The organism is Streptomyces sp. NPDC005551 (assembly GCF_042871785.1).
Taxonomy (GTDB): domain Bacteria; phylum Actinomycetota; class Actinomycetes; order Streptomycetales; family Streptomycetaceae; genus Streptomyces.
The window spans coordinates 339,541-396,004 of record NZ_JBIAJE010000008.1 but is presented as its reverse complement, the minus strand read 5'-3'; the positions used below and the strand labels follow the sequence as shown (position 1 = coordinate 396,004).

The 56,464-nt window shown below is 71.5% G+C and carries 52 protein-coding genes (1 of these 52 cut by a window edge); 41 read left to right on the top strand and 11 right to left on the bottom strand.

What is annotated here, in order from left to right; genetic code table 11:
* Positions 1 to 52 precede the first annotated feature (52 nt).
* Positions 53 to 490 (bottom strand): hypothetical protein, encoded by a 438-nt coding sequence (locus ACFYP4_RS24870; RefSeq protein ID WP_003974483.1) that lies wholly within the window; start codon positions 488 to 490, stop codon positions 53 to 55.
* Positions 491 to 884: 394 nt separating this feature from the next.
* On the opposite strand from ACFYP4_RS24870, the gene hemL reads away from it, so the two are divergent.
* The 7 genes from hemL to ccsB all read left to right on the top strand — a co-directional run bounded on the left by hemL (position 885) and on the right by ccsB (position 8,733).
* On the top strand, positions 885 to 2,201 hold the full coding sequence (gene hemL, locus ACFYP4_RS24865) for a glutamate-1-semialdehyde 2,1-aminomutase (protein ID WP_388788104.1): 1,317 nt from the start codon (positions 885 to 887) through the stop codon (positions 2,199 to 2,201).
* Positions 2,198 to 2,899, top strand: a complete 702-nt coding sequence (locus tag ACFYP4_RS24860; RefSeq protein WP_358851003.1) for a histidine phosphatase family protein — start codon at positions 2,198 to 2,200, stop codon at positions 2,897 to 2,899. Before hemL ends, ACFYP4_RS24860 begins: the two co-directional genes overlap by 4 nt.
* Positions 2,900 to 3,109: 210 nt before the next feature.
* Positions 3,110 to 4,387 (top strand): hypothetical protein, encoded by a 1,278-nt coding sequence (locus tag ACFYP4_RS24855; protein WP_388788101.1) that lies wholly within the window; start codon positions 3,110 to 3,112, stop codon positions 4,385 to 4,387.
* Positions 4,388 to 4,453: 66 nt separating this feature from the next.
* On the top strand, positions 4,454 to 5,086 hold the full coding sequence (locus ACFYP4_RS24850; protein WP_358851001.1) for a TlpA disulfide reductase family protein: 633 nt from the start codon (positions 4,454 to 4,456) through the stop codon (positions 5,084 to 5,086).
* A 6-nt stretch (positions 5,087 to 5,092) separates the two neighbouring features.
* On the top strand, positions 5,093 to 5,869 hold the full coding sequence (locus ACFYP4_RS24845) for a cytochrome c biogenesis protein CcdA (protein WP_358851000.1): 777 nt from the start codon (positions 5,093 to 5,095) through the stop codon (positions 5,867 to 5,869).
* 3 nt (positions 5,870 to 5,872) lie between these two features.
* Entirely contained in the window at positions 5,873 to 7,660 is a 1,788-nt protein-coding gene (locus ACFYP4_RS24840; RefSeq protein ID WP_388788097.1) for a cytochrome c biogenesis protein ResB, read from the top strand.
* Complete coding sequence (gene ccsB / locus ACFYP4_RS24835) at positions 7,657 to 8,733, top strand: c-type cytochrome biogenesis protein CcsB (RefSeq protein WP_358850998.1); 1,077 nt, start codon at positions 7,657 to 7,659, stop codon at positions 8,731 to 8,733. The genes ACFYP4_RS24840 and ccsB overlap by 4 nt, the downstream gene beginning before the upstream one ends.
* Here the strand turns inward: ccsB and ACFYP4_RS24830 are convergent.
* The 4 genes from ACFYP4_RS24830 to ACFYP4_RS24815 all read right to left on the bottom strand — a co-directional run bounded on the left by ACFYP4_RS24830 (position 8,718) and on the right by ACFYP4_RS24815 (position 12,183).
* Positions 8,718 to 9,833: a hypothetical protein gene (locus tag ACFYP4_RS24830; RefSeq protein ID WP_388788092.1), complete on the bottom strand. Its 1,116-nt coding sequence runs from the start codon at positions 9,831 to 9,833 to the stop codon at positions 8,718 to 8,720. The two genes, ccsB and ACFYP4_RS24830, sit on opposite strands and share 16 nt — an antisense overlap.
* 214 nt (positions 9,834 to 10,047) lie before the next feature.
* Positions 10,048 to 10,506: a nucleoside deaminase gene (locus tag ACFYP4_RS24825; RefSeq protein WP_358850996.1), complete on the bottom strand. Its 459-nt coding sequence runs from the start codon at positions 10,504 to 10,506 to the stop codon at positions 10,048 to 10,050.
* A gap of 31 nt (positions 10,507 to 10,537) precedes the next feature.
* On the bottom strand, positions 10,538 to 11,668 hold the full coding sequence (locus ACFYP4_RS24820; RefSeq protein ID WP_388788090.1) for an abortive phage infection protein: 1,131 nt from the start codon (positions 11,666 to 11,668) through the stop codon (positions 10,538 to 10,540).
* A 122-nt stretch (positions 11,669 to 11,790) separates the two neighbouring features.
* Complete coding sequence (locus ACFYP4_RS24815; protein ID WP_388788087.1) at positions 11,791 to 12,183, bottom strand: PLD nuclease N-terminal domain-containing protein; 393 nt, start codon at positions 12,181 to 12,183, stop codon at positions 11,791 to 11,793.
* 177 nt (positions 12,184 to 12,360) lie between these two features.
* On the opposite strand from ACFYP4_RS24815, the gene ACFYP4_RS24810 reads away from it, so the two are divergent.
* The 9 genes from ACFYP4_RS24810 (at position 12,361) to ACFYP4_RS24770 (ending at position 19,570) form a co-directional block, all read left to right on the top strand.
* Positions 12,361 to 13,815: a menaquinone biosynthesis decarboxylase gene (locus ACFYP4_RS24810; RefSeq protein WP_358850993.1), complete on the top strand. Its 1,455-nt coding sequence runs from the start codon at positions 12,361 to 12,363 to the stop codon at positions 13,813 to 13,815.
* Complete coding sequence (gene mqnP, locus ACFYP4_RS24805; protein WP_388788083.1) at positions 13,812 to 14,714, top strand: menaquinone biosynthesis prenyltransferase MqnP; 903 nt, start codon at positions 13,812 to 13,814, stop codon at positions 14,712 to 14,714. The genes ACFYP4_RS24810 and mqnP overlap by 4 nt, the downstream gene beginning before the upstream one ends.
* A gap of 127 nt (positions 14,715 to 14,841) precedes the next feature.
* The gene (locus ACFYP4_RS24800) at positions 14,842 to 15,411 is read left to right on the top strand and encodes a Uma2 family endonuclease (protein ID WP_388788080.1); all 570 of its coding nucleotides are present in this window, start codon (positions 14,842 to 14,844) and stop codon (positions 15,409 to 15,411) included.
* A gap of 31 nt (positions 15,412 to 15,442) precedes the next feature.
* Complete coding sequence (locus ACFYP4_RS24795; protein WP_358850990.1) at positions 15,443 to 16,129, top strand: UbiX family flavin prenyltransferase; 687 nt, start codon at positions 15,443 to 15,445, stop codon at positions 16,127 to 16,129.
* A 53-nt stretch (positions 16,130 to 16,182) separates the two neighbouring features.
* The gene (locus ACFYP4_RS24790; RefSeq protein ID WP_358850989.1) at positions 16,183 to 16,638 is read left to right on the top strand and encodes an Lrp/AsnC family transcriptional regulator; all 456 of its coding nucleotides are present in this window, start codon (positions 16,183 to 16,185) and stop codon (positions 16,636 to 16,638) included.
* A gap of 86 nt (positions 16,639 to 16,724) precedes the next feature.
* Entirely contained in the window at positions 16,725 to 17,888 is a 1,164-nt protein-coding gene (gene mqnE / locus ACFYP4_RS24785) for an aminofutalosine synthase MqnE (RefSeq protein WP_358850988.1), read from the top strand.
* Between the two features lie 7 nt (positions 17,889 to 17,895).
* Positions 17,896 to 18,432, top strand: coding sequence for a GNAT family N-acetyltransferase (locus tag ACFYP4_RS24780; RefSeq protein WP_358850987.1), 537 nt, complete (start codon positions 17,896 to 17,898; stop codon positions 18,430 to 18,432).
* Positions 18,433 to 18,552: 120 nt separating this feature from the next.
* Positions 18,553 to 18,855, top strand: coding sequence for a DUF4229 domain-containing protein (locus ACFYP4_RS24775; RefSeq protein ID WP_388788076.1), 303 nt, complete (start codon positions 18,553 to 18,555; stop codon positions 18,853 to 18,855).
* Between the two features lie 52 nt (positions 18,856 to 18,907).
* Positions 18,908 to 19,570, top strand: coding sequence for a TetR/AcrR family transcriptional regulator (locus tag ACFYP4_RS24770; protein WP_358850985.1), 663 nt, complete (start codon positions 18,908 to 18,910; stop codon positions 19,568 to 19,570).
* On the opposite strand, the gene ACFYP4_RS24765 is transcribed toward ACFYP4_RS24770, so the two are convergent.
* Together ACFYP4_RS24765 and ACFYP4_RS24760 are read right to left on the bottom strand one after the other, a co-directional pair.
* A complete protein-coding gene (locus ACFYP4_RS24765) occupies positions 19,515 to 20,405 on the bottom strand; it encodes a MaoC/PaaZ C-terminal domain-containing protein (RefSeq protein WP_358850984.1) in 891 nt (296 codons plus the stop codon). The genes ACFYP4_RS24770 and ACFYP4_RS24765 overlap by 56 nt on opposite strands.
* 35 nt (positions 20,406 to 20,440) lie before the next feature.
* Positions 20,441 to 21,757, bottom strand: coding sequence for a 3-oxoacyl-ACP reductase (locus ACFYP4_RS24760; protein WP_358850983.1), 1,317 nt, complete (start codon positions 21,755 to 21,757; stop codon positions 20,441 to 20,443).
* Positions 21,758 to 21,842: 85 nt separating this feature from the next.
* Between ACFYP4_RS24760 and ACFYP4_RS24755 the strand changes: the two genes are divergently transcribed.
* Together ACFYP4_RS24755 and ACFYP4_RS24750 are read left to right on the top strand one after the other, a co-directional pair.
* Positions 21,843 to 23,150, top strand: coding sequence for an acetyl-CoA C-acetyltransferase (locus ACFYP4_RS24755; RefSeq protein ID WP_358850982.1), 1,308 nt, complete (start codon positions 21,843 to 21,845; stop codon positions 23,148 to 23,150).
* Positions 23,151 to 23,386: 236 nt separating this feature from the next.
* Entirely contained in the window at positions 23,387 to 25,282 is a 1,896-nt protein-coding gene (locus ACFYP4_RS24750) for an AMP-dependent synthetase/ligase (protein WP_388788071.1), read from the top strand.
* Between the two features lie 105 nt (positions 25,283 to 25,387).
* On the opposite strand, the gene ACFYP4_RS24745 is transcribed toward ACFYP4_RS24750, so the two are convergent.
* Positions 25,388 to 25,591: a cold-shock protein gene (locus ACFYP4_RS24745; RefSeq protein ID WP_006138897.1), complete on the bottom strand. Its 204-nt coding sequence runs from the start codon at positions 25,589 to 25,591 to the stop codon at positions 25,388 to 25,390.
* 355 nt (positions 25,592 to 25,946) lie between these two features.
* Between ACFYP4_RS24745 and ACFYP4_RS24740 the strand changes: the two genes are divergently transcribed.
* The 5 genes from ACFYP4_RS24740 (at position 25,947) to ACFYP4_RS24720 (ending at position 31,347) form a co-directional block, all read left to right on the top strand.
* Complete coding sequence (locus ACFYP4_RS24740; protein WP_358850980.1) at positions 25,947 to 26,795, top strand: menaquinone biosynthesis protein; 849 nt, start codon at positions 25,947 to 25,949, stop codon at positions 26,793 to 26,795.
* Between the two features lie 66 nt (positions 26,796 to 26,861).
* The gene (locus ACFYP4_RS24735; RefSeq protein WP_358850979.1) at positions 26,862 to 28,670 is read left to right on the top strand and encodes a protein kinase; all 1,809 of its coding nucleotides are present in this window, start codon (positions 26,862 to 26,864) and stop codon (positions 28,668 to 28,670) included.
* Positions 28,671 to 28,728: 58 nt separating this feature from the next.
* A complete protein-coding gene (locus ACFYP4_RS24730) occupies positions 28,729 to 29,469 on the top strand; it encodes an A24 family peptidase (protein WP_358850978.1) in 741 nt (246 codons plus the stop codon).
* 71 nt (positions 29,470 to 29,540) lie between these two features.
* A complete protein-coding gene (gene mqnC / locus ACFYP4_RS24725; RefSeq protein WP_358850977.1) occupies positions 29,541 to 30,740 on the top strand; it encodes a cyclic dehypoxanthinyl futalosine synthase in 1,200 nt (399 codons plus the stop codon).
* A 7-nt stretch (positions 30,741 to 30,747) separates the two neighbouring features.
* Positions 30,748 to 31,347, top strand: a complete 600-nt coding sequence (locus ACFYP4_RS24720) for a hypothetical protein (RefSeq protein ID WP_358850976.1) — start codon at positions 30,748 to 30,750, stop codon at positions 31,345 to 31,347.
* 20 nt (positions 31,348 to 31,367) lie between these two features.
* On the opposite strand, the gene ACFYP4_RS24715 is transcribed toward ACFYP4_RS24720, so the two are convergent.
* Entirely contained in the window at positions 31,368 to 32,399 is a 1,032-nt protein-coding gene (locus tag ACFYP4_RS24715) for a chitinase (RefSeq protein WP_358850975.1), read from the bottom strand.
* A 307-nt stretch (positions 32,400 to 32,706) separates the two neighbouring features.
* On the opposite strand from ACFYP4_RS24715, the gene ACFYP4_RS24710 reads away from it, so the two are divergent.
* From ACFYP4_RS24710 to ACFYP4_RS24690, 5 genes are all read left to right on the top strand, one after another.
* A complete protein-coding gene (locus ACFYP4_RS24710; protein ID WP_358850974.1) occupies positions 32,707 to 33,096 on the top strand; it encodes a hypothetical protein in 390 nt (129 codons plus the stop codon).
* A gap of 18 nt (positions 33,097 to 33,114) precedes the next feature.
* A complete protein-coding gene (locus tag ACFYP4_RS24705; RefSeq protein WP_358850973.1) occupies positions 33,115 to 35,430 on the top strand; it encodes a bifunctional polysaccharide deacetylase/glycosyltransferase family 2 protein in 2,316 nt (771 codons plus the stop codon).
* Positions 35,427 to 36,794 carry an acyltransferase family protein gene (locus tag ACFYP4_RS24700; protein ID WP_388788064.1) on the top strand — a complete coding sequence of 456 codons (1,368 nt, stop codon included), beginning with the start codon at positions 35,427 to 35,429 and terminating at the stop codon, positions 36,792 to 36,794. The genes ACFYP4_RS24705 and ACFYP4_RS24700 overlap by 4 nt, the downstream gene beginning before the upstream one ends.
* A 95-nt stretch (positions 36,795 to 36,889) precedes the next feature.
* Positions 36,890 to 37,585, top strand: coding sequence for a demethylmenaquinone methyltransferase (locus tag ACFYP4_RS24695; RefSeq protein WP_358850971.1), 696 nt, complete (start codon positions 36,890 to 36,892; stop codon positions 37,583 to 37,585).
* A 145-nt stretch (positions 37,586 to 37,730) separates the two neighbouring features.
* Positions 37,731 to 40,271, top strand: a complete 2,541-nt coding sequence (locus ACFYP4_RS24690; RefSeq protein ID WP_388788061.1) for a zinc ribbon domain-containing protein — start codon at positions 37,731 to 37,733, stop codon at positions 40,269 to 40,271.
* A 65-nt stretch (positions 40,272 to 40,336) separates the two neighbouring features.
* Here ACFYP4_RS24690 and ACFYP4_RS24685 read toward each other — a convergent pair whose 3' ends face one another.
* Positions 40,337 to 40,843, bottom strand: coding sequence for a GNAT family N-acetyltransferase (locus ACFYP4_RS24685; RefSeq protein WP_388788058.1), 507 nt, complete (start codon positions 40,841 to 40,843; stop codon positions 40,337 to 40,339).
* Between the two features lie 99 nt (positions 40,844 to 40,942).
* Here ACFYP4_RS24685 and ACFYP4_RS24680 point away from each other — a divergent pair, with 99 nt between their 5' ends.
* Positions 40,943 to 42,226, top strand: a complete 1,284-nt coding sequence (locus tag ACFYP4_RS24680) for a geranylgeranyl reductase family protein (RefSeq protein ID WP_358850968.1) — start codon at positions 40,943 to 40,945, stop codon at positions 42,224 to 42,226.
* A gap of 234 nt (positions 42,227 to 42,460) precedes the next feature.
* Here ACFYP4_RS24680 and ACFYP4_RS24675 read toward each other — a convergent pair whose 3' ends face one another.
* The gene (locus ACFYP4_RS24675; RefSeq protein ID WP_358850967.1) at positions 42,461 to 43,291 is read right to left on the bottom strand and encodes a C40 family peptidase; all 831 of its coding nucleotides are present in this window, start codon (positions 43,289 to 43,291) and stop codon (positions 42,461 to 42,463) included.
* A 715-nt stretch (positions 43,292 to 44,006) separates the two neighbouring features.
* On the opposite strand from ACFYP4_RS24675, the gene ACFYP4_RS24670 reads away from it, so the two are divergent.
* The 12 genes in view from ACFYP4_RS24670 to nuoL are tightly spaced (at most 14 nt apart) and all read left to right on the top strand, a layout consistent with a single transcriptional unit that may run on beyond the window.
* Positions 44,007 to 44,366, top strand: coding sequence for an NADH-quinone oxidoreductase subunit A (locus ACFYP4_RS24670; protein WP_007383963.1), 360 nt, complete (start codon positions 44,007 to 44,009; stop codon positions 44,364 to 44,366).
* 13 nt (positions 44,367 to 44,379) lie between these two features.
* On the top strand, positions 44,380 to 44,934 hold the full coding sequence (locus tag ACFYP4_RS24665) for an NADH-quinone oxidoreductase subunit B family protein (RefSeq protein WP_010041554.1): 555 nt from the start codon (positions 44,380 to 44,382) through the stop codon (positions 44,932 to 44,934).
* Positions 44,931 to 45,677 (top strand): NADH-quinone oxidoreductase subunit C, encoded by a 747-nt coding sequence (locus ACFYP4_RS24660; RefSeq protein WP_388788053.1) that lies wholly within the window; start codon positions 44,931 to 44,933, stop codon positions 45,675 to 45,677. The genes ACFYP4_RS24665 and ACFYP4_RS24660 overlap by 4 nt, the downstream gene beginning before the upstream one ends.
* Complete coding sequence (locus ACFYP4_RS24655) at positions 45,674 to 47,014, top strand: NADH-quinone oxidoreductase subunit D (RefSeq protein ID WP_388788050.1); 1,341 nt, start codon at positions 45,674 to 45,676, stop codon at positions 47,012 to 47,014. The genes ACFYP4_RS24660 and ACFYP4_RS24655 overlap by 4 nt, the downstream gene beginning before the upstream one ends.
* Positions 47,011 to 47,886 carry an NADH-quinone oxidoreductase subunit NuoE gene (gene nuoE / locus ACFYP4_RS24650; protein WP_358850964.1) on the top strand — a complete coding sequence of 292 codons (876 nt, stop codon included), beginning with the start codon at positions 47,011 to 47,013 and terminating at the stop codon, positions 47,884 to 47,886. Before ACFYP4_RS24655 ends, nuoE begins: the two co-directional genes overlap by 4 nt.
* Positions 47,886 to 49,262 carry an NADH-quinone oxidoreductase subunit NuoF gene (gene nuoF / locus ACFYP4_RS24645; protein ID WP_358850963.1) on the top strand — a complete coding sequence of 459 codons (1,377 nt, stop codon included), beginning with the start codon at positions 47,886 to 47,888 and terminating at the stop codon, positions 49,260 to 49,262. Before nuoE ends, nuoF begins: the two co-directional genes overlap by 1 nt.
* Complete coding sequence (locus ACFYP4_RS24640) at positions 49,259 to 51,763, top strand: NADH-quinone oxidoreductase subunit G (protein ID WP_358850962.1); 2,505 nt, start codon at positions 49,259 to 49,261, stop codon at positions 51,761 to 51,763. Before nuoF ends, ACFYP4_RS24640 begins: the two co-directional genes overlap by 4 nt.
* Positions 51,760 to 53,133: an NADH-quinone oxidoreductase subunit NuoH gene (gene nuoH / locus ACFYP4_RS24635; protein WP_388788046.1), complete on the top strand. Its 1,374-nt coding sequence runs from the start codon at positions 51,760 to 51,762 to the stop codon at positions 53,131 to 53,133. The genes ACFYP4_RS24640 and nuoH overlap by 4 nt, the downstream gene beginning before the upstream one ends.
* Entirely contained in the window at positions 53,126 to 53,776 is a 651-nt protein-coding gene (gene nuoI, locus ACFYP4_RS24630) for an NADH-quinone oxidoreductase subunit NuoI (RefSeq protein ID WP_388788043.1), read from the top strand. Before nuoH ends, nuoI begins: the two co-directional genes overlap by 8 nt.
* Positions 53,776 to 54,588 (top strand): NADH-quinone oxidoreductase subunit J, encoded by an 813-nt coding sequence (locus ACFYP4_RS24625; RefSeq protein WP_358851028.1) that lies wholly within the window; start codon positions 53,776 to 53,778, stop codon positions 54,586 to 54,588. Before nuoI ends, ACFYP4_RS24625 begins: the two co-directional genes overlap by 1 nt.
* Positions 54,585 to 54,884 carry an NADH-quinone oxidoreductase subunit NuoK gene (nuoK, locus tag ACFYP4_RS24620; RefSeq protein WP_006133113.1) on the top strand — a complete coding sequence of 100 codons (300 nt, stop codon included), beginning with the start codon at positions 54,585 to 54,587 and terminating at the stop codon, positions 54,882 to 54,884. The genes ACFYP4_RS24625 and nuoK overlap by 4 nt, the downstream gene beginning before the upstream one ends.
* 14 nt (positions 54,885 to 54,898) lie before the next feature.
* Positions 54,899 to 56,464: the 5' portion of an NADH-quinone oxidoreductase subunit L gene (nuoL, locus tag ACFYP4_RS24615; protein WP_358850959.1), read on the top strand. 417 nt of this gene lie beyond the right edge of the window; 1,566 of the gene's 1,983 nt are visible here — the first part of the coding sequence; the start codon lies at positions 54,899 to 54,901; its stop codon lies off the right edge, out of view.

The window sequence follows — 56,464 nt, the reverse complement described above, 5'->3', positions numbered from 1 at the left end:
TCGCCGCTGGTGCCGCGTCCCAGACCTCGCCCGCTACCAGCGAAACCCCAGCTCAGGGCCACACCAGGCAATAAGGCTGATGCCCCGCCTCATGCAGCCGATGTGAGAAGTCCTGCCACTCGTGCAGCAGTTGGTAGACGTTGAACGCGTCGCGGGGGCCTCCGCGGTCCGGGACCGTCGACCAGATGAAGGCGGCCGCACCCACCGCTTCCTCGCCTATGCCGCGCAGCGGGTCGACGACCGTCATGGGGAGCTTGACGACGGCGTAGTCGGGGTGGAGGACGACGAGTTCCAGCGGAGGCACCTTGTGCAGGGGGACGCCCTCGATGCCGGTGAGGACCATCGCGGCCATCGTCTCCGGCTTGATCTTGGTGAACATGCCGTTCATCCCGAGCTCGTCACCGCCGAGTTCCTCGGGGCGCATCGAGATCGGGACCCGCGCTGCCGTCGCGCCGTCGGGCGCGCCGAAGTATTTGTACGTCACCCCCACCCGGCCACCATTCCCGCTCCCTGCCCTGAGCCGGTCTGCTCCACGGTCCGTGTAGTCCATACCGTCCATACGGGCCGACTGCTCGATCCGCTCAGGCTCGCCCTGTGAACCCTGTGAACCCTGTGAACCCTGACCCTGCGCCTGTGCCTGTCGTGACTCGGCGGCTTCCTCCGCCTCGCGCCGGTGCCTCCCCCGCCGGGCACGCCGAGGACCGAGGTCATCGGTCCCCTCGCCCAGTCCGCCACCGCGATGCATATCTCCACCCGACTGCTTTTCTAGGCCGCGCGACCCCCGCCGCGCAACCCGATCATCGTGTCAGTGACCTCCCCCACGGCCGCTCGGCGAAACGTGGGCTGAAACACCTGTCCGCAGGATCTTCGCGGCCTCTGACACCATGGCTTGTGTGACCTATCAGTACGAAGCCCCAGTTTCGCAGACTCTTTTCGACCGTGCGGCTGCCGTGACACCGGGCGGTGTGAACTCGCCCGTGCGCGCGTTCCGCGCCGTGGGCGGTACGCCCCGTTTCATGGTGTCCGGGAGCGGTCCCTATCTAACCGACGCCGACGGGAGGGAGTACGTCGACCTCGTTTGTTCCTGGGGGCCGATGATTCTCGGGCACGCCCGTCCCGAGGTGGTCGCCGCGGTCCAGGAGGCCGTCTCGCGCGGCACCTCCTTCGGTACGCCGGGGGAGGGGGAGGTCGAGCTGGCCGAGGAGATCGTCGCGCGCGTCGAGCCGGTCGAGCAGGTGCGCCTCGTCTCCAGCGGGACCGAGGCGACGATGTCCGCCATCCGTCTGGCGCGCGGGTTCACCCGGCGCGCCAAGGTGATCAAGTTCGCCGGGTGCTACCACGGGCACGTCGACTCACTGCTGGCCGCCGCGGGCAGCGGGCTGGCGACCTTCGCCCTCCCCGACACGCCGGGCGTCACCGGCGCGCAGGCCGGGGACACCATCGTCCTGCCGTACAACGACCTCGACGCCGTGCACGCCGCCTTCCGGGCGCACCCCGGTGAGATCGCCTGCGTCATCACGGAGGCCTCGCCCGGGAACATGGGTGTCGTGCCGCCGGGTCCCGGGTTCAACCAGGGGCTGAAGGACGCCTGCGCGCAGAACGGCGCGCTGTACATCTCCGACGAGGTCATGACCGGGTTCCGGACCAGCAGGGCCGGCTGGTACGGGGTGGACGGTGTCCGGCCCGACCTGATGACCTTCGGCAAGGTGATGGGCGGCGGGTTCCCGGCCGCCGCGTTCGGCGGGCGTGCGGACGTCATGGGCCACCTCGCTCCGGCGGGGCCGGTCTACCAGGCGGGCACGCTGTCGGGAAACCCGGTGGCGACCGCCGCCGGACTCGCGCAGCTGCGGCTGCTGGACGACGCCGCGTACGAGACGGTCGACGCGGTGTCCCTGCAGATCCGCACGCTGGTGACCGAGGCGCTCACCAAGGAGGGCGTGGCGCACCGGCTGCAGAACGCGTCCAACATGTTCTCGGTCTTCTTCACCGGGCGGGAGGTGCGGAACTACGAGGACGCGAAGACGCAGGAGTCCTTCCGGTACACCGCCTTCTTCCACTCGTTGCTCGCGCAGGGCGTCTATCTGCCGCCTTCGTCGTTCGAGTCGTGGTTCGTGTCCACGGCGCACGACGAGCGGGCGGTTCAGCGGATCGCCGACGCCCTTCCGGCGGCGGCACGGGCAGCGGCGGAGGCCACGGCATGACCGGCACGGGAGCCGAGCGGAAGAACAGTGACCTCACCGTCGTGCATGTGATGCGGCACGGTGAGGTCGAGAACCCGGACGGGGTCCTGTACGGGCGGCTGGCCGGGTACCACCTGTCGGACCTCGGGCGGCGGATGGCCGACCGGGTCGCCGAGCACCTGTCCGCGCGGGACGTCACGCACGTCGTGGCCTCGCCGCTGGAGCGGGCGCAGGAGACCGCGACGCCCATCGCCAAGGCGCACGGGCTGGACCTGGCGACCGACGGGCGGCTGATCGAGGCGGAGAACGTCTTCCAGGGCAAGACCTTCGGGGTCGGGGACGGTGCGCTGCGCCGGCCGGAGAACTGGAAGCACCTGGTCAACCCCTTCAAGCCGTCCTGGGGCGAGCCGTACGTGGAGCAGGTCGTGCGGATGATGGGGGCGCTGGACGCCGCCAAGGACGCGGCGCGCGGGCATGAAGCGGTGTGCGTGTCCCACCAGTTGCCGATCTGGATCCTGCGGTCCTTCGTGGAGCGGCGGCGGCTGTGGCACGACCCGCGCAAGCGGCAGTGCACGCTGGCCTCGCTGACGACCTTCACCTATCGCGGCGACAAGATCGTCTCGGTGGGTTACAGCGAGCCCGCGCGGGATCTGGTGCCCGCTCATCTCCTCGCCGGGGCCAAGCCGGTGCAGGGGCAGGGCAAGGCGTTCGGGGCCTAGCAGTGGACGCCCGAGGGGGCTGGAGCCGTCCGGCCCGGTGGGGGCATTGCGTACACACCGTCACGAAGCGTGCACATCACACCATTCGAGGTCATCTTCGTAAAATAATATAAATATGTGCGTGTAGGGCGGAACCCCCGTCTTCGTCGCCCCCTCTCATGAGATGCCGGCTGAGAGCCGGCTGAGAGGGTGCGACGAAATGGGGACGATATGCGGGACGTCAGCCGACGCGGAATGATCGGGATGGGGGCGGGTGCCGCGGCCGCGCTGGGTCTCGGCGCCTGCGGTACCGCTCACGAAGAGGGCGGCAGCACCCCCGGCGGTTCCCACAGCGGGGATCCCGGTGCCCCCAAGATTCCCGCCCGCCCCCTGGGTGACGGGTCGACCGCCTTCACCGGCAAGCAGCCGAGGCAGCCCGGCCGGCCCGTGCCGCTGGAGCCCGGCGAGACGCCGCCGCAGTTCGTGATCTTCTCCTGGGACGGTGCCGGTGAGGTCGGGACCGGTCTCTTCGAGCGCTTCCTCGACCTCGCCGAGGCCCACCAGGCCCACATGACGTTCTTCCTGTCGGGGCTCTACCTGCTGCCCGAGTCGAAGAAGCGCCTCTACCTGCCGCCGAACAACGCGCCGGGCGCCTCCGACATCGGCTACCTGACCGACGAGCACATCAAAATGACGCTCAAGGGCGTCCGCCGCGCCTGGCTCGACGGCCACGAGATCGGCACGCACTTCAACGGCCACTTCTGCTCCGGCTACGGCACCGTCGCCAACTGGACGCCCAAGCAGTGGCGCAGCGAGATCCACCAGGCGAAGTCCTTCGTGAAGGAGTGGCGGACCAACACGGGCTGGACCGACCTGCCGTCACTGCCCTTCGACTACGACAAGGAGCTCATCGGCGGCCGCACCCCCTGCCTGCTCGGCCAGAGCAACCTGCTGCCCACCGCCCGGGAGCTGGGCTGGCGCTACGACGCCTCCTCGCCCGGCGGCCGTCAGCGCTGGCCGCGCAAGACCCAGGGCGTGTGGGACCTGCCGCTGCAGGCGATCCCGTTCCCGGGCCACAGCTTCGAGGTGCTGTCGATGGACTACAACATGCTCGCCAACCAGTCGGTCAACTCGACGAAGGCGCCGTCGTACAACTATCCCGGCTGGCGCACCCAGTCCGCCGGGGCGTACATCGCGGGATTCCGGCGCGCGTACGAGACGAACCGGGCTCCCCTCTTCATCGGCAACCACTTCGAGGAGTGGAACGGCGGCATCTACATGGACGCGGTCGAGAAGGCGTTCAAGCACATCGCGCGGGAGAAGGAGAAGGGCGGCGACGTGCGACTCGTCTCCTTCCGGCAGTTCGTCGACTGGCTGGACGTGCAGCGGCCCGAGGTGCTGGCCGGCCTGCAGTCGCTGGAGGTGGGACAGAAGCCGGCCGACGGCTGGAAGGGGCTCGCCGAAAGGGCCGGCAAGGGGTCTTCCGCGGGGGCCGGAAAGGCCGCCTGAAATGCGGTCTTCCGCCCGCAAGGGGGGTGGGCAAGATCCCCGGAACGGACATGCGAAACTTTTCACATGAGTGCCGCCTGCCGCGTCCGTCAGCGCTTCCCCCGCGCGAACCGCGCCCGTAGCCGAGCCGCCCTGCTCACCGCCGGGGCGGCGGTCGCGGCCCTCGTCCTGACCGCGTGCGGCTCCGGGGGCACCCACGGCGGATCGGGCAACACCAACTTCGTGGCGGGGAAGAACGGCGTCGACACCGTGGCCAAGGGCGAGCGGGCCACCGTCCCCGACCTCTCCGGCAAGACCGTCGACGGCAAGCGGATCGACGTCGACGACTACCGGGGCAAGGTCGTCGTCCTGAACGTCTGGGGCTCCTGGTGCGCACCCTGCCGCGCCGAGGCCGAGAACTTCGAGAAGGTCTACCAGGACACGAAGAAGCAGGGCGTGCAGTTCGTCGGCATCAACACCCGCGACCCCGGCACCGCCGCCGCCAAGGCGTTCGAGAAGGAACACGGGATCACGTACCCCAGCCTGTACGACCCGACGGGCAGGCTGATGCTCCGCTTCAAGAAGGGCACGCTGAACCCGCAGCTGATCCCGTCCACGCTCGTCGTCGACCGGGACGGAAAGGTCGCGGCCCGCACGCTCCAGGCACTCAGCGAGGACAGGCTGCGCAAGATGCTCGCCCCGGTCCTCGCGGAGAAGTGATCCGACGTGTCCCTCCTCGCCACCACTCTCGCCGAGACCACCGGCCGCAACGAGACCGTCTACAGCGGCGCGCTGCTGGCCGCCCTGCCGATCGCCGTGCTCGGCGGTCTCGTCTCCTTCTTCTCGCCGTGCGTGCTGCCGCTGGTGCCCGGCTACCTGTCGTACGTCACCGGGGTCAGCGGCACGGACCTGGCGGAGGCCAGACGGGGACGGATGGCCGCGGGCGCGGGCCTGTTCGTCCTCGGCTTCACGGTGGTGTTCGTCTCCGGCGGCGCGCTCTTCGGGTTCTTCGGCTCCACCCTGTACGAGCACCAGGGCACGCTGTCCAAGGTGCTCGGCGTGCTCATGGTCCTCATGGGCGTCTTCTTCCTGGGGCTGATGCCCTGGATGACCCAGCGTGAATTCCGCTTCCATCAGCGGCCGGTGGCCGGTCTGGTGGGCGCCCCGCTGCTCGGCGCGCTGTTCGGGATCGGCTGGACGCCCTGCATCGGCCCGACGCTCGCCGCCGTGCAGGCTCTGGCGATCAACCAGGCGAGCGCCGGCCGGGGCGCGATACTGACCGTGGCGTACTGCCTGGGTCTCGGTATCCCCTTCGTCCTCGCCGCGGTCGCCTTCCGCAAGGCGCTCGGTGCCTTCGGCTGGGTCAAGCGCCACTACGCGTGGGTGATGCGGATCGGCGGCGGCATGATGATCGTGACCGGGCTGCTCCTGCTGACCGGCGCGTGGGACAGCATCGTGCAGGAGATGCAGACCTGGTCCGACGGCTTCACGGTAGGGATCTGAGCCATGAGCACGACCGACACCGGCAAGGCCGCCGACGGCGGCGCGGACGCCGAGGGCGACCTCGGCGCGGCCGGGGCCCAGCTGTCCACCGCCCCCACGGAGACGGTGGTGCCCGGCTCCTTCGGCGGGACCCGGGCTCCCGGCGCCGCCGGACGGCTCGCCTGGACCGGCCGCGAGGTGGTCGGCTGGACCCGCTGGTTCTGGCGTCAGCTGACCTCGATGCGGGTCGCCCTGATCCTGCTCTTCCTGCTGTCGCTCGGGGCGATCCCCGGCTCGCTGATCCCGCAGTCCGCGTCCGACGAGACGAAGGTCGCCGACTTCCGGCAGGCGCACACCACGCTCGGGCCCCTCTACGAGAAGCTCGGCCTCTTCAACGTCTACAGCTCGGTGTGGTTCTCGGCGATCTACATCCTGCTGTTCGTGTCGCTGATCGGCTGCATCGTGCCGCGCACCTGGCAGTTCGTGGGGCAGCTGCGCAGCCGCCCGCCGGGCGCGCCCAGGCGGCTGACCCGGCTGCCCGCCTACACCACGTGGCGCACCGAGGCAGGGCCCGAGCAGGTCCGCGAGGCCGCGCTCACGGTGCTGCGGCAGCGGCGCTTCCGGGCGCACGTCGCCGGGGACGCCGTCGCCGCCGAGAAGGGCTATCTGAGGGAGACCGGCAACCTGCTCTTCCACATCGCGCTGATCGTGATGCTGGTCGCCTTCGCCTGCGGCCAGCTCTTCAAGTCCGAGGGCAACAAGCTGGTCGTCGAGGGCGACGGCTTCGCGAACACGCTCCTGCAGTACGACGACTTCAAGTCCGGCAGCCTCTTCGACAACGACGACCTGACGCCGTTCAGCTTCGACCTGAAGAAGTTCACCGGCACGTACGAGCGGACCGGGCCCAACAAGGGCACCCCCCGCACCTACCAGGCGGACCTCACCTACCGTGAGGGTGCCTACGGCAAGGAGAAGCGGACCACCGTCAAGGTCAACGAGCCGCTGGAGATCGGCGACTCGAAGGTCTACCTGGTCAGCCACGGCTACGCGCCGGTGGTCACCGTCCGGGACGGCCGGGGCGAGGTCGTCTTCCACCAGGCCGTGCCGCTGCTGCCGCTCGACTCCAACGTGACCTCGCAGGGCGCAGTCAAGGTCATGGACGGCTACCGGAACGCGCGGGGCGTCAGCGAGCAGCTCGGCTTCTCCGCCTTCTTCGTCCCGACGTTCGCCGGTGCGGGCAAGGGCACGATGTTCTCCCAGTTCCCGGCGCTGGACTACCCGGTGCTCGCGCTGTCCGGCTACCACGGCAGCCTGGGCGTCGACTCGGGCGTCCCGCAGAACGTGTACCAGCTCGACACCTCGAAGCTGAAGCAGTTCAAGGACTCCGGGGGCCAGATCCTCAAGAAGCGGCTGCGGCCCGGCGAGACCATGAAGCTCCCGGACGGCGCCGGCTCCATCACCTTCGACAAGGAGATCAAGGAGTGGGCCGGCTTCCAGGTCACCCAGCAGCCCGGCAGTGACTGGGCGCTGGCCGGTGCCGTCACCGCGATCCTCGGCCTCGCCGGCTCCCTGTTCATCCAGCGCCGCCGCGTCTGGGTGCGCGCCACCACCGGAGCGGACGGGGTGACCGTCGTCGAGATGGCCGGCCTCGGCCGCAGCGAGTCCGCGAAGCTCCCCGAGGAACTCGGCGACCTGGCGGCGCTCGTGCACGACCGGGCGCCGAGCGCCCCCGGCCCCGCCACCCCCGGGCCCGATCAGGACACCTCCGAACCCCACGCCGTATCTGCCGCCGAAGGGGCTGAGAAGCAGTGACTCTCGCCGCCGCAACGAACGAGAACCTCGCCAGTGTCAGCAACACGCTGATCTACTCCGCGATGGCCGTCTACACCCTGGCCTTCTTCGCCCACATCGCCGAATGGCTCTTCGGCAGCCGCAGCAAGGTCGGCCGCACGGCCGCCGCGCTGACGCGGCAGAGCGGCGCGCAGGCGCCCGCGGTCACCGTGCGGTCGGCCGGCGGCACCGCCGTCCTGGACCGGCCCCGGGTCGTCGTCCGCTCGGCGGCCGGCGCCCGGGACGTCCCGGACGGCCCCGGCGCGCACGGCGGCGACGAGCAGGGCGACCTGTACGGCCGGATCGCCGTGTCCCTCACCGTGCTCGCCTTCGCCGTGGAGGCAGCGGGTGTCCTCGCCCGCGCGCTCTCCGTGGAGCGGGCGCCGTGGGGCAACATGTACGAGTTCAACATCACCTTCTCCACCGTCGCCGTCGGGGTGTACCTGGCGCTGCTGGCGCTGAAGAAGAACGTCCGCTGGCTGGGCCTCCCGCTGGTCACGACGGTCCTCCTCGACCTCGGGCTCGCCGTCACCGTCCTGTACACCGCGAGTGACCAGCTGGTCCCCGCGCTCCACTCGTACTGGCTGTACATCCACGTCTCCACCGCGATCTTCTGCGGCGCGGTCTTCTACGTGGGCGCGGTCGGCACCCTGCTGTACCTCTTCAAGGACTCGTACGAGAACAAGCTGGCGAACGGCGGGCAGCCCGGCCGCTTCGCGACCTCCGTGCTGGAGCGGCTGCCCTCGGCGGCCTCGCTCGACAAGTTCTCCTACCGGGTCAACGCCGCGGTGTTCCCGCTGTGGACGTTCACGATCATCGCGGGCGCGATCTGGGCGGGCGACGCGTGGGGCCGCTACTGGGGCTGGGACCCCAAGGAGACCTGGTCGTTCATCACCTGGGTCGCGTACGCCTGTTACCTGCACGCCCGGGCGACGGCCGGCTGGAAGGGCCGCAAGGCCGCCTACATCGCGCTGATCGCGTTCGCCTGCTGGCTGTTCAACTACTACGGGGTCAACATCTTCGTCACCGGCAAGCACTCCTACGCCGGGGTCTGATCCCCGGGCGTCCGGTCACCGGCGCCGTCCCCGTCGCCGGGTGACTGCGGCGGCAGGGAGACAAGCAGGGCGCGGGAGGACGGGGAGGTGTCCGGCGTCCAGCCGCTGTGCCGGGCGACCTCCGGGAGCGTCCGGCGGACGGCGCCTCGCAGCGCGGGGTGCGCGGGGCCGCGCAGGGCGGCGAAGAAGGCGGTGCGGTCGGCGATGCCGTCGGCGCGGTCGTGCAGCACCGCCTCCATGAGCCCGCGGCCCGGCGGCTCCTGCACGTTGTCGATCAGGACGAGGGGCCGGCCGATCCGTCTCGTGCCCCGGAGCGGTCGGGCGTACGCGTCGCCGAGGTCGGCCAGCAGGGCCCGTACGAGGTGGCGCTCGGCGTGGGTGCGGGAGTCGCCGCCCGCCCGGAAGCGGTCGGAGAGCAGGGTCAGCCCGAGCCTCGGGCTGCCGCCCGCGTCCGGATGGCCGCGGTACCAGGTCGCGCCCTTGCGCAGTCGCAGACGGGTGGGGGAGACCCCCTCCGAGAAGGCCTCCAGGGTCGCCTCGATCACCGGTTCCACGACCGGGCCGGTGCCGGGCATGGAGGCGGTCAGCCGGGCGACGACCCTGCCGACCCAGGGGCCGGCGAGCCGGGAGGCGGAGTCGTTCAGCAGCAGGATCCGCTCGGCCTCCCGCCGGACACGCATCACGTCGCGGTCGCTCCAGCCGCCCGCCGCGACGGCGAGGAGACCGGTCGCCAGGCGCGGGAAGATGATCCGTCCCGCGCCCGTCACCGGCTCCGCGAGCTGCTCGGCGGCGGTGATGAGGGCGTCCGCGACCGGCGACCAGGACGCGGGCGGCCGCTGCGGCGGCGGGCCGCAGGACCGCCGTTGCGCCCCGTCGATCAGCGCGACCGGCGTGTGGCCCCGGTAGCAGTCCCGCAGCTCGTCCAGGACCGCGCTCCTGCCCGGCCCCGGGCCGCCCGCCAGCACCACGAACGGGAGTTCGCGCGGGTGTTCCAGCGGTGACGAGCGGTGCTGGTGGGGCCGCAGTCCGACCAGGCGTGCGGCGAGCCCGGGCGGCTCCGTGCCGAACAGCGCGGCCCCTCCGTGCAGCCCTGTGTGCACCGCGCCTCCCCCGTCGCGGCACCGGCCCCACCGGTCCCGCCGCCGTCCCTGTCATGGCTGAGGTGAGGTGTATCAGCAGCGGGGCGGAAAGGGGGGAGTTGCTTCGGAATCGGGCGCGCGATGTCCGTCGGACGGCACAACGCTTTTGCCGGCCGGCCGGAAACGACCGGGTACGGCCGCTCTTCGAGGGCGAGCGGGGGAGCCGGTCCGGCGCTCAGGCACCGATGTCCTCGTGCCACAGGGCCGGGTCGCTCCGGACGAAGCCGCGCATCAGGGCGACGCACTCGGGGTCGTCGAGGAGGACGATCCGCACGCCGTGCTCCGCGAGCCAGTCGTGGCCGCCGTGGAAGTTCTCCGCCTCTCCGACGACGACGCGGGAGATCCCGAACTGGCGGACCAGCCCGCTGCAGTACCAGCACGGCGACAGGGTCGTCACCATCGTCGTGCCGCGGTACGACCGCTGCCGCCCGGCGGCGCGGAAGGCCGCCGTCTCCGCGTGCAGCGACGGGTCGCCGTCCTGCACACGCCGGTTGCGGCCGCGGCCGAGGAGGGTGCCGTCCGCGCCGTACAGTGCCGCCCCGACGGGGATGCCGCCCTCGGCGAGACCGGCGCGGGCCTCCGCGACCGCGGTGGCGAGCCATGCCCGGGCCTGTGCCTGATCGATGCGCTCCATGCGTCCACTCTCCCCCGCGAGCGGAGGGGTGTCAGCGGTGCCGCGCCCTCCCGTACTCGCGGGCCAGGGCGTGGAAGGACTCCTTCGGCTCCCAGTGCCACCCGGAGGCCGGGTCGCCGGGGCGGTCCTCGACCGTCTTCACGATGCTGTAGCTCGCCATGTCGAGGTCCAGGCGCGGCTCGCGCCGGTGCGGGGCGTCGGGGGTGACGAAGGTGTACGCGTGCGCCGCGTACAGGTTCATCGACTCGAACACCCGCAGCACGTCCGTCAGATACGCCGCCTGGGTGCGCTCGCTGCGCACCAGGCCGGCCTCGGTCTGTGGGGGTTCCTTCGTCCGGTCGACGACGTCCCACCCCATGCCGCCCCGCTCCGGAGCGCCCTCGAAGGTGCAGCAGCCGAACTCCATGACGGCGAGCGGCTTGCCGAACCGGGTGTACTTGGCGAGCTCCCGTACGTGGTCGCGGCGGCGCCGGAAGAAGCTGTAGTAGTCGATGCCGACGATGTCGAAGAGGTCCCAGTCGACGTCCTCGTCCTGGGCGGCGGCGTAGGTCAGCCGCCCGTGGAAGACGGACCGGCCGACGGCCGCGGCCCGCGCGGTGAAGCGGCGCAGCCGGCGGGCCGTACGCACGGGGTCGAAGTTGCCGCTGAGCAGGTTCTCGACGCGCTCCAGGACGGTCGCGCCGGGCACGATGCCGGGCACGAACAGGACGAACTCGCAGCCGACGCTCAGGTGCACGCCGGCGCCCTGGCGGCGCAGCCGCTCGGCGAACCGGCCGGTCTCCGCCAGCCGGTCGAGGATCTCCCGCTGCGGCACGTCGGCAGTCGTGGGCTCCAGCCAGACGTGCAGCCCGCGTTCGGCCGCCTCGGCGGCGGTGGCGGTGAGCCGTTCGACGCCGTCTCCGGTGACCTTGACGGAATCGGCGTGCAGGTCGTGCCGGACGGCCCGGATGTCCCGGCGCATCCGTGCCGCGCTCCAGGCGGTGCCGGGCGTCTCGCCCTCCCCGACCTCGTACACCACTCCCCGGTACCCCAGCCCCGGCGGGCGCCCGTCCGCCGCCGGCCGCGTGGCCGCCGCGCCGGCCGCCGGGCCCGCGGGCAGTGCCACCGCGGCGCAGGCCCCCGCCGCCATTCCCAGAAACCGTGCCCGACCGATGTCCCGCATCGCGCCTCCCCGTGTCGTCGTCGCCCCAGTCTGGGAAACGGCCCCCCTTCCGGGCGTCCGCCGATGGTCTACGGACGCCCGACGAAGGGCTGAACACGGAACTGCTTACGGCGCGCGGGGCGTCACTGCCTGGCGTCGCCGTCCCGCTCGCGCCGGCGCAGCTCCTCCTCGCGGCGTCGCAGGTCGGCCTCCCAGTCCTTGAGGAGTGCCTCGTCCTGCTTGCCGCCGGTTTTCAGGGAGTCCAGGAACTCGGGGTCGTCGTCGGGCGCGAGCTGCCGGGTGCGGTGGTCGCGGTGCCGGCGGGAGGGGGTGGAGCCGTTCGCGGGGGCGTGACGCACCTTGCCGGCCACCAGCCAGGCGACCGGGCCGACCAGTACCTCGCCGAAGAGCAGGATGATGATGACCCAGACGACCTTCGGCAGCCCGCGGACCTCTTCCTCCGGCGTGTTCAGGCAGTCGACGAACGCGTAGATCCACAGCGCCAGAACCAGCAGGAACGGCAGATACCTCAGCATGACCGGACGATCCCCCACTGAACGGCGGCGGGGCGACGCGGGGCCCCGGTGACGGCCACAGGGTAGCGGCTGCGCGGGCCCGCCCGAGCGTGCTGTCCCGGGCCCGGGCGGGCGGGGCCGCCCGCGCCGGGTGGGGCGCGCGCGGGGAGCGGAGGGGCCTCGGCGATACTGGGACGCATGGCTTACGACGATCTTCGCTCCCTGCTCCGGGCGCTGGAGCGCGAGGGCGACCTCAAGCGCATCAAGGCCGAGGTCGACCCGTATCTGGAGGTCGGGGAGATCGTCGACCGGGTCCAGAAGGCCCAGGGCCCGGCACTCCTCTTCGAGAACGTGCGCGGCTCCGCGATGCCGCTCGCGATGAACGTCTTCGGCACCGACCGCCGCCTCCTCAAGGCCCTCGGCCTGAAGTCGTACGCCGACATCAGCGACAAGATCGGCGGACTGCTCAGGCCCGAGCTCCCGCACGGCTTCGTCGGGGTGCGCGAGGCGTTCGGCAAGCTCGGCGCGATGACCCACGTACCGCCGAAGAAGGTGAAGGACGCCCCCGTCCAGGAGGTCGTCCTGCGCGGCGACGACGTCGACCTCGACGCGCTGCCCGCCCTCTTCACCTGGCCGCAGGACGGCGGCTCGTTCTTCAACCTCGGGCTCACCCACACCAAGGACCCCGAGAGCGGCATCCGCAACCTCGGGCTCTACCGCCTCCAGCGCCACGACAAACGCACCATCGGCATGCACTGGCAGATCCACAAGGACAGCCGCAACCACTACCAGGTGGCGGCCCGGCGCGGCGAGCGCCTGCCGGTCGCGATCGCCTTCGGCTGCCCGCCCGCCGTGACGTACGCCTCCACCGCCCCGCTGCCCGGTGACATCGACGAGTACCTGTTCGCCGGGTTCGTGCAGGGCAAGCGGATCGAGATGGTCGACTGCAAGACGGTGCCGCTCCAGGTGCCGGCGCAGGCCGAGGTCGTGCTCGAAGGATGGCTGGAGCCCGGCGAGATGCTCCCCGAGGGGCCGTTCGGTGACCACACCGGGTTCTACACCCCGCAGGAGCCCTTCCCGGCGCTGACGATCGACTGCGTCACCATGCGCAGGAGGCCGCTGCTCCAGTCGATCGTGGTCGGCCGGCCGCCGACCGAGGACGGGCCGCTCGGCCGGGCCACGGAGCGCTTCTTCCTGCCGCTCCTCAAGATCATCGTCCCGGACATCGTGGACTACCACCTCCCCGAGGCGGGCGGCTTCCACAACTGCGCGATCGTCTCGATCGACAAGAAGTACCCGAAGCACGCCCAGAAGGTGATGCACGCCGTCTGGGGCGCCCACATGATGTCCCTCACCAAACTGATCGTGATCGTCGACTCCGACTGCGACGTCCACGATCTGCACGAAGTCGCCTGGCGCGCCCTCGGCAACACGGACTACGCCCGTGACCTCACCGTCGTCGAGGGACCGGTCGACCACCTCGACCACGCCTCGTACCAGCAGTTCTGGGGCGGCAAGGCGGGCATCGACGCGACGCGGAAGTGGCCCGAGGAGGGCTACACCCGGGACGGCGGCTGGCCAGAGATGGTGCTGTCCGACCCGGAGACGGCGGCGAAGGTCGACCGCCGCTGGAAGGAGTACGGACTCTCGTGAGCAGCGCATCAGCGGCGCTCCCGCAGCCGGGGCGCACCAAGGCGTTCCTGCGCCTCGTCATGATCGAGCACTCCGTCTTCGCCCTGCCCTTCGCCTACATCGCGGCGCTGACGGCGATGTACGGCCTGGACGAGAACATCCACTGGGTGCGGCTGCTGCTCGTCACCGTCGCGATGGTCGGGCTGCGGACGTTCGCCATGGCCGCGAACCGGATCATCGACCGCGAGATCGACGCCCGCAACCCCCGCACCGCTCACCGCGAACTGGTCACCGGCGCCATGTCGGTGAAGCACGCCTGGACCGGCGCGCTGGTCGCCCTCGTCCTCTTCCTGGGCGCGGCGGCGCTGCTCAACCCGCTGTGCCTGGCGCTCGCCCCCGTCGCGGTCGTCCCGATGGTGGTCTATCCGTACGGCAAGCGGTTCACGAACTTCCCGCAGGCCATCCTCGGTGTCGCCCAGGCGATGGGCCCGATCGGCGGCTGGCTGGCCGTCACCGGTGAGTGGTCCTGGGACGCGGTGATCCTCGGCCTCGCGGTCGGCGTCTGGATCGGCGGCTTCGACCTGATCTACGCCTGCCAGGACGTCGAGACGGACCGCGAGGTCGGCGTGAAGTCGGTTCCGGCCCGCTTCGGCATCCCGGCCGCGATCTGGGGCGCCCGGGCCTGCCACACCGTCACCACCGCCCTCTTCGTCTGGTACGGGGTGGCCACCGGCGCCGGTGCCTTCTTCTGGCTCGGCCTGGTGATCGTGGCGGGCGCGTTCCTCTACGAGCACTCCATCGTGCGCCCGCACGACCTGTCCCGGCTCGACCGCGCCTTCTTCCAAGTCAACGGCTTCATCGGCATCGCGCTGTTCGTCTGCGCCCTGCTGGACCTGCTGATGCGCGGGCTGACGGTCTAGCCGCCGGCCCGCGCCACCCCAGCCGCGCGTTGACGTCGTCCACGGTGCCCTGGTCTCGGGGCACCGGAACCCTCCGGGTCGCTACCCTGCGGCCTACCATCGAGAGCAGGACCCCTGGGAGGCCACCGTGACGGTTTCGGACCTTGACCGCCTGCACTCACAGCTCAGCAAGCTGGAGGACATGTTCCCCGGCTACCTGACGGAAATTGTCGAGGGCAGCATCGTGATGAACCCGGTCAAGCCGTTCCACGGAAAGACCATCCAGCGGTTGTGGTCGGACCTGGAGGGGCAGTTGCCCTCCGGGTGGGCCGTCGTCAGCGACGTGGCGTTCCTGTTCGACGACGACAACGAGTTCTGCCCCGACCTCGCCGTCATCCCGGCCGAGGCGGAGGGCGAGAACCTGAGTGCCTACCCCGCCGACCTGATCGAGTTCGTCGTCGAGGTGGTCTCGCCGAGCAACGTCCGCCGTGACCACGAGGTCAAGCCCCGGTGGTACGCCTCCCGGGGCATCGCCAACTGTCTCGTCGTCGACCCGCTCGAAGGCCACTGCGTGACGATGTGGAACCCGGGCCCCGACGGCTACCGCGGTCGTGACGTCGTCCCGTACGGCGCCGATCTGACCGTCGACTCGCCCCTGGGCAAGCTGACGCTGCGCACGGACCGGCTGCCCGTGGACCCGAAGGCCCGCCGGTCCTGAGTCCATACCGCGACGCCGGTAGGCTCGGGGTGTGAACGCAGGAGAAACACAGCGGCGGCCTTGGATCGTGGGGGTGTCCGGCGCGTCCGGAACCCCGTATGCGGCGGCCGTGCTGCGCGCCCTCCTGGACGCCGGGGAGAGCGTCGACCTGGTCGTCAGCCGGGCCTCCCGGCTCACCCTGCTCGACGAGACGGGCCTCGCCTTCCGGGACGCGCACTGGCGGGACGACCTGCGGTCCTGGCTGGCCCGGGGAGCCGACGGCAAGCCCGGTACCTTCGGCGCCTTCGAGGACCGCCTCGACGCCGTACGGCACTGGAGCGCCGGTGACCTGGCGGCCGGACCGTCCTCCGGCTCGTACGCCTCGAAGGGCATGATCATCGTGCCGGCGTCCACCGCCTGCGTCGCCGGAGTCGCCCTCGGCCTCTCCAAGGACCTGCTCCAGCGGGCGGCGAGCGTGACCCTCAAGGAGGGGCGCAGGCTGGTGGTCGCCGTCCGCGAGACCCCGCTGAACGGGCAGACACTGCGGCATCTCGTCACGCTGGACGACGCGGGCGCGGCCGTGGTCCCCGCCTCGCCGGCGTTCTACGCGGGCGCCACGCACATCCAGGACCTGGTGGACTTCGTCGCGGGACGGGTCCTCGACGCGGCGGGCGTCGAGCACGGGCTCTACCGCCGCTGGGAGGGCGAACTCGGCGGCGGTTCCCGCTCCACCACCTGAGCACGGCACGTCATCAACTTTCAGGATCTCTTCAGCGGAAGGCTATCGATCGCATGGACGCGGTGGACAGACAGCTCATCCAGGCCCTCCGGGAGAACGGCCGGGCCTCCTACGCGGAGCTGGGACGCCTCGTCGGACTGTCGGGACCCAGCGTCACCGACCGCATCAACCGGCTGGAGGCCGCCGGTGTCATCACCGGCTACCGCGCGACGGTCGACTCCGCCTCGCTCGGCCTCGGCGTCACCGCCCTGATCGGCATCTCGCTCTCCGACGCCGCCGACCACGAGGACGTGGCCCGTCGGCTCAAGGACCTCACGGAGATCGAGGACTGCTGGTTCATCGCCGGCGACGACTCGTTCATGCTCAAGGTGCGCTCCAGCGACGTGGACGGTCTGGAGAAGACCATCCGCCGGCTGTCCGGCACCAGGGGCGTCTCCCGGACCCGCACGACCATCGTGCTCTCCACGAAGTGGGAGAACCGCGTCGGCGAGCTGCCCGAGGAGGAGTAGGGCGCGAAGCGCCCGACGGGGGCCGCTCGCCCGCGAAGTGCGGGGGAGTACCGTGGACACGGTTTGTCACAGGGAGAGGTGCACGCATGGATGTCGGGCTCAAGCGCGAGCTGGAGGACAAGGTCCGGGCCGGTGAGCGGCTGACCCGCGAGGACGGCATCGCGCTGTACGAGTCGGACGACCTGGCCTGGCTCGGCGGCCTCGCGCACGAGGTGCGGACGCGGAAGAACGGCGACGTCGTCCACTTCAACGTCAACCGCCACCTGAACATGACGAACGTGTGCACCGCCTCCTGCGCGTACTGCTCGTTCCAGCGCAAGCCGGGCGAGAAGGACGCGTACACGATGCGCATCGAGGAGGCCGTCCGGCTCGCCACGGCGATGCGGGGCGAGAACCTCACCGAGCTGCACATCGTCAACGGCCTGCACCCGAACCTGCCGTGGCGCTACTACCCGCGCTCCCTGAGCGAGCTGAAGAAGGCACTCCCGGAGGTCTCCCTGAAGGCCTTCACGGCGACGGAGATCCACCACTTCGAGACCATCTCCGGGCTGTCGGCCTCCGAGATCCTCGACGAGCTGATCGATGCCGGTCTCGAGTCGCTGACCGGCGGCGGCGCCGAGATCTTCGACTGGGAGGTCCGCCAGCACATCGTGGACCACCGCACCCACTGGGAGGACTGGTCGCGCATCCACCGCCTCGCGCACGAGAAGGGTCTCAAGACCCCGTGCACGATGCTGTACGGCCACATCGAGGAGCCGCGCCACCGCGTGGACCACGTGCTGCGCCTGCGTGAACTCCAGGACGAGACCGGCGGCTTCCAGGTCTTCATCCCGCTGCGCTACCAGCACGACTTCGTGGACGTGAAGGACGGCAAGGTCCGCAACCGGCTCCAGGCGCGCACGCAGATGGCGACCGGCGCCGAGGCCCTCAAGACCTTCGCGGTCTCCCGGCTCCTCTTCGACAACGTGCCGCACGTGAAGGTGTTCTGGGTCATGCACGGCGTGCAGACCGCCCAGCTCGCCCTCCAGCACGGCGCCGACGACATGGACGGCTCGGTCGTCGAGTACAAGATCACGCACGACGCGGACAACTACGGCACGCCGAACAAGCTGACCCGCGAGGACCTGCTCGACCTGATCCGCGACGCGGGCTTCCGCCCGGTCGAGCGCAACACGCGCTACGAGATCATCCGCGAGTACGACGGTCCCGACCCGGCGCGCCGCGAGTCCCCCCAGCCGATGCGGGTCTGACCCCGCGATGGCGCTGACCTTCCGCCTGGACCCGCCCGTGGGCCCGGAGCTCCGTGACGGCGTGCTCGCGCTGTGGACGGACGTCTCCAACGCGGGCGGCTCCGTGGGCTTCGTACCGCCCGTGACGGCCGAGGACATCCGGCCCGAGTGGCTCAAGCACCTCGCCGCGATGACCGAGGGGCGCACCCGTCTCCTCGTCGGCCACGACGAGGACGGCGCCGTCGCCGCCACCGCCTTCCTCGCCCTCAACACGCACCGGCTGATGAGGCACTGGCTGTGGCTGTACACCGTGATGGTGCACCCCCGCCACCAGGGCAGGGGGTACGGCCGCGATCTGCTGGCCGCCGCCGAGGAGGCCGCCGCGTCCCTCCCCGGGATCGAGGCGATCCGGCTCACCTGCCGCGGCGGCGAGGGCCTGGAGCACTTCTACGCCCGCTGCGGCTACAAGGAGGTCGGGCGGGTGCCCGGCGCGATCCGGGTGGCGCCCGGCGACGACCGGGACGACATCACGATGCTGCTGCCGCTGGCCCTCACCGGGAACTGAACCCCCGGCGAAAGATCCGCTTTCGGCCGTGCTTCACTGGAGAATGCCCTTTGGGAACTTCCCCGCTCTCTCGGCTCCGCCGAGCCGGGGAAGCCCCACGGAACGGAAGAGTGGATTGAGATGCTCCGCTACACACTGATGCGCCTTGGGATCTTCGCGGGCTGCTTCGTGGTCGTCTGGGGCCTCGTCTACTCCGGCGTCGCGCCGCGCGGCCTCGGCGACTCCAACTACATGTGGGTCGTCCTGCTCGCCCTGGTGATCTCCGCGCCCATCAGCTTCGTCGTGCTCCGCGGCGAGCGCGACCGCGCCTCGGCGCAGGTCGTGGCCCGGGTCGACCGCGCCAAGGCCAACCTGGAGCGCAACCGTAACCAGGAGGACGTCGTCGACGACGCCGCCCGGGGCGCGCGGAGCCACACTTCCTGACGTTCCGTTCCGCGTCACGCGGCCGTGCGCGGCCGATCGTACGCTTGCCCGTATGGGTGCTGTGAAGAACAAGCGGATGCCGCGTGCGGTGCGGGAGCGGCAGATGCTCGACGCCGCCGTACGGACCTTCGGTCAGCGGGGGTACCGGGCCGCGTCGATGGACGAGATCGCCGATCTGGCGGGCGTGTCCAAACCGTTGGTCTACCTGTACCTGAACTCCAAGGAAGACCTGTTCACGGCGTGCATCCGGCGTGAGGCCAAGGCGTTGACCGCGGCGGTGCGCGCGGGGGTGCGGCCGGGGCTGGCCGCCGACCGTCAACTCTGGGAAGGGCTGCGGGCGTTCTTCACGCACACCGCGCAGAACCCCGACGGCTGGTCCGTGCTGCACCGGCAGGCCCGCACGCACGGGGAGCCGTTCGCCGCCGAGGTCACCGCGATGCGGGAGGAACTCGTCGCGTTCGTCACCCAGTTGATTGTCATCGCCGCGCGGGAGGCGCACCGGGATCCCTCGCTCGCCGAGCGCGAGGTCGCTGGGCTCGCGGAAGCCCTCGTCGGTGCCGCCGAGTCGCTCGCGGCCTGGGCCAACGCCACGCCGGAGGTCTCCGCCAAGCAGGCGGCGGCGACCCTCATGAACTTCGCCTGGGCGGGCCTCGGCGAGCTCATGGAGGGGCGGCCCTGGTCGCCGCCCGAGCAAAGGGGTGCACCTCTCCCGTGAGGTGCAGGCCTCCGTCTCCGCGGAGTTCGAACGCGGGGCCCCTCGACGCGTACGTCACCGTGCCCGGGAGCAGGACGGGGGCCCGGAACTCGGCGCGCACGCGCACCGGGCCGTCCGCGGGGCGTTCCGCCAGGCAGCGGGCGACCGTCCACATGCCGTGCGCGACGGCCCGGGGGAAGCCGAACAGGCGGGCGGTCAGGGGGTGCAGGTGGATCGGGTTGCGGTCACCGGAGACGGCGGCGTAGCGGCGGCCGAGGCCGGCGGCGAGGTGCCAGGCGGCCGTCGCGGGCAGTTGTTCCCGGCCGGGTGACGCGGGTGGCCTGGGCCCGGGCGGGGCCGGCGGTGTCGCCGTGCGGTGCCGGGCGAGGTAGGTGCTGCGGGACTCCCAGACGGCGGTGTCGTCGTCGGTCCTGGCCTCGGTGACCACGACCGCCTCCGTGCCGCGGCGATGCGGCCGCAACTCGGCTACATGCACGTCCAGTTGGTACTCGCCCGTGGTGCTGAGCGCCTCGTGCCGGGTGATCTCGATCGACGTGTGGACCAGGCCGAGGAGCGGGAGCGGGAACGCGCGGGCCGCCATGAGCCGCATGGCGAGCGGGAAGCCGAGGACGTGCGGGTACGTGACCGGCAGCGCGTCGGCGCCGGTCGCGAAGCCGCACACCCGCTCGTACGCGGCGAGCCGGGCGAGGTCGATGCGGACGCCCGGCAGGACGAGCCGGGTCCGGGGGGCGGTGGCCCCGGGGCGGGGGCGTCGCTTCACCGGGGAGAGGGCGGCGCCGCGGGCGAGGAGGGGGGTGAGGGCGGGCGGCGCGTCGAGAACGGTCCGGGTCTGCACGGGGGCTCCAGGGGGTCGGGCCGGGCGGGTGAGTCCTACGCTCCGAGCAGGCTCTGCCCGCACACCCGGAGCACCTGCCCGTTCACCCCGCCGGACGCGGGGTGGGCGAGATAGCCCGTCGCCTCGGCGACGTCCACCGGAAGTCCCCCCTGTCCGAGGGAGTTCATCCGGCGGCCCGCCTCACGGATGAGAAGGGGAACGGCGGCCGTCATCCGGGTCTCGATGAACCCGGGAGCGACCGCGTTCACCGTGACCCCGTGCTCGGCAAGGGCCCGCGGCGCCAGTGACCGCACCAGCCCGACGATCCCCGCCTTGCTCGCGGCGTAGTTCGTCTGACCCGCGTTGCCTGCGATCCCCGCGATGGACGCCGTGGCCACGATCCGGCCGCCGTGGCGCAGCACCCCGGCGGCCAGCAGCGCGTCCGTCGTGCGGAGCACACTCGCCAGGTTCACGTCGAGCACCGAACTCCAGCGCTCGGCGGTCATGTTGGCGAGCCGCCGGTCCCTGGTGATGCCCGCGTTGTGGACGAGGACGTCGAGCCCGTCGGGCAGCGCGTCCGTGATGCGGGCGACCGCGTCGCCGGCGGTGATGTCGAGCGCGAGCGCCCTCCCGCCGAGCCGCTCCGCGACCGAGGTCAGTTCCGCCTGTGCCGAGGGCACGTCCAGGCACACCACCGTGGCTCCGTCGCGGGCCAGGGTCGCGGCGACCGCCTCGCCGATGCCACGCGCGGCTCCCGTGACGAGCGCGGTCCGTCCGGCGAGGGGCCGCGTCCAGTCCCCGGGGGCGGTCACCTCGCCCGCGCCGACCTCGATCACCTGTCCGCTGACGTAGGCGGACCTGGGGGACAGGAGGAAGCGGAGCGTCGATTCGAGGGCGGGGGCCGTCGCCGTGCCGTGGACGCGGACCAGCGTGACCGTGCGGCCCCGGCCGATCTCCTTGCCCAGCGAGCGCACGAACCCCTCCAGTGCCTGCTGGGCGGCGGCCTGATGGTGGTCGGCGGGGTCGAGCGGTGCTCCGAGGACCACGATCCGTCCACTGGCGGCGACCGAGCGGACCACGGGGTGCAGTGCCGCGTGGACGTCGGCGAGCGTGCCGACGTCGGTGACACCGGTGGCGTCGAGGAGCACGGCGGCGGGCCGTTCGGCGTCGGTCCGCACCCGCAGACCCGTGCGGGCCGGCACGTCCGCCAGGTCGAGCGCCGGTTTGCCCGCCGTCAGGTGCAGCAACGGCCCTTCCAGCGTGGGCCGTCCGGCCGACCAGCGGTGCAGTGCGGCGGGCTGCGGCAGTCCGAGCCTGCGGGTCAGGAAGCGGCCCGGCGCGGTGCCGGCGAAACCCAGATAGCGGTCGGCCATTGTCCAACTCCCAGCGGGGACGTTACTTTACTCCAGAGTAAGGTTACCGGTGGTAAGGCTACGGCAGGGTCAGGAGAAGGTCGAGATGAACCCCCTCAGTCCGGCGACGGCGCACCCCGGTGCGGCGCCCCCGCGCGCCGTCGCGGTGATCGGCGGTTGCCGCATCCCCTTCGCCCGCTCCGACGGCCCGTACGCGACGGCCTCCAACCGGGAGATGCTGACCGCGGCCGTCGACGGCCTGGCGGCGCGGTTCGGGCTCCAGGAGCCCGGCGCGGTGGGGGAGTTGGTCGCCGGCGCCGTCCTCAAGCACAGCCGCGACTTCAACCTCGCCCGCGAGACCGTGCTCGGCTCGGCCCTGGACGCCCGCACTCCCGCGTACGACATCCAGCAGGCCTGCGGCACCGGTCTCCAGGCGGTGATCGCCGCCGCCAACAAGATCACCCTCGGTCAGACGGAGTCCGCCGTCGCGGGCGGCGCCGACACGGCGAGCGACGTGCCTCTCGGCGTCAACGACGGGCTGCGCCGCATCCTTCTGGAGGCGCGGCGCGCGAAGTCGGCGGGGGCGCGGCTGAAGGCGCTGGCCCGGATCCGGCCCGCCCACCTCGTCCCGGACATCCCCCGCAACGCCGAGCCGCGCACCGGCCTGTCGATGGGGGAGCACGCCGCCGTCACCGCCCGCGCCTGGGGGGTGACCCGCGAGGCGCAGGACGAACTCGCCGCGACGAGCCACCGGCGGCTGGCGGCGGCGTACGAACGCGGCCTCTTCCAGGACCTGGTGGTGCCGTTCCGGGGCCTCGCCCGCGACCAGAACCTGCGGCCGGGTTCCACGGCCGGGAAACTCGCCACCCTGAAGCCGGTGTTCGGCACCGACGCTCCCGCTCCGACGATGACGGCGGGCAACTCGACACCCCTCACGGACGGCGCGGCCGTCGTCCTGCTGGCGAGCGAGGAGTGGGCGGCGGCGCGGGAGCTCGAGCCGCTCGCGTACCTGACGGCGTACGAGAGTGCCGCGGTCGACTTCGCCGGGGGTGACGTGGCGGGCGGCACGGACGGACTGCTGATGGCCCCCGCGTACGCGGTGCCGCGCATGCTGGAGCGGGCCGGGCTCGGCATCGAGGACTTCGACTTCGTCGAGATCCACGAGGCGTTCGCCTCCCAGGTCCTCGCCACGCTGGCCGCCTGGGAGAAACGCGGGCTCGCCCCGGTGGACCGCGCCCGCCTCAACGTCGCCGGCTCGTCCCTGGCCACCGGCCACCCCTTCGCCGCGACCGGTGCCCGCATCGTCGCGACCCTCGCCGCCCTCCTGGCGGAACGGGGCACCCCCGGCCGCGGCCTGATCTCCGTCTGCGCGGCCGGCGGCCAGGGGGTGACGGCGATCCTGGAGCGCCGGTGACGCCCCGGGGCCGCCCGGAGACCGTTCCGCCCTCTCCGGCCGCCCACACCTACCGGCGGTAACCCGCACGCCGCCCGCCCCGGAGCCCCACACACCCCACACGCGGGCCCCGTACGATCCCCGTCCCACCCCGGTGGCCGACGCCGCCCAGCCGCCTGAACTCCCCACCCGTCAGCGCCGTATGAGAACGCACGACCCTCGCCCGGCCCGGGTCCCCGCAGCCAAGGAGCCGCCCCGTGTCCAGCCCGTACGCGTCCCCGTCCCCGCTGCCGGAACCGGAGATCAAGCGGCTGGACGGCGTCGTGCGCGAGGTGTCCCTGCCGCCGCTCGTGGCCCCCGTCACCCACGGCTCACTCGCGGACATCCCGTTCGACAACGCGAGCGCGGCCCCCGGGGACGCCGTCCTCAGCCGCAAGGACGCGGACGGCGGCTGGCGCGACGTGAGCGCGGCCGACTTCGCGGCCCAGGTGCTCGCGGTCGCGAAGGGCCTGATAGCCGAGGGCCTGGCACCGGGCGACCGCATCGCCATCATGGCGCGGACGACGTACGAGTGGACGCTCCTCGACTTCGCCGCCTGGGCGGCCGGCCTGGTCACCGTCCCCGTCTACCCGACCTCCTCCGCCTTCCAGACCCGGTGGATCCTCCAGGACTCGGGGGCCGTCGCCCTCGCCGTGGAGTCCGTCACCCAGGCCGCCGCCCTCGGCCCCGAGCGCGACCGGATACCCGACCTGCGGCACATGTGGGTCTTCGAGAAGGGCCACCTGGACCGGCTCGCCGAACGGGGCCGGGACGTGCCGGACCAGGAGGTCGCCGTACGCCGGGGGGTGCTGGGGCCCGACACCCTCGCCACCCTCATCTACACCTCGGGCACCACCGGCCGCCCCAAGGGCTGCGTCCTCACCCACGGCAACTTCTTCGCGGAGATCGACAACGCGATCGAGATGCTCCACCCCGTCTTCAGGGCGAAGACCTCGGAGGCCGCCTCCACCCTGCTCTTCCTGCCCCTCTCGCACGTCTTCGGCCGGATGGTCGCGATCGCCTGCCTGCGGGCGCGGGTGAGACTGGGCCACGCCCCGAGCCTGCGCACGGAGGATCTCCTCGCCGACCTGGCGAGCTTCCGGCCCACCTTCCTGCTGGCCATCCCGTACGTCCTGGAGAAGGTCTTCAACACCGGCCGCGCGACCGCCGAGAAGCTGGGCCGCGGCTCCTCCTTCGACCGGGCGGCGGACATCGCGTGCCGCTACGGCGAGGCCCTCGAGGCCCGGCAGCACGGCACGGGTCCCGGCCCCAACCGGAGTCTGCGCGCGGCCCGCGCCCTGTACGACCCGCTCGTCTACCGCCGCATCCGCATCGCCCTCGGCGGCCGGGTCCGGCACGTGATCTGCGGCGGCTCCCCGCTCGGCCGCCGCCTGGCCGCCTTCTACGCCGGCGCCGGCATCGAGATCTACGAGGGCTACGGCCTGACCGAGAGCACCGCGGCCGCCACCGTGACCCCGCCGCTCAAACCGCGGCTCGGCACCGTCGGCCGGCCGATGCCCGGCACCCGGGTGCGCATCGCCGGCGACGGCGAGGTGCTGCTGAGCGGCGGGCAGCTGTTCCGGGGCTACTGGGACCCGCACGCGGGCGGTGTCGTCCCCGCGGCTCCGGACGGCTGGTTCGCCACGGGCGACATCGGCGAGCTGGACGACGACGGCTATCTGACGATCACCGGCCGCAAGAAGGAGATCCTGATCACGGCCGGCGGCAAGAACGTGGCCCCGGCCCCGCTCCAGGACTGGCTGCGCGCACACCCCCTGATCGCCCAGTGCCTGGTCCTCGGCGACCGCCGCCCCTACGTCACCGCCCTCATCACCCTGGACCCCGAGGGCATCACCCACTGGCGCCGGATGAACGGCAAGCACAGCGTCCCGCCGGAACTGCTGCTGGACGACCCGGACCTGCACGCCGTGCTCCAGCGCGCGGTCGACGAGGCCAACAAACTCGTCTCGCGGCCGGAGTCGATCCGCCGCTACGCCGTCCTGCCCGGCGCGTTCACGGAGGAGGCCGGACATCTGACGCCGTCGATGAAACTGCGCCGCGAGGCGATCCTGCGGGACTTCTCCCGGCAGGTGGAGGCGATGTACGCGCGGTGACCGGTGGGCCGGGAAAAGGCAGGAGCCCCGCACCAAACCGGTGCGGGGCTCCTTGGGTACTGCTTTTCGTTCCGGATCAAAGCATCGGCTCTGGGAGCCGAAGGCTTACATCGGGGTGACGTTCTCCGCCTGCGGACCCTTCGGGCCCTGCGTGACGTCGAAGGAAACGGCCTGGTTCTCCTCGAGAGAACGGAAGCCGTTCGCATTGATGGCGGAGTAATGGACGAAGACGTCCGGGCCGCCGCCTTCTTGGGCAATGAAGCCAAAGCCCTTTTCGGCGTTGAACCACTTCACGGTTCCGGTAGCCATAAGCCCTCCCTGGGCCCAAAGGGTTGCCCTGCTCCAGAACCTGCAAGGTGTAAACAACTGCGTGTTGACAACTGCATTTATCTGAATAAGACGAGAGCCCGCGGTCACATGCTCCGCAGGCTCTGTACTGCAAGGGAAACCAAACTGCAACGTGCGGCGAGCCTAGCACGCGGGCAGCCGAAAGCAACAGAGGTGAAGATCACGTCACCCGGATGTTTGACCGCCGTCCGGTCTGGGTTGACGTCGCGGTGCCGACTCGCTGTCGCGAGGGTTGACACAAGAGGTCGGGAGGGTTTCACACACCACTCGGGGACCCGGAGCCTGCACCGTACCGCATGGGGGCTAGCCTCGCGATGTGGACAATTCTCGCACCCGGCCGCGCGTCGGCCACATCCAGTTCCTGAACTGCCTGCCCCTGTACTGGGGGCTCGCGAGAACGGGCACGCTCCTCGACTTCGAGCTCACCAAGGACACCCCGGAGAAGCTCAGCGAGAAACTGGTGCGGGGCGACCTCGACATCGGGCCGATCACGCTCGTCGAATTCCTCCGGCACGCCGACGAACTGGTCGCCTTCCCCGACATCGCGGTCGGCTGCGACGGACCGGTGATGTCCTGCGTGATCGTCTCGCAGGTCCCGCTGGAGCAACTGGACGGCGCCCGGGTCGCCCTCGGTTCCACCTCGCGCACGTCCGTCCGCCTCGCCCAGCTGCTGCTGGCCGAGAAGGTCGGCGTCGAGCCGTCGTACTACACGTGCCCGCCCGATCTCAGCCTGATGATGCAGGAGGCCGACGCCGCCGTCCTCATCGGCGACGCGGCGCTGCGCGCCAACCTCCTCGACGGACCGAAATTCGGCCTGGAGGTGCACGACCTGGGCGCCCTGTGGAAGGAGTGGACGGGTCTGCCGTTCGTCTTCGCGGTGTGGGCGGCCCGGCGCGACTACCTGGAGCGTGAGCCCGCCGTCACCCGCAAGGTGCACGAGGCCTTCCTCGCCTCCCGGGACCTCTCTCTCGACGAGGTCGGCAAGGTCGCCGAGCAGGCGGCCCGCTGGGAGGCCTTCGACGAGCGGGTGCTGGAGGAGTACTTCACGACGCTCGACTTCCGCTTCGGCGGCCCGCAGCTGGAGGCCGTCGCGGAGTTCGCCCGCCGGGTCGGACCCACGACCGGGTTCCCGGCGGACGTGACGGTGGAGCTGCTGAAGCCCTGAGGCTCCCGGGCCCGGCGGCACTACGCTGCTGGGGAACGCACAGCGTACGGGGGAGGGGTGGGGGCCATGCGGCCGCTGGATGTGGGCGAGCCCACCGTCGTGGGGCCCTACCGGCTGCTCGGCCGGCTCGGTTCGGGCGGTATGGGCCGGGTCTATCTGGGCCGCAGCGCGGGCGGCCGCACGGTCGCGGTCAAGATGGTGCACCCGCACTTCGCGCTCGACGAGGAGTTCCGCGCCCGTTTCCGGCGCGAGGTGGACGCCGCGCGCCGGGTCGGGGGCGCCTGGACGGCCCCGGTACTGGACGCCGACCCGGAGGCACCCGTGCCCTGGGTGGCCACCGGGTACGCGGCGGGGCCCTCGCTGGCGGGCGCGGTCGGGGAGCGCGGCGCGCTGCCGGAGCACTCCGTACGGGTCCTGGGCGCGGGCCTGGCCGAGGCGCTCGAAGCGGTGCACGCGCTGGACCTGGTCCACCGTGACGTCAAACCGTCCAACGTCCTGCTGACCGTCGACGGCCCGCTGCTGATCGACTTCGGCATCGCCCGGGCCACGGACGGCACGGCCTCCCTGACCTCGACGGGGGTGTCGGTCGGCTCGCCCGGTTACATGTCGCCCGAACAGATCCTCGGCAAGCGGGTCACGGCCGCCGCGGACGTCTTCTCCCTGGGCGCGGTACTGGCGTACGCGGCGACCGGGCAGCCGCCCTTCCCCGGCGACTCGTCCGCCTCCCTCCTCTACAAGGTGGTGCACGAGGAGCCGGTGCTCGGCGAACTGGCGGGCGAACTGCGGGAACTGGCGGTCCGCTGCCTGGCGAAGGACCCCGGTGACCGCCCCGCCCCGCGGGAGGTCGCCGGGCGGCTGGCCCCGCACGGGGCGGCCCGGCTGGTGGCGGCGGGCTGGCTGCCGGGACCGCTCGTGGAACAGGTCAGCCGCAGCGCCGTCCAGCTGCTGAACCTGGAGGCCGCGGGGACGGCGCCCTCGGGGCTCGTGGGCTTCACCAGCCCGTCGGTGCCGGGGACGTCGGGGGCGGTGTCCGGCGCGGGAGCGGGACTGCCGGCGCAAGCGGGGTCCGACCGGGATGCCGGGCCCTTCGACGGCGCAGGTCCGGCGGGCGACGACGGGGCGTTCGGAGAGCCGCCGAAGGGGGTGTTCGGGCCGGCGCCCGTGATGCCGGCGCCCGCCCGTCCGGCCGTGCCGCGTGGCCCTCTGTCCCGGCCGGAGCACGCCGCGGGGGCCGAGGGCGCCGTGCCGCCCCAGGACGCGCACCCGAGCGGGGCGGCCGCCGTGCCGACGCCGGGCGGGCTGTCCGTGAGCGTGGCTGCGGCCTCCGCGCCCGGCGCGAACGGGCGCGGCCGGAAGCTGAGCTGCACGGTCGCGCTGGCGGTCGCCGGGGCGCTGGCCGCGGTGACGGTGGGCTCCGTGTTCCTGTTCCAGCTGATGCAGGGCGGCGGCTCGGGCGGGAACGACACGGCGGGCGGGAGCCCGTCGGCCTCGGGGAGCGCGCCCGACGCCGGGAGCGACGCGTCCGGCATCCCCGCCTCCTACCTCGGCACCTGGGAGGGCAGGGCCCTCGCGCTCGACGGCGCCCTCCCCGCCGGCACGATCCGCGTCACCGTCCGCCGGGCGAAGCCCGGCGAGGAGTTCGGCACGTTCCGGCAGACCGACCAGATCGGCGGTGTCTGCGACGACGTCCTGATCCTGAGGAAGGTCACGCCGAAGCAGCTCGTCGCCACCAGCGTGGCCAGGAAGAGCAACGGCTCGCAGTGCACGACGGGCAGACACGCGGTGCGCCTGACGCCGGTCGGGGACGACCTCTCCTACGAGACGGACAACCAGGCGGCCGGCAACCCGACCGCGCGGATGTCCAAGGTCAAGTAGGGGTGGGCGGCGAGCCGTTGAGGTTCTTCCGCACGGCACGCCTGCGTAGGGTGTGTGCGTGGATCTCGACGTGGGGGTGCTGACCGCCGTCGCCGCCGGGTGGGGTGCGGCCGCCGGGCTGCTGGTGCCGCGGGCCGCCTACCGTCTCGCCGTCGACCCGGACGAGCCCTGGCGGGACCGCTGCCCCGCAGGACACGCGATCACCGGGGCCGCGGGCGGCTGGTTCGGCCGGGCGCGCTGCGCGGACGGCGACCGGTACGGGCCCGGCACCCCCGCCGTCTGCCTCGCCACCGCCCTCGTCTGCGCCGCTCTCGCGCCGGCCACCGGGATCCGGCCGGAACTCGTCGTCTGGCTGCTCCTCGCCCCCCTCGCCGTGCTGCTGGCCGTCGTGGACTTCCGCGTGCAGCGGCTGCCCGACGCGCTCACCCTGCCGCTCGCGGGCGCCGCGCTCGCCCTGCTCGGCGGGGCCGCCCTGGCGCCCGGGCACGCGGGCGACTGGCCGACCGCGCTGTCCGGCTCGCTCGCGCTCGGCGGCGCGTACTTCGTGCTCTTCCTCATCAGCCCCCGGGGCATGGGGTTCGGGGACGTGAAGCTCGCGCTGGGACTCGGCGCCGTGCTCGGCTGGTACGGGTGGAGCGTGCTGTTCCTCGGGACGTTCGCCGGTTTCCTGTTCGGGGGGCTGTACGGGCTGGCGCTCGTGGTCGTGCGGCGCGCCGGACGCAGGACGTCGATGCCCTTCGGCCCGTTCCTGCTCGCGGGAGCCTTCGTGGGCCTGCTGATCGGGGCGTACGCGGCCTGACGTCGGGCTCCCGAGGGGGCTGGCGTAGGGTGGTCGGGTCTGTCCACACCCTTACGAAAGGGACACACCCGGTGACCGAGAAGGCCGACCTCCAGTCCGTCCTCGACCGTGCCGCCGAGGGTGGGCGGATCACTCCCGAAGAGGCACTCGACCTCTACCGCGACGCCCCGCTGCACGCGCTGGGCGCCGCCGCCGACGCGGTGCGCCGCCGCCGGTACGCGGGCACCGAGCACATCGCGACGTACATCATCGAACGCAACATCAACTACACGAACGTGTGCGTCACGGCGTGCAGGTTCTGCGCGTTCTACGCGGCCCCCAAGGACACCGCCAAGGGCTGGACGCGCGACCTCGACGACATCCTGCGCCGCTGCGCGGAGACGGTCGAGCTCGGCGGCACGCAGATCATGTTCCAGGGCGGGCACCACCCGGACTACGGCGTCGAGTACTACGAGAAGCACTTCGGCGCGATCAAGCAGGCGTTCCCGCAGCTGGTCATCCACTCCCTCGGCGCCTCCGAGGTCGAGCACATGGCCCGCATCTCCAAGGTGTCGGTGGAGGAGGCCATCCAGCGCATCCACGCCGCCGGCCTGGACTCCTTCGCGGGCGCCGGCGCGGAGCTGCTCCCGGCGCGCCCGCGCAAGGCCATCGCCCCGCTGAAGGAGAGCGGCGAGCGCTGGCTGGAGATCATGGAGGCCGCCCACAACCTGGGCGTCGAGTCCACCTCCACCATGCTCATGGGCACGGGCGAGACGAACGCCGAGCGCATCGAGCACCTGCGGATGATCCGTGACGTGCAGGACCGCACCGGCGGCTTCCGCGCGTTCATCCCGTACACCTACCAGCCCGAGAACAACCACCTGAAGGGCCAGACGCAGGCCACGCTCTTCGAGTACCTGCGGATGATCGCCATCGCCCGGCTGTTCCTCGACAACGTCGCGCACATCCAGGGCTCCTGGCTCACCACCGGCAAGGAGGTCGGCCAGCTGTCGCTGCACTACGGCGCCGACGACCTCGGTTCGATCATGCTGGAGGAGAACGTGGTCTCCTCCGCCGGTGCCAGGCACCGCTCCAACCGCATGGAGATCATCGACCTGATCCGCAAGGCGGACCGCGTCCCGGCGCAGCGGACGACGACGTACGAGCACATCGTGGTGCACGACGACCCGGCGGACGACCCCGTCGACGAGCGCGTCGTCTCGCACATCTCGTCCACCGCGATCGAGGGCGGCACGGCTCACCCCGAGCTGAAGCTGCTCGCCTCCAACTAGGCCCCTGGTGCTGACACTTCACGTAGCCGAGCAGTCGCCCGAGGCAGCGGTCCTGGTCGACGGGGCAGCCGTCGCCGCCGTCGGCCGGTACGAGGAACTGGTCGCCGCCCACCCGGACGCGAAGGTGCGGCGCTGGCCCGGCATCCTGACGCCGGGACTGCTCAACCCGTACGGCCCGGAGCTTCTGGAAGCTATGTACCACCCGGACCCGCGCGAGGCCGACGGCTTCGGCACCAAGCCCATCGGCGGGGAGCGGGCCCGGCGGATCTTCCGCGCGGATCCCGCACGCGTCGGTGCGAGCGCGCGGCGCGGGATCCAGCGGATGCTGGCGCACGGCACGGTGGCGGTGGCCGGGGAACTGCGGTCGCCGGCCGTGGCCGAAGCGGTGCGCAGGGTCGGCCTCGCGGTGGGACGGCGGCCGGACCGACTCCCGGGTCCGGCGGCACTGTCCCCGAGCCCGCTGATCGTGCTGCCGGCGCTGGTGCCCGGCGGTCCCGCCCGATTCGCCGTGTTCGACGTGGCGGACCGCGCCGAACTGGTCCGGCGTGGCGCGGGGACCTGCGTGGCGACCGTGATCGGCGGGCGGCTGGTGTACCGGAGCCGCTGATCACGGCACCTGGCGCCGGCTCAGCCCGCGAACGCCTCCGCGAAGGCGCCCGAACTCTGCTTCACGCCACTGCAGTCGGTGGCCGGGTCGTCGGCAGCGGAGTCGCCGTCCTCGCAGCTCCGGTCGCGGAAGGTGGACCACATGGACACCCACGCGACGCCCTTCTTCTCGGCGAACGAGCGGACCTCGGCCGCGTCGGCGAGGGTGAACGTCTCGTTGTCGACGTCGTTGACGCCGATCATCGAGGTGAGCGCGAGTCCCTGCCAGGCCGCCTTCGACGGGAGACCGAAGACGTCCGCCAGCTGGTCGTGCGCGGCCTCGGCCGACGTCCTGGCGTAGTCGCCCATGTCACCGGCGTACGAACTGCCGTAGTTCATCGTCATGATGTTGACGGTGGAGACCTTCACGGCGTGGTCGTTCGCGGACTCCAGGAGTGCCAGCCCGTCGGCGTCCAGGCCGGAGGGCATCACCGGCAGGGTGAAGGAGACCTCCAGGCCGGTGCGTTCCTTCTGGAGCAGCGCGATGGCCTCGGAGCGCAGGGCGACCGAGGCGGAGTCCGTCAGCTCGTCGCCCTCGATGTCGAAGTCGGCCCGGGTCGCCCCGGCCGCGTCCAGCGCGGCGCCGTAGGCCTCGGCCAGTTCGGCGGCGCTGTCGCAGGTGGCCGCCAGCTCCTTGCCGGAGGCGCCGCCGAAGGAGACGCGGACCGCGGCACCGGTGTCCGTCAGGGCGGAGATGCGGGACTTCACCGCCGAGTCGCCGAGGGCCTGCGTCCCGTTCCACTTCGGCGTGCAGTCGCTGCCGTCGGAGATCACGAACGCCAGGTTGTACGTCGACGGCGAGCCGGCGGTGTCCAGGCCGGCCGCGGCGGTCGTGGCGCTCACGTACGGCTCGTAAGCGGTGCCCGACGTCCGTGCCCGCGCGGTGGAGGAGGCCGTGGGCGGGCCGGCTCCCGGCGGCGCGTCCGACGTGCCGTCCGCGCCCGGGGAACAGCCGGCGCAGGCCAGGGCCGCCAGGCAGACGAGTCCGGCACCCCGCTTCAGGAAACTCCGCATTGCCCGTGCACCCGCTCTCGTGATGTCCGTCTCGGAAGGGAAACAGAATTGAGTTCCCGCGGAAGGAATGTGGCACACCGGGCCGTGAATCCTGAATACAGCGGATCCACAGGCGCGACGGCCTCGCGGTTCGCGAATCGGGCGAATCGGTCACGAATTCGGGACGAATGTCGCACAGGCGGTGGCGGTTCGTGTGACGGACGGGCCCGCATTCTCTCAGGGAAAGGACAGGGTCGGCGCGTTCTCATGGGTGCCTCACATGAGAAACCGAGTTCTCGGCACATAAAGAGGTTCTAATGTCCGGGGAATGCAATCCGAGTCCGCCATCGATAACCGCACTTCCTCGCGCGCCCGCCGCCGCAAGAGCGGCGGCGGGCCCGCCGAGGGCCCCGTGTTCGTCGACAGCTCCGGGCGCAGAGCACGACTGCTGCGCCGGATCGGCATGCTCGTGGGTGCCGTCTGTCTCGGGTACGCGGTCGTGCTCGGCATGGCCTTCATGGGCTGGGGCACCTCGCTGACCCCGTCCTCGCTGCTGCCCTTCGGCGGCGGCCCGGCCGGCACCCAGAACTCCGGCCCCGGCGGCGCCCGCCCCGAGGGCGGCCTCGGCACCCCGCCCGCGCTGCCCGGCGGGGCGGCGCCCACCGCCACCGGCGCGTCCCCGTCCCCCTCCGTGTCCGCCTCCACCGGCGCCAACTGACGGAACACACCCACCCTCATGACTACGACGACGTCCCCGCACGGTCGCCGACGCGCCCCCACCAGGATGGAGCGGGCGGCCGGAAAGGCCGCGGCCCTCCAGAAACCCCGCGTGATCCTCGCGCTGCTGATCCTGCTCGGCCTCATCAGCGTGATGCTGCTCGACGGCTACCTGCGCTCCGAGATCGGCAACGACGCACGGGTGCGCGACGGCGCGGCCTACGACAAGGTCCCCCAGAAGATCCTCGACGGCGGACCCCTGCTCACCTTCGACGGCGGCAGGGCGACGACCCGGTCGATGCCGGAGAAGACCATCGCGCTCACCTTCGACGACGGCCCGACCCCGACCTGGACGCCCGAGATCATGAAGGTGCTCCAGGACAACGACGTCGAGGGCACGTTCTTCGTGGTCGGCTCGATGGTCACCCGCTACCCGGGTGTCGTCGACGACCTCGTCGACCAGGGCAACGAGGTCGGCATCCACACCTTCACCCACGTCGACCTCTCCTACCAGAGCACCGCCCGGCTCCGGCGCGAGCTCCAGCAGACGCAGCTCGCGCTGGCGGGCGCGGCCGGGATCACCACGACCCTGTTCCGCGCCCCGTACTCCTCGGAGATCAACGCCGTCGACAACTACAGCTGGCCCGTCTACAAGGAGGTCGGCGGCCTGGGCTACACCAGCGTCTTCGTCGACACCGACAGCGACGACTGGAAGAAGCCGGGAGTCTCGAAGATCGTCCAGTGGGCGACGCCGAAGAAGAACAAGGGCGCCGTCGTCCTCATGCACGACGCGGGCGGCGACCGCGCGCAGACGGTCGAGGCGCTGGACACGTACATCAAGAAGATGAAGGCGAAGGGCTACACCTTCACCACGGTCAGCGGCGCCCGGGCCGAACTCGCCCGGCAGAACGCGCAGGAGGACACCGGGCGGACCGGCGCGAGCGGGACCGGACCGCAGCCGTCCGGCGCTCCGCAGGGGCAGCAGAACCCGGGCGCGGGCGGAGCGGCCGCCGTGAACGCGGAACAGGCCGCCCACCGCACGGCCTCCGGCACCGTGCTCTACGAGGGCAGGGCACTCGTCGCGGCGGTCGCGGTGGCCGAGTGGGTGGTGCCCGGCCTCGCCTGGTTCCTGGCCGTCGTGGGCGTCGCCGTCCTCGGCCGTTTCGGCATGATGCTCGTCCTCGCCCGCCGCCATCACAGGCAGCGCAACAGGAAACGCGGCAGAGGCGGGAAGTTCAGCTGGGGTCCCGCGGTCACCCGGCCGGTGACCGTGATCGTGCCCGCCTACAACGAGAAGGAGTGCATCGCCAACACCCTGAAATCACTGGCGAGAAGCACCCACCCGATCGAGATCGTCGTCGTCGACGACGGCTCGACCGACAACACCTCCGAGATCGCCGAGTCGCTCGGCATGCCGAACGTCCGCGTCATCCGGCAGGAGAACGCGGGCAAGCCGGCCGCGCTCAACAACGGTGTGCGCAACGCCCGTCACGACATCGTCGTGATGATGGACGGCGACACCGTCTTCGAGCCGGACGCCGTGCACCAGCTCGTGCAGCCGTTCGCCGACCCGGAGATCGGCGCCGTCGCCGGCAACGCCAAGGTCGGCAACCGCGACACCCTGATCGGCGCCTGGCAGCACATCGAGTACGTCATGGGCTTCAACCTCGACCGCCGCATGTACGACCTGCTGCGCTGCATGCCCACCATCCCGGGCGCGATCGGCGCGTTCCGCCGGGACGCGGTGCTGGAGGTCGGCGGCATGAGCGAGGACACGCTCGCCGAGGACACCGACATCACCATCGCGATGCACCGGGCGGGCCGGCGGGTCGTCTACCAGGAGCACGCCAGGGCGTGGACGGAGGCGCCCGGCTCGCTCAAGCAGTTGTGGAGCCAGCGCTACCGCTGGAGCTACGGCACCATGCAGGCGCTGTGGAAGCACCGCAAGTCCCTGACGGACAGGGGGCCTTCGGGCCGCTTCGGCCGCGTGGGCATGCCGCTGGTCGTGCTCTTCCAGGTCTTCACGCCGGTCTTCGCCCCGCTCATCGACGTGTTCACCGTCTACTCGATGCTCTTCGTGGACTTCTGGGCGGCGCTGCTCGCCTGGCTGGCCGTCCTCGCCGTCCAACTCGTCTGCGCGGCGTACGCGTTCCGGCTGGACCGGGAGAAGTACCGCTACCTCGCGATGCTGCCCCTCCAGCAGCTCGCGTACCGCCAGATGATGTACCTGGTCCTGATCCACTCCTGTGTCACGGCCCTCACCGGCGGCCGCCTCCGATGGCAGAAGCTCAAGCGCACCGGTGAGGTCGGCACCCCGACGGGAGCGGGGCGATGATCCGGGGCCCGGAGCAGCAGGGCCACGGGTACGACCACGGGTACCCGCAGCCCGGACCGTACGCGCCGCCGCAGCCGTACGCGCAGGCCGAGCCGTGGGATCAGTACGCGCGGCCCGAGCCGTACGCGCAGCCCGTGCCGCCGGATGCGTATGCGCCGCCCGAGCAGCCGGATGCGTACGGGCAGGGGCCCTGGGAGTACCCGCAGGAGCCGGGGTACTCGGGGCATCCCGCTCCCGGGGATCCGGCGCCCGGGCCGGCCGCCGCGCCGCCGGAGCCCGGCCCGGTCGCGCCCCCGCCCGCGGAATCCCGGAGGTCCGGACCGGCGGTGGCCGGCGGCCGGGACCGGTACTTCGACACGCTGCGCGCCGTAGCGCTGGTCCGCGTGGTGACCTACCACACCTTCGGCTGGGCCTGGGCGGGCATGGTGTTCCCGTCCATGGGCGTGATGTTCGCGCTCGCCGGGACCCTGATGGCCAAGTCCCTGGAACGGCCCGCGCTCCAGGTCGTCAGGAGCCGGGTGCGCCGGCTGCTGCCGCCGTTCTGGTTCTGGGGCGCGTTCGTCGTGGTGGCGATGCTCGTCCACGGCTGGATGCCGGGCTGGCAGATCGTGTTCTGGGTGGTGCCCCTCGGCGACCCGCCGGGCAACGCCTGGGGGCAGCAGGCCTGGGAGATCCTCTGGTACCTGCGCACGTACCTCTGGTTCGTCCTCCTGTCGCCGGTGCTGCTGCGGATCTTCCGCACGGCGCCCGTCGCGGTGCTGGTCCTGTCCCTCGCGCCGATCGTCGTGTTCCAGTACGCCTGGCGGCCGCCGGACGACCGGTTCGGCTCCGCGCTGACGGACCTCGCCACCTATCTGTTCTGCTGGCTGGCCGGCTTCGCGCACCGCGAGGGCGTCCTCCAGCGGCTGAAACCGGCCGCGGTGGTCCTGCTGTCACTGGCCGCCCTGGCGTACGGCGGCTGGTACGCCCTCGCGCACCAGGCGGAAACCGGAACGTACGACCTCGACGACATCCCGCTCGCCCAGGCCTTCTGGTCGGCCGGGTTCGTGACCCTGCTGATGTACTTCAAGGCGTACTACGGCGTCGACTTCGCCAGGCTCGCCCGGTTCAAGCGGCTCGACCGGATCGTGACGGTCTTCAACGGGCGGGCGGTGACGATCTACCTCTGGCACGAGATCGCGCTCGTGCTGGCGGTCCCGCTGATCGACCGGCTCTGGAAGGTGCCCGCCTTCGAGGCGTATCTGCCGCTGGAGAGCCAGTGGTTCATGTTCGCCGTCGGCTGGGTGCTGATCTGGATCGCGCTCCCGCTCGCGGGATGGGTGGAGGACGTGGCGGCGAAGAAGAAGCCGAAGCTGCTGCCCTGAGCGGCGGCCTCTCCACCGGTGCGCGGCGGCCTCTCCACCGGTGCGCGGGGCCGGGCGCCCGGCACGCGCCCGGCCCCTACTGCCACAATGGGACCGTGACCCGCGCATCCCTGGACAAGCAGCCGCACGAAGTCGCCTCGATGTTCGACGACGTGGCGGAACGGTACGACCTGACGAACGACGTGCTGTCACTCGGCCAGGCCCGGCTCTGGCGCAAGGAGGTCGCGAAGGCGGTCGACGCCCGGCCCGCCCAGAAGATCCTGGACCTGGCCGCAGGCACCGCCACCTCCTCCCTCCCCTTCGCCCGCACCGGCGCCTACGTGGTGCCCTGCGACTTCTCGCTCGGCATGCTCCAGGTCGGCAAGCGGCGCAACCCCTGGCTGCCGCTGACGGCAGGCGACGCGACGAAACTGCCCTTCAAGGACGACACCTTCGACGCGGTGACGATCTCCTTCGGGCTGCGCAACGTGCAGGACACGGACGCGGCACTGAGCGAGCTGTACCGGGTCACCAAGCCCGGCGGCCGGGTCGTGATCTGCGAGTTCTCGCACCCCACCTGGGCGCCCTTCCGGACGGTGTACACCGAGTACCTGATGCGGGCGCTGCCGCCGGTCGCCCGCTCGGTGTCCTCCAACCCCGACGCGTACGTCTATCTCGCCGAGTCCATCCGCGCCTGGCCCGACCAGCCCGCCCTCGCCGAACGCCTGCAGAAGGCGGGCTGGTCGAAGGTCGCCTGGCGGAACCTGACCGGTGGCGTCGTGGCGCTGCACCGGGGCCGTAAGCAGGGCTGAACACGCCCGGCCGGCCGGCAGCGCGCCAATTCACCCGTACGAAGGGGGCGTTGTCCGGAACCGGTCAATGGGAAACTCGTGTCCGTTCCTTACGCCTGACTTCGTCCGGTCACGGCACGAGTTCTCTCACTGACGGAGCGTTCCCATGGCGTCGTACTGCCCGCACTGCGGAGCCCCCGCCCCCGACGAGGCGCGCTTCTGCATGACGTGCGGCCGGGAACGGGTCCCGGCGCCCGCCGCCGAGGCCCCGTCGGCACCGGCCCCGGCTCCGGAGGGCCCGGCCGCCCCCGGCGCCGCACCCGGGCCGCCGGCCCTGCCGGGAAGGCCCCCGCAGCCGCCGCCCGCCCCGGCGGCGGTGACCGCGCCCGGCGCTCCGCCGCCGGGAGCCCTGCCGCCGGGGCCGCCGCCCCCGCCCGTCCACGCACCCGTGCCCGCCGGGCCGTCCCCGTTCGGCGCCGCGCCCGTGTCCGCCGGGCCGTCCCCCTTCGGCGCCTTCCTCGGCCGCACCTTCCGGGGCGACTGGGCCGGGGCCGCGAAGGCCGCGCTCTGGCCGGTCGGACTGCTGCTCGTCGCGGCCCTGGCGCTGGCGATCCCGTCCTACGGGCAGGACGACGAGGTGGTCGTCGGATTCGCCGACCGGATGCGGATCGCCCTGGCCGTGCTGCTCCAGGCGCTCGGCGGCGGCTTCGAGCTGAAGGAGGCGTCCGACTCGGTGTTCGGGGGAGGGGACGGCGGCGGCTTCGCCTCCGAGTTCGGCGGCGGCGGACAGCTGTCGCTGATCCCGCTCACCGTCACCGCGCTGTGGATCGCCGCGTGCTACGCCGGCGTACGGATGCTGCGCACCCGGTCCGCCCCGCGGGCACCGCACGGCACGACCGCCGGCCTCGAAGCGGCCGTGCGGGTCGCACTGCTGATCACCGGCGCCGTGTTCGTGACGGGGCTGTTCGCGCAGCCGACCGTCGCGGGCGAGGTCGAGATCTCGACCTCGCCGTGGCTCGCCGCGCTCGGCGCGCTGCTGCTCGGCCTCGCCGTCGCCTGCGGGGTGCTGCACCGCGACGGCCTGAGCCGGTGGCTCGCCGCCCGGCCGGGCGCGCGGGCGTGCCTACGGGCGACGGGCACCGCGCTGCGCGCGCTCGCCGTCGTCCTGGTGCTCTGCTCCCTAGTCGTCCTCGTCCTCTACGCGCTCGGCGACGATCGCGGTGACACCTCCGACCTGGACGCCTCCGGAGTGTCGCCGTTCCTGATCGTGCTGCTCCTGCTGCCCAACCTGGCGGTGCTGGCCCTCGGCCTGTCCTGGGGCGCACCCGTCGAGGTGGAGGCCCGCGGAAGCACGCCCTACGGCGGCGGGTACGAGCACCAGGCCTTCGGCCTCTCCGAACTCGGCGACGCCGCCAACTCCTGGGCCGTGGCGGGTGCGCTGGCCCTCGGCCTGGTCTGCGCGCTCACCCTGGGACTGTCGGCCGCACGGCGCTCGGCCGACCGGCGCGAGCAGCTGCTGGCGGCGGGGATCTTCTTCGGGCTGTTCCTGCTGCTGGCCGGGATCGGCGGCTTTCGTTTCGAGGTGGCGGGCGGCCCGTCCGGCGGGTCCGGCCCCGGGTTCGGCTCCGGCTCCGGCTCCGGGGATGCTCTCACCGGCAGCTTCGGCATCGGGGTGAGCGTCCCGGACGCGCTGCTCCTCGGGCTGCTGTGGATCCTCGCCGCGGCCTTCCTCGCGCCGTATCTCCTTCAGCTGGCCGGGGCGCGGACGACGGTGATCGCACCGCCGGTCCCGCCGATGCCGAGCACCCCCGCCGGACATCCGGCTCCCCGGCCGCACGCGTCCGCCGCCGGCGACCCCCACACCGTGCGGCTCGGACACGAGGCACCGGCCGCCCCCGCGTCCGCTCCCGCCGCCCCTCCGCACGCTCCGGATTCCTCCCCCGTACCCGCACCGCCGTACGCCCCCGCCCTCGCGCCCGCGTACAGCCCCGCCCCGGCCGTCACCGCGAAGCCCCGGACCCGGGCAGTCGTCTGGGTGGTCACGCTCGCGGCGGCGTTCGCCGTCGGGGGCGGGGCCGCGGCCGGAGTGCTGGTCTGGCAGGACATGGAGTCGGACGGCACGTCGAACAAGGCGCGGACCCGGACGACGCCCGCGCCCGCATCCTCCCCGACGGCCGACGGCCGGACTCCGTCCCCGCGGGCCACCGACGACCCGGTGCCGTCCGGTGAACCCACGGAAGGGGCCGCGGCGGCCCCCGGAGTCCCCGACGGCTACCACCGGCTGGCCGACCCGATGGGCTTCTCCTTCGCCGTCCCGGACGTGTGGGCACGCGAGGGCGTCAAGAACGGCACACAGGTGACGTACGCGGGATCGACCGGCCTCGAGCACCTCCAGGTCGGCGTGATCGCGAACGCCGGTTACACCTCGTACGACAACTTCGTGACCCTGGAGAAGACGGCGAAGCGGAAGGACACCGGCTACCACCGGATCAAGCTGGAGCGGAACACCTTCCAGGGGCGCGCGGGCGCGGTCTGGGAGTACACGTACACGGACGAGTCCGGCCGGACGGTCCACGCCAAGGACCAGGGCTACGTCGCCGACGACGGCACCGAGTACGCGATCATGATCGTCGGCCACGACGAGCTGTGGGAGGGCGACCTCGCGGAGACCTTCCGGGTCGCCCTCGAGTCCTGGGAACTCACCTGAGCGCCGCGAACGGGACGCCCGGTGCGTCCCGTTCGCGCACGGTGGCGGTCACCGCACGGTGACCGTCACAGGGCCAGCCGGTAGCAGTGGGCCTCCTGCCGCGAGCACGGGGTCGTGAACCGCTCGGCGAGTTCCATGCCCAGGCGTCCGGTCACCGCGATGGACCGCTCGTTGCGGGCGTGGACCAGGGCGACCACGCCCGGTACGCCCGCGGCGCGCAGCCGGTCGAGCGTGGTGCGCGCCGCGGCGGTGACGTAGCCCTGCCCCCAGTGCCGCCGGCCGAGCCGCCAGCCGATCTCGATCTCCCCCGCCGGTCCCCACGGGTGCGGCCACGGCTGGGCGCCGGTGAAGCCGAGCACCTCGCCGTCGGCGCCGGTCACCGTCCACAGGCAGAAGCCGTGTTCGGCGTCGTGCCGGCGCTGCCGCGCGGTGAGCTCCTCGTACACCGACAGTTCGGCCGCTGCGCCTCCGTGGAACTCCATCACCTCCGGGTCGGCGAAGATCCGGTGCCAGGCGAAGGCGTCCTCGTCGGTGGGCACGCGCAGCTGCACTGCGGGGAGAGCTCGGTTCACGGGGGCGGCCCTTCATCCGGGTGATCAGTACCGCTGCATAGACTGCCCGTGTCCCATGCCCGTCAGCACGCAGATTCCGAACCTTGGGGAGAACCCGCCGTGACCGAGCCCCTCTCCGAAAACACCGCCGATGTCATCGTCGTCGGGGCCGGGCCAGCCGGTTCCGCGACCGCGTACCACCTGGCGAAGGCCGGACTCGACGTCCTGCTGCTCGAGAAGACCGCCTTCCCGCGGGAGAAGGTCTGCGGCGACGGTCTGACCCCGCGTGCCACCAAGCAGCTCGTGTCGATGGGCATCGACATCTCGGAAGAGGCCGGCTGGCTGCGGAACAAGGGCCTGCGCATCATCGGCGGAGGGGTCCGGCTCCAGCTCGACTGGCCGGATCTCGCCTCCTTCCCCGACTACGGACTCGTCCGCAAGCGGGACGACTTCGACGAGCAGCTGGCCCGGCAGGCGCAGAAGGCGGGAGCGCGGCTGTACGAGCGCTGCAACGTCGGCGCCCCGGTCCTCGACGACCGCACCGGCCGCATCACGGGCGTGCACGCCAGGCTCGGCGAGGAGAAGCGCGAGGTCACCTTCCACGCACCGCTGGTCGTCGCGGCCGACGGCAACTCCACCCGGCTGTCCCTCGCGATGGGCCTGCACCGCCGCGAGGACCGCCCGATGGGCGTCGCCGTCCGTACGTACTTCACCAGCCCCCGGCACGAGGACGACTACCTGGAGTCCTGGCTGGAGCTGTGGGACCGCCGGGGCGCCGAGGACCGCCTGCTGCCGGGCTACGGCTGGATCTTCGGCATGGGCGACGGCACCTCCAACGTCGGCCTCGGCGTCCTGAACACCTCCGACTCCTTCAAGGAGCTGGACTGGCGCGAGGTGCTGAAGGCGTGGTGCGCCTCGATGCCGGAGGACTGGGGCTACACCCCGGAGAACATGACCGGCCCGATCCGCGGGGCCGCCCTCCCCATGGCCTTCAACCGCCAGCCCCACTACACCAAGGGCCTGCTGCTCGTCGGTGACGCGGGCGGCCTGGTGAACCCGTTCAACGGCGAGGGCATCGCCTACGCCATGGAGTCCGGCCAGATCGCCGCCGACGTCATCGTCCAGGCGCACGCGCGGTCGACCCCGGCCCAGCGTGAACTGGCGCTCCAGCGCTACCCGCGTGTCCTGAAGGACACCTACGGCGGCTACTACACCCTCGGCCGCGCCTTCGTGAAGCTCATCGGCAACCCGAAGGTCATGAAGATCGCGACCCAGCGCGGCCTCAGCCACCCGATGCTGATGAAGTTCACGCTCAAGATGCTGGCCAACCTGACCGACCCGACGGGCGGCGACGCGATGGACCGGATCATCAACGGCCTGTCGAAGGTCGCGCCGAAGGCGTGACGGAGGCGTGACGGAGGGCTGAACCGGGGCGGCCGGCGACGCGGGCCGCCCCACGGGGCCCAGGGGACGGTGTACGCCCGGAAGGGCACCCGTCCCCTTCGTCGGCTCCGGGAGCGGCTGAGGGCCCGCTGAGGGCCGTCTGAGGCTCATGAGGCGGCTGTGCCGGGTGGGGCGGACGCGCGCGAGGGCCACCTTCCCGCCCGGAAGGTGGCCCTCGACGCACGTGTCCTCGGGTTACAGCACCCGCACCGCTCCGGTGGCCGGGTAGCCCGAAAGATCCTGGATCACCACGCCCTTGGAGGGGTTGGCGGCGTCCAGGTACTGGCCGTTGCCGATGTACACACCGACGTGGTACGCCGAGCCGGCCGAACCCCAGTACAGGATGTCCCCCACCTGCACGCTGGAGAGCGGGACGGGCGTACCGGCGGTCGACTGGGCCTCCGAGACGCGCGGCAGGTCGACGCCGACCTGCTTGAACGCGGCCTGGACGAGCCCGGAGCAGTCCCAGGCGTTGGGGCCGGTGCCGCCCATCACGTAGGCGTCGCCGACCTGCGCCTTGAGGAAGGCGATGACCGTGCCGACACTGCCACTGGCCGCCGGGACGGGGGCGTCCGCTGTCGCGGGCGCCGCGAGGGTGGTGCGCTGGGTCGACCGCGAGGCGGCCTTGGTGGCGGCGGCCTTGCGCTCGGCCTCCGCCTTCTTCTTGGCCTCCGCCTTCTTCTTGGCCTCGGCCAGGTCCGCCTTGGCCTGCTTGGCCGCCTTGGCTGCGGCCGCGTCGCGCTCCGCCTGCAGCTCGTAGTTCGCCGCGGCCTGCTGGGTGGCGTCCGCGGACTGCGCGACCTGGGTGGCCAGATCGGCCGTCAGGGTCGGCAGTTCGAGGGTCTGCGTCACGGGCTCGGCGGCCTGCGCCGCACCCGACGCCCCGGCCACGGCCAGGGTGCTGAGAACGCCACCGGCAACTCCGGCGCGCATCGCGAGACTCGACGCGTTGCGGCGGGGTTTCCGGTGGCTGCGTATGTGAGCGGTGTGGGACATGGGTACAACCGGTACCAGGGGCTCCTCCATACCTTCAAGAAACGTGTGGTGCGCCACAGTTGTTCAATGGGAGCCCGAATCTCGGGCGCGTCGCCGCCTATTGACGCCGTAACGGGCATTGCGGACGAAGTTGATCACAGCTGTGATCATGGGTTATCCGAATTACGCCCGAATTGCCCCGCGCTTACCACTGGTTGAGGCCAGTGGCCAAGCCCCGCTTTTTCGGAGCGTCCTCCGGTGTGGCGCACGTCACGGAACGGAGGCCCCGGCGAGCGCGTCCCGCGCGGGAGCCGCGACGGCCTCCGGCTCGTGAACGGGCGCACGTGTCCACATCCGTCTGCCCCGGTCCCCCTGACGTGTGAACGGGCCCCTCTATCAAGGGATCTGGTTCAGCGCCAATTTGCCCGCCATGCCCGTGGCTTGATAATGCGCTGACGCTCCCACCAGCGGTGACGAGTGAAAATGTCACCTCTTGGTGATCGCTCGACTGCTTCGCGTACGAAGATCACCGCTCATCCGACTTCATGATCCTTCGACTGGTGGTGGAGATCACAAAGGACTTGGCGACCCCCGTGTCGCAGATCACAGACCGGCAGGCATAAGATGCGGGGCAGTTGGGCTTGTGACCTGCTTCACATGTACGCGATCTTCGTCGGGACGCACGGGGTTCGTGGGACAGGTGGGGCGGGAGGCTCGCCCGACGCAACCGCCAGCAGTCAGTGCCGACTGAGAGGAGCGAGGAGCGGTGAACGCGTATGCGCCCATCCTCGTACTGGGAGCCCTCGGGGCAGGCTTTGCGATCTTCTCCGTGGTCATGGCCACGCTGATCGGTCCGAAGCGGTACAACCGCGCCAAGCTCGAGGCATACGAGTGCGGCATCGAGCCGACCCCCACGCCGGCCGGCGGCGGGCGCTTCCCCATCAAGTACTACCTGACGGCGATGCTCTTCATCGTCTTCGACATCGAGATCGTCTTCCTCTACCCCTGGGCCGTCACCTTCGACGCCCTGGGTGTTTTCGGGCTCGTGGAGATGCTGCTCTTCGTGCTCACCGTCTTTGTCGCGTACGCGTACGTATGGCGGCGCGGCGGCTTGGAATGGGACTGAGGGGCCTTACGCCATGGGACTCGAAGAAAAGCTGCCGAGCGGCTTCCTGCTGACCACCGTCGAGCAGGCCGCGGGCTGGGTGCGCAAGTCGTCCGTCTTCCCGGCCACGTTCGGACTCGCCTGCTGCGCCATCGAGATGATGACGACCGGCGCGGGCCGCTACGACCTGGCCCGCTTCGGCATGGAGGTCTTCCGCGGATCACCGCGCCAGGCCGACCTGATGATCGTCGCCGGACGGGTCAGCCAGAAGATGGCGCCGGTGCTGCGGCAGGTCTACGACCAGATGCCGAACCCGAAGTGGGTGATCTCCATGGGGGTCTGCGCCTCGTCGGGCGGCATGTTCAACAACTACGCCATCGTGCAGGGCGTCGACCACATCGTCCCGGTCGACATCTATCTGCCCGGCTGCCCGCCGCGGCCCGAGATGCTGATGGACGCGATTCTCAAGCTCCACCAGAAGATCCAGACCTCCAAGCTCGGCGTGAACGCCGAGGAGGCGGCCCGCGAGGCGGAGGAAGCGGCACTGAAGGCGCTTCCCACCATCGAGATGAAGGGCCTGCTGAGGTGAGTGACGCGAACGGCGCCGGCAACGGCGTGAACCCGGAGAAGGACCTCGGTGCGTCCAACCTGCCCGGCCAGCGCGGCGACCGGGGCGAGGAGATCCGCGTCCAGCGCGGCATGTTCGGCGCGAACAACGGCGGCGACACCTCCGGCTACGGCGGGCTGGTCCGCTCCATCCGGCTGCCCGGCCCGGCCACCCGCCCCTACGGCGGCTGGTTCGACGAGGTCGCCGACGAGCTGGAGGGCGCCCTGGAGGAACAGGGCCTCGTCCCCGAGAACGCGATCGGCAGGACGGTCGTCGACCGGGATGAGCTGACCTTCCACATCGAGCGCGAGCACCTGGTGACCGTCGCGCGGACCCTGCGTGACGACCCGGCCCTGCGCTTCGAGCTGTGCACCGGTGTCTCCGGCGTGCACTACCCCGAGGACAAGGGCCGCGAGCTGCACGCCGTCTACCACCTGCGCTCGATCACCCACAACCGGCTGATCCGCCTCGAAGTCAGCGCCCCGGACGCCGATCCGCACGTCCCCTCGCTGGTCTCCGTCTACCCGACGAACGACTGGCACGAGCGCGAGACGTACGACTTCTTCGGGCTGGTCTTCGACGGTCACCCGGCGCTGACGCGGATCATGATGCCGGACGACTGGCCGGGCTTCCCGCAGCGCAAGGACTATCCCCTCGGCGGCATCCCCGTCGAGTACAAGGGCGCCCAGATCCCGGCTCCGGACCAGCGGAGGTCGTACTCGTGAGCACGCAGACCCCTTCCGGGGCATCAGCCGCCTCCCCCCGCGAAACCACCGAGGGGACCGTCTACACGGTCACCGGCGGGGACTGGGACGAGATCGCCCGGGCCGCGGCCAAGTCCGACGACGAGCGCATCATCGTCAACATGGGGCCGCAGCACCCCTCCACGCACGGCGTGCTCCGGCTCATCCTGGAGATCGACGGCGAGACGGTCACCGAGGCCCGCTGCGGCATCGGCTACCTGCACACCGGCATCGAGAAGAACCTCGAGTACCGCACGTGGACGCAGGGCACCACGTTCGTGACGCGCATGGACTACCTGACGCCGTTCTTCAACGAGACGGCGTACTGCCTGGCGGTCGAGAAGCTCCTCGGCATCGAGGACCAGATCCCCGACCGCGCCTCGGTCATCCGGGTGCTCCTGATGGAGCTGAACCGGATCTCCTCCCACCTGGTGTGCATCGCCACCGGCGGCATGGAGCTGGGCGCGACCACGATCATGATCTACGGCTTCCGTGACCGCGAACTCATCCTCGACATCTACGAGCTGATCACCGGCCTGCGGATGAACCACGCGTACATCCGGCCCGGCGGACTCGCCCAGGACCTGCCGCCCGGCGCGGTGGACCAGATCCGCGAGTTCGTGAAGAAGATGCACAAGAACCTTCCCGAGTACGACAAGCTCGCCACCGGGAACCCCATCTTCAAGGCCCGTATGCAGGACGTCGGCTATCTCGACCTGGCCGGCTGCATGGCCCTCGGCGTCACCGGCCCGGTGCTGCGCTCGGCGGGCCTGCCGCACGACCAGCGCAAGGCCCAGCCGTACTGCGGCTACGAGACCTACGACTTCGAGGTCCCGACCGCCGACACCTGCGACTCCTACGGGCGGTTCCTGATCCGCCTCGAGGAGATGCGCCAGTCCCTGCGGATCGTCGAGCAGTGCCTGGACCGGCTCCAGCCCGGCCCGGTCATGGTCGCCGACAAGAAGATCGCCTGGCCCGCCCAGCTCGCGCTCGGCCCCGACGGTCTCGGCAACTCGCTCGACCACATCAAGAAGATCATGGGCTCCTCCATGGAGGCCCTCATCCACCACTTCAAGCTGGTGACCGAGGGCTTCCGCGTCCCGCCGGGACAGACGTACGCGGCCGTCGAGTCGCCCAGGGGCGAGCTGGGCGTGCACGCCGTGTCCGACGGAGGCACCCGCCCCTACCGGGTCCACTACCGCGACCCGTCCTTCACCAACCTCCAGGCCATGGCGGCGATGTGCGAGGGCGGCCAGGTCGCCGACGTCATCGTCGCCGTCGCGTCCATCGACCCCGTGATGGGAGGCGTCGACCGATGACCACCACTCCCGAGGGCGTCAGCCTGGGCATGCCGCAGCTGCCCGCCCCCGACTACCCGGACGACGTCCGGGCCCGGCTGGAGACCGACGCGCGCGAGATCATCGCCCGCTACCCGGACTCCCGGTCCGCGCTCCTGCCGCTGCTGCACCTCGTGCAGTCGGAGGAGGGGCACGTCACGCGCACCGGACAGCGGTTCTGCGCCGACGTGCTCGGCCTGACCACCGCCGAGGTCACCGCGGTCGCCACCTTCTACTCCATGTACCGCCGCAAGCCGAGCGGCGACTACCAGGTGGGCGTCTGCACCAACACCCTGTGCGCGGTGATGGGCGGCGACGCGATCTTCGAGGCCCTCCAGGACCACCTGGGCGTCGGCAACGGCGGGACCACCGACGACGGCAAGGTCACCCTGGAGCACATCGAGTGCAACGCGGCCTGCGACTTCGCCCCCGTCGTGATGGTCAACTGGGAGTTCTTCGACAACCAGACCGTCGCCTCCGCCAAGCGCCTCGTCGACGACCTGCGCACCGGAGCACAGGTCGAGCCCACCCGCGGCGCCCCCCTCTGCACGTTCAAGGACACCGCCCGGATCCTGGCGGGCTTCCCCGACGAGCGGGACGGCGCCGTGGAGGCCGGCGGCAGCGCGGGCCCCGCGTCACTGACCGGCCTGCGGCTGGCCAAGGGCGAGACCGGCGCCGCCCGCGTGGTGCACCCGCGCGGCTCCGGCGGCTCCGGCGGCTCCGGCGGACCCCAGGACGCAACCCCGCACGAGCCGTCGCCGACCGAACACCTCAGCTCGCACGACGCGCCGCAGGACACGTCGGCCTCCGACCCGGCCCACCCGGCGGGTCCTGTCGCCGAGGAGGGGGAGTGATGACCTTGTCCACTCAGTACGGAGGCACCTCCCAGCCCGAGGCGGGCGGCGGGAGCAGCCCCGAGAAGCTCCTCGCCCCCGTGCTGTCGGCCTTCTGGGACGAGGAGAAGTCCTGGACGCTGGACGTCTACCGCCGGCACGACGGGTACGAGGGGCTGCGCAAGGCGCTCGCCATGTCCCCGGACGACCTCATCGCGTACGTCAAGGACTCCGGTCTGCGCGGCCGCGGCGGCGCCGGATTCCCCACCGGGATGAAGTGGCAGTTCATCCCTCAGGGGGACGGCAAGCCGCACTACCTGGTCGTCAACGCCGACGAGTCGGAGCCGGGGACCTGCAAGGACATCCCGCTCCTGTACGCGAACCCGCACAGCCTCATCGAGGGCATCGTCATCGCCTGCTACGCGATCCGGTCCTCGCACGCCTTCATCTATCTGCGCGGCGAGGTCGTCCCCGTGCTGCGGCGGCTGCACGAGGCCGTCCGCGAGGCCTACGCCGCCGGGTACCTCGGCGAGAACATCCTGGGCAGCGGACTCGACCTCGAACTCACCGTCCACGCGGGCGCGGGCGCGTACATCTGCGGTGAGGAGACCGCGCTGCTCGACTCGCTCGAAGGCCGCCGCGGCCAGCCGCGACTGCGTCCCCCCTTCCCGGCCGTCGCGGGCCTCTACGCGTGCCCCACCGTCGTGAACAACGTCGAGTCGATCGCGTCGGTTCCCGCCATCCTGCACAAGGGCAAGGAATGGTTCCGGTCGATGGGCAGCGAGAAGTCCCCGGGCTTCACGCTGTACTCGCTCAGCGGCCACGTCGCGAGCCCCGGCCAGTACGAGGCACCGCTCGGCATCACCCTGCGCCAGCTCCTCGACATGAGCGGCGGGATGCGCCCCGGACACCGGCTGAAGTTCTGGACACCGGGCGGCTCCTCGACCCCGATGTTCACCGACGAGCACCTCGACGTCCCCCTGGACTACGAGGGCGTCGGCGCCGCGGGCTCCATGCTCGGCACCAAGGCGCTCCAGTGCTTCGACGAGACCACCTGCGTCGTCCGGGCCGTCACCCGCTGGACCGAGTTCTACGCCCACGAGTCCTGCGGCAAGTGCACCCCGTGCCGGGAGGGCACGTACTGGCTCGTGCAGCTGCTGCGCGACATCGAGGCCGGCAAGGGCGCCATGTCCGACCTCGACAAGCTGAACGACATCGCCGACAACATCAACGGCAAGTCCTTCTGCGCCCTCGGCGACGGCGCCGCCTCGCCGATCTTCTCCTCGCTCAAGTACTTCCGCGAGGAGTACGAGCAGCACATCACCGGCCGGGGCTGCCCCTTCGACCCGGCCAAGTCGACCGCCTGGGCGGACAAGCACACGGAGGTGAACGCATGACAGTGACCACCAGCGCTCCCTCCGGAGGCGGCGAGGCGGCGATCCCGCCGGAGGACCTGGTCTCCCTGACGATCGACGGCGTGGAGATCAGCGTGCCCAAGGGCACCCTGGTCATCCGGGCCGCCGAACAGCTCGGTATCGAGATCCCCCGGTTCTGCGACCACCCCCTCCTCGCCCCGGCCGGCGCCTGCCGCCAGTGCATCGTCGAGGTCGAGGGCCAGCGCAAGCCCATGGCGTCCTGCACGATCACCTGCACCGACGGGATGGTCGTCAAGACGCACCTCACCTCGCCCGTCGCCGAGAAGGCACAGCACGGGGTGATGGAGCTGCTGCTCATCAACCACCCGCTGGACTGCCCGGTCTGCGACAAGGGCGGCGAGTGCCCGCTCCAGAACCAGGCCATGTCCCACGGACAGGCCGAGTCCCGCTTCGAGGGCAGGAAGCGGACGTACGAGAAGCCGGTCCCGATCTCCACCCAGGTGCTGCTCGACCGCGAGCGGTGCGTGCTGTGCGCGCGCTGCACCCGCTTCTCCAACCAGATCGCGGGCGACCCGATGATCGAACTGATCGAGCGGGGCGCGCTCCAGCAGGTCGGCACCGGCGACGGCGACCCCTTCGAGTCGTACTTCTCCGGGAACACGATCCAGATCTGCCCGGTGGGCGCGCTGACGTCGGCCGCCTACCGCTTCCGCTCCCGCCCCTTCGACCTGATCTCCTCGCCGTCCGTGTGCGAGCACTGCTCCGGCGGCTGCGCGACGCGCACCGACCACCGGCGCGGCAAGGTCATGCGGCGCCTGGCCGCCGACGACCCCGAGGTCAACGAGGAGTGGATCTGCGACAAGGGCCGGTTCGGATTCCGGTACGCGCAGCGGCCCGACCGCATCACCACCCCCCTGGTGCGCGGCGCCTCCGGTGAGCTGGAGCCCGCGTCCTGGCCGGAGGCCCTGGAGGCGGCGGCGCGCGGACTGTCGGCGGCCCGGGGCCGGGCCGGCGTACTGACCGGCGGCCGGCTCACCGTCGAGGACGCCTACGCGTACAGCAAGTTCGCGCGCGTGGCCCTCGACACGAACGACATCGACTTCCGCGCGCGCGTGCACAGCGGCGAGGAAGCCGACTTCCTGGCGGCCCGCGTCGCCGGCCGCGGGCGGGACCTCGACGGCACGGGTGTCACGTACACCTCGCTGGAGAAGGCCCCCGCCGTCCTGCTCGCGGGCCTCGAGTCCGAGGAGGAGGCACCCGGCGTCTTCCTGCGGCTGCGCAAGGCCTGGCGGGGACACGGGCAGCGGACCTTCGCGCTCGCCACGCACGCCACCCGCGGACTGGAGAAGGCGGGCGGCACGCTGCTGCCCGCCGCCCCCGGGACCGAGACCGAGTGGCTCGACGCGCTCGCCGACGGCTCCGGCCTGGAGGGCGACGGCGCACTGGCCGCCGAGGCGCTGCGCACCGAGGGCGCGGTCATCGCGGTCGGCGAGCGGCTCGCCGCCGTCGCGGGCGGCCTCACCGCGGCCGTCCGGGCCGCGGCCGCGACCGGCGCCCGGCTGGTGTGGATCCCGCGCCGGGCCGGGGAGCGCGGCGCGATCGAGGCGGGCGCGCTGCCGTCGCTGCTGCCCGGTGGCCGGCCGGCCACCGACCCGCGCGCGCGGGACGAGGTCGCGGCCGCCTGGGGCGTCGCCGAACTCCCGCACCGCCACGGCCGCGACACCGGGCAGATCGTCGACGCCGCCGCGGGCGGTGAGCTGCAGGCCCTGCTGGTGGCCGGCGTCGAGGTCAACGACCTCCCGGACCCGGTACGCGCGCGTGCGGCACTCGCCGAGGTGCGCTTCCTGGTGTCGCTCGAACTGCGCCCGAGCGAGGTCACCGACCACGCGGACGTCGTCCTGCCGGTCGCGGCGGTCGCCGAGAAGGCGGGCACGTTCCTCAACTGGGAGGGCAGGGCCCGGCTCTTCGAGGCGGCGCTCAAGCCCGACCAGATGACCCGCCGGCTGGCACCCACCGACGCGCGCGTCCTGCAGATGCTGGCCGACGCCATGGACGTCCACCTCGGGCTGCCGGACCTGCGCACCGCGCGCGCCGAGCTGGACCGGCTCGGCGCCTGGGACGGGCCGCGGGCCGCCGACCCGCTGGAGACGGCGGCCCTGCTGCCGCGGCCCGCCGCCGGGGAGGCCGTGCTCGCGGGCCACCGGCTGCTGCTCGACCTGGGCCGCCTCCAGGAGGGCGACGAGGCGCTCGCCGGGACCCGGCACGCCGCACACGCGCGTGTGTCGGCCGCGACGGCCGCCGAGGCGGGCGTCGCGGAGGGCGGCCTCCTGGCCGTCACCGGCCCCTCCGGAGTCGTCGAACTCCCGCTGCGGATCACCGAGATGCCCGACCGGGTGGTCTGGCTCCCGCTGAACTCCACCGGCGGGGGCGTCGCCTCCGACACCGGGGCGCTGCCCGGCGCACTCGTCCACATCGGCCCGGCGACGCCCGCCGCCGAGGCCCCCAAGGAGGTGGAGGCATGACTCCGTACCTCGCCGCTGAAGACCTGGCGATGTTCGGCCGCGACCCCTGGTGGCTGGTCGTCGTCAAGGCGGTCTTCTGCTTCGCCTTCCTGATGATCACCGTGCTCTTCTCCATCGTGTGGGAGCGCAAGGTCGTCGCCTGGATGCAGCTGCGCATCGGCCCCAACCGGCACGGCCCCTGGGGCATGCTCCAGTCGCTCGCCGACGGCATCAAGCTGATGCTCAAGGAAGACCTCGTCGTCAAACGCGCGGACAAGGTGGTCTACGTCCTCGCACCGGTCGTCGCCGCCATCCCGGCGTTCATGGCGATCGCGGTGATCCCCTTCGGACCGGCCGGCAACGAGGTCTCGATCTTCGGCCACCGCACCACGATGCAGCTCACCGACCTGCCGATCGCGATGCTCTACATCCTCGCGGTCGCCTCGGTGGGCATCTACGGGATCGTGCTCGCGGGATGGTCCTCCGGATCGACGTATCCGCTGCTCGGCGGTCTGCGCTCGTGCGCCCAGATGATCTCGTACGAGATCGCCATGGGCGCCGCGTTCGCCTCGGTCTTCCTGTACTCCGGTTCGATGTCGACGTCGACGATCGTCGAGCAGCAGCACGACCGCTGGTTCATCGTGCTGCTGCCGGTCTCCTTCGTGATCTACGTCGTGACGATGATCGGTGAGACCAACCGGGCCCCGTTCGACATGCCGGAGTCCGAGGGCGACCTGGTCGGCGGCTTCAACACCGAGTACTCGTCGATCAAGTTCGCGATGTTCATGCTGGCCGAGTACGTGAACATGGTGACGGTCTCGGCCGTCACCGCGACGCTGTTCCTGGGCGGCTGGCGGGCTCCCTGGCCGGTCAGCACCTTCTGGGAGGGCGCCAACCACGGCTGGTGGCCGATGCTCTGGTTCACGGTGAAGGTGCAGCTGCTGCTGTTCTTCTTCATCTGGCTGCGCGGCACCCTCCCGCGGGTGCGCTACGACCAGCTGATGAAGCTCGGCTGGAAGGTCCTGATCCCGGTCTCCGTGGTCTGGCTGATGCTCGTCGCGACCGTACGGACCCTGCGCAACGAGAACTACGACTTCGCCGACATCGCCCTGTACGTGGGCGGCGGTGTCCTCGTCCTGCTGCTGCTCTCGTTCGTGGTGGACATCTTCCGCGACCGGGGCGCCAAGGAGCAGGAGGCGAAGGCCGAGCCCGTCGCCTTCGACCCGATGGCCGGCGGATTCCCCGTGCCGCCGCTGCCCGGCCAGGAACTGCCGCCGGTTCCGCGGCGCCGCCCGCGCCAGCGGGAGTTGATTGTCAGTGGTGGGTCCGATACTGCGAGTGACGGATCACTTGGCGGGACTCGTGACGGAAAGGAGGGGTCCGATGGCTGAGGAGCCGAAGGAGACCGGGCAGACGAAGCCCGGTTTCCAGAACCCCGTCGCCGGCTTCGGCGTGACGTTCAAGGCCATGTTCAAGAAGCGGCTGACCGAGCAGTACCCGGAGCAGCCGAAGACCACCGCTCCGCGGTTCCACGGCCGGCACCAGCTCAACCGCCATCCGGACGGCCTGGAGAAGTGCGTCGGCTGCGAGCTGTGCGCCTGGGCCTGCCCCGCCGACGCCATCTACGTGGAGGGCGCGGACAACACCGACGAGGAGCGCTACTCGCCGGGCGAGCGGTACGGCCGCGTCTACCAGATCAACTACGCCCGCTGCATCCTGTGCGGCCTGTGCATCGAGGCGTGCCCCACGCGCGCGCTGACGATGACGAACGAGTTCGAGCTGGCCGACAGCAGCCGCGCCAACCTCATCTACACCAAGGAGCAGCTGCTCGCCGGACTCGAGGAGGGCATGGTCGAAAGCCCGCACTCGATCTTCCCCGGCACAAACGAGCAGGACTACTACCGGGGACTGGTCACCGAGGCCGCGCCCGGTACGGAGCGCCAGGTGGCCGTCTCCCGCGGCGAGGTGCCGCAGGAGGCCGCCTCCACCTTCGGAGCGGACGAGCCGGCGTCGGAGAAGGTGATCCGCCCGTGATGCCTCTCGCCGCCTACTCCACCTCCACCGGAGAGGCCTTCCAGTTCTGGGTGCTCGGCACCGTCGCCGTGCTCGGCGCCCTGTGCACCGTCTTCATGAAGAAGGCCGTGCACAGCGCGCTCTGCCTCGCCGGGACCATGATCATCCTGGCGGTGTTCTACCTCGCCAACGGGGCGTACTTCCTGGGCGTCGTGCAGATCGTCGTCTACACCGGCGCGATCATGATGCTGTTCCTCTTCGTGGTCATGCTCGTCGGTGTCACCGCGGCCGACTCCGTGAAGGAGACCATCAAGGGCCAGCGCTGGCTGGCCCTGACGTGCGGCCTCGGCTTCGGCATCCTGCTCTTCGCCGGCATCGGGAACGCCTCCGTCAAGGACTTCAACGGCCTCGCCGAGGCCAACGCGAACGGCAACGTGGAGGGCCTCGCCTCCCTCATCTTCACGAAGTACGTGTTCGCCTTCGAGATCACCGGCGCGCTGCTCATCACGGCCACCATCGGGGCCATGGTGCTCACGCACCGCGAGCGCACCGAGCGGGCCAGGACCCAGCGCGAGATGTCCGAGGATCGCGTCCGCGCGGGCAAGCACCTGCCGCCGCTGCCGGCGCCCGGTGTCTACGCCCGGCACAACGCGGTGGACATCGCGGGCCTGCTGCCCGACGGCACCCCGTCCGAGCTGACGGTCAACAAGACGCTGCGGGACCGCGGCCAGATCCGGGACGTGTCGACCGACGCGCTGAACGACCTGAAGGCCCTGGAGCAGCGTGCCGAAGAGCGCCTGGAGCGCACGAACACAGGGGAGGGGCCCAAGTGAACCCGGTCAACTACCTGTATCTCGCCGCCCTGCTGTTCACGATCGGCGCCACCGGCGTGCTCATCAGGCGCAACGCGATCGTGGTGTTCATGTGCGTCGAGCTGATGCTCAACGCCTGCAACCTCGCGTTCGTCGCCTTCTCCCGGCTGCACGGCAATCTCGACGGCCAGATCATCGCCTTCTTCACGATGGTCGTCGCCGCCGCGGAGGTCGTGGTCGGTCTCGCGATCATCGTGTCGCTGTTCCGTTCCCGCCACTCGGCCTCGGTCGACGACGCCAGCCTGATGAAGCTGTAAGGGGTCGCTGAACCGTGTCTAACGCTGAGAATCTGATTGCGCTGCTGGTAGCGGCGCCGCTGCTCGGAGCGGCCGTCCTGCTGTGCGGCGGCCGGCGGCTGGACGCCGTCGGGCACTGGATCGGCACGGCCCTGGCCGCTGCCTCCTTCGTGATCGGCGCGGTCCTCTTCGCCGACATGCTGGGGCAGGACGAGGAGCACCGGGCCATGGCCCAGCACCTGTTCAGCTGGGTGCCCGTCGAGGGCTTCCAGGCGGACGTCGCCTTCCAGCTCGACCAGCTGTCGATGACGTTCGTGCTGCTGATCACCGGCGTCGGCTCGCTGATCCACCTGTACTCGATCGGGTACATGGAGCACGACGAGCGCCGCCGCCGCTTCTTCGGCTATCTGAACCTGTTCCTCGCGGCGATGCTGCTGCTCGTCCTCGCCGACAACTACCTTTTGCTGTACGTCGGCTGGGAGGGCGTCGGCCTCGCCTCGTACCTGCTGATCGGCTTCTGGCAGCACAAGCCCAGCGCCGCCACCGCCGCGAAGAAGGCCTTCCTGGTCAACCGCGTCGGCGACGTGGGCCTGTCGATCGCCATCATGCTGATGTTCACGACCTTCGGGACCTTCGCCTTCGGGCCGGTGCTCAACAGCGTGGACGACTCCGGTGAGGGCACACTGACGGCCATCGGCCTGATGCTGCTGCTCGCCGCCTGCGGCAAGTCCGCCCAGGTGCCGCTCCAGTCCTGGCTCGGCGACGCGATGGAGGGCCCGACCCCGGTCTCCGCCCTCATCCACGCCGCGACCATGGTGACCGCGGGCGTCTACCTGATCGTCCGCTCCGGCGAGATCTTCAACGCCGCGCCGGACGCGCAGCTGGTCGTCACCGTCGTCGGTGCCGTCACGCTCCTGTTCGGTGCGATCGTCGGTTGCGCGAAGGACGACATCAAGAAGGCGCTGGCCGGCTCGACCATGTCGCAGATCGGCTACATGGTGCTGGCCGCGGGCCTCGGCCCCATCGGCTACGTCTGGGCGATCATGCACCTGGTGACGCACGGCTTCTTCAAGGCCGGCCTCTTCCTCGGTGCCGGTTCGGTCATGCACGGCATGAACGACGAGGTCGACATGCGCAGGTACGGCGGCCTCCGCAAGTACATGCCGGTCACCTTCATGACGTTCGGCCTTGGTTACCTCGCCATCATCGGCTTCCCCGGCCTGTCCGGTTTCTTCTCCAAGGACAAGATCATCGAAGCGGCGTTCGCCAAGGGCGGCACCGAGGGCTGGATCCTCGGCGGCGCGGCGCTGCTGGGCGCGGCCATCACCGCGTACTACATGACGCGCGTGATGCTGATGACGTTCTTCGGTGAGGAGCGCTGGCGCGACGCGCCGACGCCGTCCCCGGCCGAGCCGAGCGTGGAGCCCGCGGCGGAGCACCGCGGCGAGGCCGCTTCCGGTCATGCCGCTGCCGCGACGGGGGAACCCCACCCGCACGAGTCGCCGAAGTCCATGACGATCCCCATGATCGTGCTGGCCTTCGGATCGGTCTTCGCGGGCGGCTTCTTCAGCATCGGCGACCGCTTCCTGCACTGGCTGGAG

What these genes read in the sequence shown, in the direction of transcription:
- ACFYP4_RS24815 (WP_388788087.1), bottom strand. Translation starts at nt 12,183, where the DNA reads ATGCTGAGGTATCTGCCGTTCCTGCTGGTTCTGGCGCTGTGGATCTAC.
- ACFYP4_RS24705 (WP_358850973.1), top strand. Translation starts at nt 33,115, where the DNA reads ATGACTACGACGACGTCCCCGCACGGTCGCCGACGCGCCCCCACCAGG.
- ACFYP4_RS24855 (WP_388788101.1), top strand. Translation starts at nt 3,110, where the DNA reads ATGCGGGACGTCAGCCGACGCGGAATGATCGGGATGGGGGCGGGTGCC.
- ACFYP4_RS24780 (WP_358850987.1), top strand. Translation starts at nt 17,896, where the DNA reads ATGGCGCTGACCTTCCGCCTGGACCCGCCCGTGGGCCCGGAGCTCCGT.
- ACFYP4_RS24825 (WP_358850996.1), bottom strand. Translation starts at nt 10,506, where the DNA reads ATGGAGCGCATCGATCAGGCACAGGCCCGGGCATGGCTCGCCACCGCG.
- ACFYP4_RS24640 (WP_358850962.1), top strand. Translation starts at nt 49,259, where the DNA reads ATGACAGTGACCACCAGCGCTCCCTCCGGAGGCGGCGAGGCGGCGATC.
- ACFYP4_RS24700 (WP_388788064.1), top strand. Translation starts at nt 35,427, where the DNA reads ATGATCCGGGGCCCGGAGCAGCAGGGCCACGGGTACGACCACGGGTAC.
- ACFYP4_RS24770 (WP_358850985.1), top strand. Translation starts at nt 18,908, where the DNA reads ATGGGTGCTGTGAAGAACAAGCGGATGCCGCGTGCGGTGCGGGAGCGG.
- ACFYP4_RS24755 (WP_358850982.1), top strand. Translation starts at nt 21,843, where the DNA reads ATGAACCCCCTCAGTCCGGCGACGGCGCACCCCGGTGCGGCGCCCCCG.
- ACFYP4_RS24715 (WP_358850975.1), bottom strand. Translation starts at nt 32,399, where the DNA reads ATGCGGAGTTTCCTGAAGCGGGGTGCCGGACTCGTCTGCCTGGCGGCC.
- ACFYP4_RS24710 (WP_358850974.1), top strand. Translation starts at nt 32,707, where the DNA reads ATGCAATCCGAGTCCGCCATCGATAACCGCACTTCCTCGCGCGCCCGC.
- ACFYP4_RS24675 (WP_358850967.1), bottom strand. Translation starts at nt 43,291, where the DNA reads ATGGAGGAGCCCCTGGTACCGGTTGTACCCATGTCCCACACCGCTCAC.
- nuoI (WP_388788043.1), top strand. Translation starts at nt 53,126, where the DNA reads ATGGCTGAGGAGCCGAAGGAGACCGGGCAGACGAAGCCCGGTTTCCAG.
- nuoE (WP_358850964.1), top strand. Translation starts at nt 47,011, where the DNA reads ATGACCACCACTCCCGAGGGCGTCAGCCTGGGCATGCCGCAGCTGCCC.
- ACFYP4_RS24860 (WP_358851003.1), top strand. Translation starts at nt 2,198, where the DNA reads ATGACCGGCACGGGAGCCGAGCGGAAGAACAGTGACCTCACCGTCGTG.
- ACFYP4_RS24850 (WP_358851001.1), top strand. Translation starts at nt 4,454, where the DNA reads ATGAGTGCCGCCTGCCGCGTCCGTCAGCGCTTCCCCCGCGCGAACCGC.
- ACFYP4_RS24760 (WP_358850983.1), bottom strand. Translation starts at nt 21,757, where the DNA reads ATGGCCGACCGCTATCTGGGTTTCGCCGGCACCGCGCCGGGCCGCTTC.
- nuoH (WP_388788046.1), top strand. Translation starts at nt 51,760, where the DNA reads ATGACTCCGTACCTCGCCGCTGAAGACCTGGCGATGTTCGGCCGCGAC.
- ACFYP4_RS24690 (WP_388788061.1), top strand. Translation starts at nt 37,731, where the DNA reads ATGGCGTCGTACTGCCCGCACTGCGGAGCCCCCGCCCCCGACGAGGCG.
- mqnE (WP_358850988.1), top strand. Translation starts at nt 16,725, where the DNA reads ATGGATGTCGGGCTCAAGCGCGAGCTGGAGGACAAGGTCCGGGCCGGT.
- ACFYP4_RS24735 (WP_358850979.1), top strand. Translation starts at nt 26,862, where the DNA reads ATGCGGCCGCTGGATGTGGGCGAGCCCACCGTCGTGGGGCCCTACCGG.
- nuoF (WP_358850963.1), top strand. Translation starts at nt 47,886, where the DNA reads ATGACCTTGTCCACTCAGTACGGAGGCACCTCCCAGCCCGAGGCGGGC.
- ACFYP4_RS24625 (WP_358851028.1), top strand. Translation starts at nt 53,776, where the DNA reads ATGCCTCTCGCCGCCTACTCCACCTCCACCGGAGAGGCCTTCCAGTTC.
- hemL (WP_388788104.1), top strand. Translation starts at nt 885, where the DNA reads ATGGCTTGTGTGACCTATCAGTACGAAGCCCCAGTTTCGCAGACTCTT.
- ACFYP4_RS24665 (WP_010041554.1), top strand. Translation starts at nt 44,380, where the DNA reads ATGGGACTCGAAGAAAAGCTGCCGAGCGGCTTCCTGCTGACCACCGTC.
- ACFYP4_RS24840 (WP_388788097.1), top strand. Translation starts at nt 5,873, where the DNA reads ATGAGCACGACCGACACCGGCAAGGCCGCCGACGGCGGCGCGGACGCC.
- ACFYP4_RS24790 (WP_358850989.1), top strand. Translation starts at nt 16,183, where the DNA reads ATGGACGCGGTGGACAGACAGCTCATCCAGGCCCTCCGGGAGAACGGC.
- ACFYP4_RS24775 (WP_388788076.1), top strand. Translation starts at nt 18,553, where the DNA reads ATGCTCCGCTACACACTGATGCGCCTTGGGATCTTCGCGGGCTGCTTC.
- ACFYP4_RS24810 (WP_358850993.1), top strand. Translation starts at nt 12,361, where the DNA reads ATGGCTTACGACGATCTTCGCTCCCTGCTCCGGGCGCTGGAGCGCGAG.
- ACFYP4_RS24820 (WP_388788090.1), bottom strand. Translation starts at nt 11,668, where the DNA reads ATGCGGGACATCGGTCGGGCACGGTTTCTGGGAATGGCGGCGGGGGCC.
- ACFYP4_RS24745 (WP_006138897.1), bottom strand. Translation starts at nt 25,591, where the DNA reads ATGGCTACCGGAACCGTGAAGTGGTTCAACGCCGAAAAGGGCTTTGGC.